The organism is uncultured Devosia sp., assembly GCF_964244875.1.
Taxonomy (GTDB): domain Bacteria; phylum Pseudomonadota; class Alphaproteobacteria; order Rhizobiales; family Devosiaceae; genus Devosia.
In genome coordinates, this window is record NZ_CAXTKA010000006.1 from 1 (window position 1) to 54,275 (window position 54,275).

60 protein-coding genes and 1 tRNA gene (1 of these 61 running past the window's edge) are annotated in these 54,275 nt (G+C 64.6%); 35 read left to right on the plus strand and 26 right to left on the minus strand.

The annotated features are described in order from the left end of the window. Nucleotides 1-153: 153 nt before the first annotated feature. The 3 genes from ACFE8X_RS08665 to ACFE8X_RS08675 all read left to right on the plus strand — a co-directional run bounded on the left by ACFE8X_RS08665 (nucleotide 154) and on the right by ACFE8X_RS08675 (nucleotide 2,724). The gene (locus ACFE8X_RS08665) at nucleotides 154-1,539 is read left to right on the plus strand and encodes a hypothetical protein (protein ID WP_375451061.1); all 1,386 of its coding nucleotides are present in this window, start codon (nucleotides 154-156) and stop codon (nucleotides 1,537-1,539) included. A gap of 92 nt (nucleotides 1,540-1,631) precedes the next feature. Continuing rightward, nucleotides 1,632-2,369 (plus strand): ATP-dependent Clp protease proteolytic subunit, encoded by a 738-nt coding sequence (locus ACFE8X_RS08670; protein ID WP_375451264.1) that lies wholly within the window; start codon nucleotides 1,632-1,634, stop codon nucleotides 2,367-2,369. A gap of 55 nt (nucleotides 2,370-2,424) precedes the next feature. Next, nucleotides 2,425-2,724 (plus strand): hypothetical protein, encoded by a 300-nt coding sequence (locus ACFE8X_RS08675; RefSeq protein ID WP_375451062.1) that lies wholly within the window; start codon nucleotides 2,425-2,427, stop codon nucleotides 2,722-2,724. Nucleotides 2,725-2,787: 63 nt separating this feature from the next. Here the strand turns inward: ACFE8X_RS08675 and ACFE8X_RS08680 are convergent, their stop codons facing one another. The 6 genes from ACFE8X_RS08680 to hemC form a co-directional block, all read right to left on the minus strand. Then, complete coding sequence (locus tag ACFE8X_RS08680; RefSeq protein ID WP_375451063.1) at nucleotides 2,788-3,042, minus strand: hypothetical protein; 255 nt, start codon at nucleotides 3,040-3,042, stop codon at nucleotides 2,788-2,790. 26 nt (nucleotides 3,043-3,068) lie between these two features. Beyond that, a tRNA-Thr gene (locus tag ACFE8X_RS08685) sits at nucleotides 3,069-3,144 on the minus strand. A 30-nt stretch (nucleotides 3,145-3,174) separates the two neighbouring features. After that, complete coding sequence (locus tag ACFE8X_RS08690) at nucleotides 3,175-4,545, minus strand: heme biosynthesis protein HemY (protein WP_375451064.1); 1,371 nt, start codon at nucleotides 4,543-4,545, stop codon at nucleotides 3,175-3,177. Further along, complete coding sequence (locus ACFE8X_RS08695) at nucleotides 4,542-5,783, minus strand: hypothetical protein (protein ID WP_375451065.1); 1,242 nt, start codon at nucleotides 5,781-5,783, stop codon at nucleotides 4,542-4,544. The genes ACFE8X_RS08690 and ACFE8X_RS08695 overlap by 4 nt, the downstream gene beginning before the upstream one ends. A 27-nt stretch (nucleotides 5,784-5,810) precedes the next feature. Further along, nucleotides 5,811-6,557: a uroporphyrinogen-III synthase gene (locus ACFE8X_RS08700; protein ID WP_375451066.1), complete on the minus strand. Its 747-nt coding sequence runs from the start codon at nucleotides 6,555-6,557 to the stop codon at nucleotides 5,811-5,813. Further along, nucleotides 6,542-7,489, minus strand: coding sequence for a hydroxymethylbilane synthase (hemC, locus tag ACFE8X_RS08705; RefSeq protein ID WP_375451067.1), 948 nt, complete (start codon nucleotides 7,487-7,489; stop codon nucleotides 6,542-6,544). The genes ACFE8X_RS08700 and hemC overlap by 16 nt, the downstream gene beginning before the upstream one ends. Nucleotides 7,490-7,544: 55 nt before the next feature. On the opposite strand from hemC, the gene tsaD reads away from it, so the two are divergent. From tsaD to ACFE8X_RS08725, 4 genes are read left to right on the plus strand one after another with little or no spacing between them, the layout of a single operon-like run. Further along, entirely contained in the window at nucleotides 7,545-8,624 is a 1,080-nt protein-coding gene (gene tsaD, locus ACFE8X_RS08710; RefSeq protein WP_375451068.1) for a tRNA (adenosine(37)-N6)-threonylcarbamoyltransferase complex transferase subunit TsaD, read from the plus strand. Further along, on the plus strand, nucleotides 8,614-9,600 hold the full coding sequence (locus tag ACFE8X_RS08715; RefSeq protein WP_375451069.1) for an NAD(P)H-dependent glycerol-3-phosphate dehydrogenase: 987 nt from the start codon (nucleotides 8,614-8,616) through the stop codon (nucleotides 9,598-9,600). The genes tsaD and ACFE8X_RS08715 overlap by 11 nt, the downstream gene beginning before the upstream one ends. 3 nt (nucleotides 9,601-9,603) lie before the next feature. Continuing rightward, a complete protein-coding gene (locus ACFE8X_RS08720) occupies nucleotides 9,604-9,900 on the plus strand; it encodes a YciI family protein (RefSeq protein ID WP_375451070.1) in 297 nt (98 codons plus the stop codon). Next, nucleotides 9,900-10,334: an EVE domain-containing protein gene (locus ACFE8X_RS08725; RefSeq protein ID WP_375451071.1), complete on the plus strand. Its 435-nt coding sequence runs from the start codon at nucleotides 9,900-9,902 to the stop codon at nucleotides 10,332-10,334. Before ACFE8X_RS08720 ends, ACFE8X_RS08725 begins: the two co-directional genes overlap by 1 nt. 6 nt (nucleotides 10,335-10,340) lie before the next feature. Here the strand turns inward: ACFE8X_RS08725 and ACFE8X_RS08730 are convergent, their stop codons facing one another. The 4 genes from ACFE8X_RS08730 to dapF form a co-directional block, all read right to left on the minus strand. Further along, nucleotides 10,341-11,051: a septation protein A gene (locus ACFE8X_RS08730; protein WP_375451072.1), complete on the minus strand. Its 711-nt coding sequence runs from the start codon at nucleotides 11,049-11,051 to the stop codon at nucleotides 10,341-10,343. Between the two features lie 93 nt (nucleotides 11,052-11,144). After that, entirely contained in the window at nucleotides 11,145-12,326 is a 1,182-nt protein-coding gene (gene ftsY, locus ACFE8X_RS08735; RefSeq protein ID WP_375451073.1) for a signal recognition particle-docking protein FtsY, read from the minus strand. Nucleotides 12,327-12,357: 31 nt separating this feature from the next. Continuing rightward, nucleotides 12,358-13,623 (minus strand): tRNA (N(6)-L-threonylcarbamoyladenosine(37)-C(2))-methylthiotransferase MtaB, encoded by a 1,266-nt coding sequence (gene mtaB / locus ACFE8X_RS08740; protein WP_375451074.1) that lies wholly within the window; start codon nucleotides 13,621-13,623, stop codon nucleotides 12,358-12,360. Then, nucleotides 13,623-14,510: a diaminopimelate epimerase gene (gene dapF, locus ACFE8X_RS08745; protein ID WP_375451075.1), complete on the minus strand. Its 888-nt coding sequence runs from the start codon at nucleotides 14,508-14,510 to the stop codon at nucleotides 13,623-13,625. The genes mtaB and dapF overlap by 1 nt, the downstream gene beginning before the upstream one ends. A 371-nt stretch (nucleotides 14,511-14,881) precedes the next feature. Between dapF and ACFE8X_RS08750 the strand changes: the two genes are divergently transcribed. The 9 genes from ACFE8X_RS08750 (at nucleotide 14,882) to ACFE8X_RS08790 (ending at nucleotide 23,778) form a co-directional block, all read left to right on the plus strand. Next, a complete protein-coding gene (locus ACFE8X_RS08750; RefSeq protein ID WP_375451076.1) occupies nucleotides 14,882-16,081 on the plus strand; it encodes a GNAT family N-acetyltransferase in 1,200 nt (399 codons plus the stop codon). After that, nucleotides 16,078-17,022 carry a cupin-like domain-containing protein gene (locus ACFE8X_RS08755; RefSeq protein ID WP_375451077.1) on the plus strand — a complete coding sequence of 315 codons (945 nt, stop codon included), beginning with the start codon at nucleotides 16,078-16,080 and terminating at the stop codon, nucleotides 17,020-17,022. The genes ACFE8X_RS08750 and ACFE8X_RS08755 overlap by 4 nt, the downstream gene beginning before the upstream one ends. Then, on the plus strand, nucleotides 17,019-18,248 hold the full coding sequence (locus ACFE8X_RS08760; RefSeq protein WP_375451078.1) for a GNAT family N-acetyltransferase: 1,230 nt from the start codon (nucleotides 17,019-17,021) through the stop codon (nucleotides 18,246-18,248). Before ACFE8X_RS08755 ends, ACFE8X_RS08760 begins: the two co-directional genes overlap by 4 nt. Before the next feature lie 242 nt (nucleotides 18,249-18,490). Next, on the plus strand, nucleotides 18,491-20,071 hold the full coding sequence (ffh, locus tag ACFE8X_RS08765) for a signal recognition particle protein (RefSeq protein WP_375451079.1): 1,581 nt from the start codon (nucleotides 18,491-18,493) through the stop codon (nucleotides 20,069-20,071). Nucleotides 20,072-20,099: 28 nt separating this feature from the next. Further along, entirely contained in the window at nucleotides 20,100-20,504 is a 405-nt protein-coding gene (gene rpsP, locus ACFE8X_RS08770) for a 30S ribosomal protein S16 (protein ID WP_375451080.1), read from the plus strand. Between the two features lie 163 nt (nucleotides 20,505-20,667). Further along, nucleotides 20,668-21,204: a ribosome maturation factor RimM gene (gene rimM, locus ACFE8X_RS08775; RefSeq protein WP_375451081.1), complete on the plus strand. Its 537-nt coding sequence runs from the start codon at nucleotides 20,668-20,670 to the stop codon at nucleotides 21,202-21,204. Further along, nucleotides 21,201-21,884, plus strand: a complete 684-nt coding sequence (gene trmD, locus ACFE8X_RS08780) for a tRNA (guanosine(37)-N1)-methyltransferase TrmD (RefSeq protein ID WP_375451082.1) — start codon at nucleotides 21,201-21,203, stop codon at nucleotides 21,882-21,884. Before rimM ends, trmD begins: the two co-directional genes overlap by 4 nt. A 330-nt stretch (nucleotides 21,885-22,214) precedes the next feature. Beyond that, nucleotides 22,215-22,772 (plus strand): 50S ribosomal protein L19, encoded by a 558-nt coding sequence (gene rplS, locus ACFE8X_RS08785; protein ID WP_375451083.1) that lies wholly within the window; start codon nucleotides 22,215-22,217, stop codon nucleotides 22,770-22,772. Between the two features lie 193 nt (nucleotides 22,773-22,965). Further along, the gene (locus ACFE8X_RS08790) at nucleotides 22,966-23,778 is read left to right on the plus strand and encodes an exodeoxyribonuclease III (protein WP_375451084.1); all 813 of its coding nucleotides are present in this window, start codon (nucleotides 22,966-22,968) and stop codon (nucleotides 23,776-23,778) included. A gap of 221 nt (nucleotides 23,779-23,999) precedes the next feature. On the opposite strand, the gene ACFE8X_RS08795 is transcribed toward ACFE8X_RS08790, so the two are convergent. From ACFE8X_RS08795 to ACFE8X_RS08805, 3 genes are all read right to left on the minus strand, one after another. Continuing rightward, nucleotides 24,000-24,464 (minus strand): cyclic nucleotide-binding domain-containing protein, encoded by a 465-nt coding sequence (locus tag ACFE8X_RS08795; protein WP_375451085.1) that lies wholly within the window; start codon nucleotides 24,462-24,464, stop codon nucleotides 24,000-24,002. Between the two features lie 90 nt (nucleotides 24,465-24,554). Further along, nucleotides 24,555-25,238 carry a response regulator transcription factor gene (locus ACFE8X_RS08800; RefSeq protein WP_375451086.1) on the minus strand — a complete coding sequence of 228 codons (684 nt, stop codon included), beginning with the start codon at nucleotides 25,236-25,238 and terminating at the stop codon, nucleotides 24,555-24,557. A 139-nt stretch (nucleotides 25,239-25,377) separates the two neighbouring features. Next, nucleotides 25,378-26,055, minus strand: a complete 678-nt coding sequence (locus tag ACFE8X_RS08805; protein ID WP_375451087.1) for a YggS family pyridoxal phosphate-dependent enzyme — start codon at nucleotides 26,053-26,055, stop codon at nucleotides 25,378-25,380. Between the two features lie 127 nt (nucleotides 26,056-26,182). Between ACFE8X_RS08805 and leuS the strand changes: the two genes are divergently transcribed. Genes leuS through holA form a run of 3 tightly spaced genes read left to right on the plus strand, consistent with a single transcriptional unit; the run spans nucleotide 26,183 to nucleotide 30,317 of the window. Beyond that, nucleotides 26,183-28,801: a leucine--tRNA ligase gene (leuS, locus tag ACFE8X_RS08810; protein ID WP_375451088.1), complete on the plus strand. Its 2,619-nt coding sequence runs from the start codon at nucleotides 26,183-26,185 to the stop codon at nucleotides 28,799-28,801. Further along, nucleotides 28,788-29,294, plus strand: coding sequence for a hypothetical protein (locus tag ACFE8X_RS08815; RefSeq protein WP_375451089.1), 507 nt, complete (start codon nucleotides 28,788-28,790; stop codon nucleotides 29,292-29,294). Before leuS ends, ACFE8X_RS08815 begins: the two co-directional genes overlap by 14 nt. Continuing rightward, a complete protein-coding gene (holA, locus tag ACFE8X_RS08820; protein WP_375451090.1) occupies nucleotides 29,295-30,317 on the plus strand; it encodes a DNA polymerase III subunit delta in 1,023 nt (340 codons plus the stop codon). 36 nt (nucleotides 30,318-30,353) lie between these two features. Here holA and ACFE8X_RS08825 read toward each other — a convergent pair whose 3' ends face one another. From ACFE8X_RS08825 to hemE, 8 genes are all read right to left on the minus strand, one after another. Next, a complete protein-coding gene (locus tag ACFE8X_RS08825) occupies nucleotides 30,354-31,223 on the minus strand; it encodes a ParB/RepB/Spo0J family partition protein (RefSeq protein ID WP_375451091.1) in 870 nt (289 codons plus the stop codon). A gap of 11 nt (nucleotides 31,224-31,234) precedes the next feature. After that, nucleotides 31,235-32,035: a ParA family protein gene (locus ACFE8X_RS08830; protein ID WP_375451092.1), complete on the minus strand. Its 801-nt coding sequence runs from the start codon at nucleotides 32,033-32,035 to the stop codon at nucleotides 31,235-31,237. 22 nt (nucleotides 32,036-32,057) lie between these two features. Further along, entirely contained in the window at nucleotides 32,058-32,708 is a 651-nt protein-coding gene (rsmG, locus tag ACFE8X_RS08835; RefSeq protein WP_375451093.1) for a 16S rRNA (guanine(527)-N(7))-methyltransferase RsmG, read from the minus strand. Then, nucleotides 32,708-34,570: a tRNA uridine-5-carboxymethylaminomethyl(34) synthesis enzyme MnmG gene (gene mnmG, locus ACFE8X_RS08840; RefSeq protein WP_375451094.1), complete on the minus strand. Its 1,863-nt coding sequence runs from the start codon at nucleotides 34,568-34,570 to the stop codon at nucleotides 32,708-32,710. The genes rsmG and mnmG overlap by 1 nt, the downstream gene beginning before the upstream one ends. 83 nt (nucleotides 34,571-34,653) lie before the next feature. After that, complete coding sequence (mnmE, locus tag ACFE8X_RS08845; RefSeq protein WP_375451095.1) at nucleotides 34,654-35,967, minus strand: tRNA uridine-5-carboxymethylaminomethyl(34) synthesis GTPase MnmE; 1,314 nt, start codon at nucleotides 35,965-35,967, stop codon at nucleotides 34,654-34,656. A 59-nt stretch (nucleotides 35,968-36,026) separates the two neighbouring features. Further along, on the minus strand, nucleotides 36,027-37,292 hold the full coding sequence (gene rho / locus ACFE8X_RS08850; RefSeq protein ID WP_375451096.1) for a transcription termination factor Rho: 1,266 nt from the start codon (nucleotides 37,290-37,292) through the stop codon (nucleotides 36,027-36,029). Nucleotides 37,293-37,517: 225 nt separating this feature from the next. Beyond that, nucleotides 37,518-37,943: a protoporphyrinogen oxidase HemJ gene (gene hemJ / locus ACFE8X_RS08855; RefSeq protein ID WP_375451097.1), complete on the minus strand. Its 426-nt coding sequence runs from the start codon at nucleotides 37,941-37,943 to the stop codon at nucleotides 37,518-37,520. A gap of 3 nt (nucleotides 37,944-37,946) precedes the next feature. Next, complete coding sequence (hemE, locus tag ACFE8X_RS08860; RefSeq protein ID WP_375451098.1) at nucleotides 37,947-38,984, minus strand: uroporphyrinogen decarboxylase; 1,038 nt, start codon at nucleotides 38,982-38,984, stop codon at nucleotides 37,947-37,949. 441 nt (nucleotides 38,985-39,425) lie between these two features. Between hemE and ACFE8X_RS08865 the strand changes: the two genes are divergently transcribed. The 4 genes from ACFE8X_RS08865 to dnaQ are packed head-to-tail and all read left to right on the plus strand — an operon-like array spanning nucleotide 39,426 to nucleotide 42,152. Next, nucleotides 39,426-40,031, plus strand: a complete 606-nt coding sequence (locus ACFE8X_RS08865) for a Maf family nucleotide pyrophosphatase (RefSeq protein WP_375451265.1) — start codon at nucleotides 39,426-39,428, stop codon at nucleotides 40,029-40,031. After that, on the plus strand, nucleotides 40,028-40,858 hold the full coding sequence (locus ACFE8X_RS08870; protein WP_375451099.1) for a shikimate dehydrogenase: 831 nt from the start codon (nucleotides 40,028-40,030) through the stop codon (nucleotides 40,856-40,858). Before ACFE8X_RS08865 ends, ACFE8X_RS08870 begins: the two co-directional genes overlap by 4 nt. A 2-nt stretch (nucleotides 40,859-40,860) precedes the next feature. Then, complete coding sequence (gene coaE / locus ACFE8X_RS08875; protein WP_375451100.1) at nucleotides 40,861-41,457, plus strand: dephospho-CoA kinase; 597 nt, start codon at nucleotides 40,861-40,863, stop codon at nucleotides 41,455-41,457. After that, nucleotides 41,454-42,152, plus strand: a complete 699-nt coding sequence (dnaQ, locus tag ACFE8X_RS08880) for a DNA polymerase III subunit epsilon (protein WP_375451101.1) — start codon at nucleotides 41,454-41,456, stop codon at nucleotides 42,150-42,152. Before coaE ends, dnaQ begins: the two co-directional genes overlap by 4 nt. An 83-nt stretch (nucleotides 42,153-42,235) precedes the next feature. On the opposite strand, the gene secB is transcribed toward dnaQ, so the two are convergent. Then, complete coding sequence (gene secB / locus ACFE8X_RS08885; protein ID WP_375451102.1) at nucleotides 42,236-42,754, minus strand: protein-export chaperone SecB; 519 nt, start codon at nucleotides 42,752-42,754, stop codon at nucleotides 42,236-42,238. 91 nt (nucleotides 42,755-42,845) lie between these two features. Then, nucleotides 42,846-43,301, minus strand: a complete 456-nt coding sequence (locus ACFE8X_RS08890; RefSeq protein ID WP_375451103.1) for an FxsA family protein — start codon at nucleotides 43,299-43,301, stop codon at nucleotides 42,846-42,848. A 177-nt stretch (nucleotides 43,302-43,478) separates the two neighbouring features. Between ACFE8X_RS08890 and ACFE8X_RS08895 the strand changes: the two genes are divergently transcribed. From ACFE8X_RS08895 to ACFE8X_RS08905, 3 genes are read left to right on the plus strand one after another with little or no spacing between them, the layout of a single operon-like run. Further along, nucleotides 43,479-44,198 carry a Tim44/TimA family putative adaptor protein gene (locus ACFE8X_RS08895; protein ID WP_375451104.1) on the plus strand — a complete coding sequence of 240 codons (720 nt, stop codon included), beginning with the start codon at nucleotides 43,479-43,481 and terminating at the stop codon, nucleotides 44,196-44,198. 21 nt (nucleotides 44,199-44,219) lie between these two features. After that, nucleotides 44,220-44,798, plus strand: coding sequence for a Smr/MutS family protein (locus ACFE8X_RS08900; RefSeq protein WP_375451105.1), 579 nt, complete (start codon nucleotides 44,220-44,222; stop codon nucleotides 44,796-44,798). Continuing rightward, nucleotides 44,795-45,166, plus strand: a complete 372-nt coding sequence (locus tag ACFE8X_RS08905) for a helix-turn-helix domain-containing protein (protein ID WP_375451106.1) — start codon at nucleotides 44,795-44,797, stop codon at nucleotides 45,164-45,166. Before ACFE8X_RS08900 ends, ACFE8X_RS08905 begins: the two co-directional genes overlap by 4 nt. Before the next feature lie 260 nt (nucleotides 45,167-45,426). Here ACFE8X_RS08905 and hslU read toward each other — a convergent pair whose 3' ends face one another. Continuing rightward, nucleotides 45,427-46,740 (minus strand): ATP-dependent protease ATPase subunit HslU, encoded by a 1,314-nt coding sequence (hslU, locus tag ACFE8X_RS08910; protein WP_375451107.1) that lies wholly within the window; start codon nucleotides 46,738-46,740, stop codon nucleotides 45,427-45,429. Between the two features lie 57 nt (nucleotides 46,741-46,797). Then, complete coding sequence (hslV, locus tag ACFE8X_RS08915; RefSeq protein WP_375451108.1) at nucleotides 46,798-47,355, minus strand: ATP-dependent protease subunit HslV; 558 nt, start codon at nucleotides 47,353-47,355, stop codon at nucleotides 46,798-46,800. Nucleotides 47,356-47,623: 268 nt separating this feature from the next. On the opposite strand from hslV, the gene hisB reads away from it, so the two are divergent. The 9 genes from hisB (at nucleotide 47,624) to ACFE8X_RS08960 (ending at nucleotide 53,534) form a co-directional block, all read left to right on the plus strand. Further along, nucleotides 47,624-48,211 carry an imidazoleglycerol-phosphate dehydratase HisB gene (gene hisB, locus ACFE8X_RS08920; protein ID WP_375451109.1) on the plus strand — a complete coding sequence of 196 codons (588 nt, stop codon included), beginning with the start codon at nucleotides 47,624-47,626 and terminating at the stop codon, nucleotides 48,209-48,211. 140 nt (nucleotides 48,212-48,351) lie between these two features. Continuing rightward, nucleotides 48,352-48,498, plus strand: a complete 147-nt coding sequence (locus ACFE8X_RS08925; protein WP_375451110.1) for a hypothetical protein — start codon at nucleotides 48,352-48,354, stop codon at nucleotides 48,496-48,498. Next, a complete protein-coding gene (gene hisH / locus ACFE8X_RS08930; protein ID WP_375451111.1) occupies nucleotides 48,495-49,139 on the plus strand; it encodes an imidazole glycerol phosphate synthase subunit HisH in 645 nt (214 codons plus the stop codon). The genes ACFE8X_RS08925 and hisH overlap by 4 nt, the downstream gene beginning before the upstream one ends. A gap of 139 nt (nucleotides 49,140-49,278) precedes the next feature. Next, complete coding sequence (hisA, locus tag ACFE8X_RS08935; protein WP_375451112.1) at nucleotides 49,279-50,010, plus strand: 1-(5-phosphoribosyl)-5-[(5-phosphoribosylamino)methylideneamino]imidazole-4-carboxamide isomerase; 732 nt, start codon at nucleotides 49,279-49,281, stop codon at nucleotides 50,008-50,010. Then, nucleotides 50,007-50,330, plus strand: coding sequence for a hypothetical protein (locus ACFE8X_RS08940; protein ID WP_375451113.1), 324 nt, complete (start codon nucleotides 50,007-50,009; stop codon nucleotides 50,328-50,330). Before hisA ends, ACFE8X_RS08940 begins: the two co-directional genes overlap by 4 nt. Nucleotides 50,331-50,385: 55 nt before the next feature. Next, nucleotides 50,386-51,216: an imidazole glycerol phosphate synthase subunit HisF gene (gene hisF / locus ACFE8X_RS08945; protein ID WP_375451114.1), complete on the plus strand. Its 831-nt coding sequence runs from the start codon at nucleotides 50,386-50,388 to the stop codon at nucleotides 51,214-51,216. Nucleotides 51,217-51,478: 262 nt separating this feature from the next. Further along, nucleotides 51,479-51,799 carry a phosphoribosyl-ATP diphosphatase gene (locus ACFE8X_RS08950; RefSeq protein ID WP_375451115.1) on the plus strand — a complete coding sequence of 107 codons (321 nt, stop codon included), beginning with the start codon at nucleotides 51,479-51,481 and terminating at the stop codon, nucleotides 51,797-51,799. Further along, entirely contained in the window at nucleotides 51,799-52,749 is a 951-nt protein-coding gene (gene coaA / locus ACFE8X_RS08955; RefSeq protein WP_375451116.1) for a type I pantothenate kinase, read from the plus strand. The genes ACFE8X_RS08950 and coaA overlap by 1 nt, the downstream gene beginning before the upstream one ends. A gap of 17 nt (nucleotides 52,750-52,766) precedes the next feature. After that, nucleotides 52,767-53,534, plus strand: coding sequence for a TIM barrel protein (locus ACFE8X_RS08960; protein ID WP_375451266.1), 768 nt, complete (start codon nucleotides 52,767-52,769; stop codon nucleotides 53,532-53,534). 198 nt (nucleotides 53,535-53,732) lie between these two features. On the opposite strand, the gene ACFE8X_RS08965 is transcribed toward ACFE8X_RS08960, so the two are convergent. Then, nucleotides 53,733-54,275, minus strand: the 3' portion of a protein-coding gene (locus ACFE8X_RS08965) for an adenosine kinase (RefSeq protein ID WP_375451117.1). Its footprint extends 477 nt past the window's final position; only the last 543 of its 1,020 coding nucleotides appear in the window; the start codon falls outside the window, past its right edge; the stop codon is at nucleotides 53,733-53,735.

Here is a 54,275-nt window from a genome sequence, read left to right on the forward strand (position 1 = left end):
GGCGATCGTCTCACTATTTTATTTTACCAGGGGCGAAAGCCGTCTCGGGGTCCGCTCACTGTCGATAACCGCCCCCAGGCGGGGATTCCGCATGGGCAAAAATCCGCCCATTTCCCGCCGTCATCGTCGTGTTATTCTACCATTGAGCCCGCCATGGGCCCGGGGCCTCAGCCGATGCAGCTCAAGAACAACGCCTACCGTCTCAACGAAACCCTCAAGGGCGTCGAGACCATGACGCGCTTCGCCCTGGCCGTGCTGGCGCTGGCCTCGGGCGTTTATACCTATCTCGGCGTGCGCGGCATTCTCGATGGCTCGGCGACCTTCGTGTTCTTTGCCGCCATCATCTATTCGGCCGCCGTCTCGGTGGCCATCTATGCCTTCTGGAGCTTCATGCTGCGCTTCGTGCCCCTGGTCACCAGCGGCGTGCAGCGCGTCGGCCTGTTCGTGACCATGGCCATCGGCTGCGTCATGATCATGGCCATGAGCTCCTGGCTCAATGCCGCGGCCCTGGCCGGTTCCGCCGCGCTCGAGCAGCACATGGCCGTGACGCTGCAGGGCTATGCCGAGGATCTTGACACCGCCCACGCCAATGCCCTGTCCGCCCAGAGCCTTTTGCCCGACGTGCAGCGCGCCGCCGAACGCTTTACCGGCCTTGCCGCATCCGAGCGCGAATCGGGCGCCCTGACCGGCACCACCGGCTCGGGCAGCGTCGTGCAGCTCTTGAGCCAGATGGGCAACCAGATGACCCAGCTGGCCACCACCATCACCGGCAGCCGCGATGAGGTTGCGGCCCTGTTCGAACAGGGCTCGGCGCGCCTCGCCACCATGCGCGAACTGGTCTCGACGCCCGGCACCATCGAGCCGCGCTCCGACCAGTTCCAGTCCGAAGCCGTGCAACTGACCGCCCTGATCGCCGCGCTCGAGCAAACCGGCGTCGCCGCCTCGGTCAAGCGCGCCTCCGCCGATCTGAGCGCCGGCTTCATCGCCCCGGTCGCCGACGGAACCTCCGCCGATCTGGCCAGCCGCCAGGACCAGGTCATGGAAACCGTGCGTGCCTCGGTCGCCGCCCAGTCCGCCGCCTTGACCCAGGCCGCCGATGAAATCCTGGCGACGCCGCCGGTCGAGCAGCGCCGCTTCGTACCCCTCTCCAGCGCCGAGGCGGTGATCCGCTACTGGTCCGATTTCATCCCCTCCTGGGCCGGCGCCATCTCCATCGATCTGCTGCCGGTGGTGCTGGTGCTGGTGCTGATGATCGTCAACGACGCCATGCGCCGCGACGCCGGCACGCTGGAGGAAGCCGAAAACATTACCGCCGCCGAAATGCTGCGCGCCATGGCGCTGTATCGCCGCATGCAGGAGACCGGTGTTCTCCCAGACGCTGTCGTGTTACCCGCCACTGCCGAACCCGAGCCGCCCGCCGAACACCCGCCGCTCGAGCACCCGCTCGCGCCTGCGGCCCAGAACTCTGCCGACGATGCCACCGTCACCTCGATCGAGGCGGCCCAGCGCAAGCGCAGCGACGGGCCGCTCCGCCCGTGAAAACCGATGCCAATGCCCGCGCCGCGACCGGCGACGGACCGTTCTATCGCCGTTTCATCGCCCTGGCAGCCGCCATCGAGGACGGCGCCATCATGCGCGTCGCCTTCTTTGCGCTCTTGCTGGGCACGCTCTCGGTGCTGTTTGTCGACTACCGCCAATTGACCGCCAACCAAGGCACGGCTCTTGCCGCACCGATGCCGCCTATCCTGCCCGCCATCGATCCGGCCGGCCCGGCCCAGGGACCCGCGCCCGCGATCACCACCAGTCCCGACGTGCTGGAGCAACCCCTGGCTATCACCCTGCAGCCCGGCGGCGTGCTGGCCTTGACCGGCACCTTCGACCTCGGCGCTGCCGCCCGCTTCGCCACCGAGATCGAAGCGCGCGGCGAATATGTCGCCACCATCGTGCTGGATTCCCCCGGTGGCTCGGTCGAGGATGCCCTGGCCATCGCGGCGCTGATCCACGAGCGCGCGTTCGGCACCGCCGTTGCGGCCGGAGCGCTCTGCGCCTCCTCGTGCCCGCTGGTGCTGGCCGCCGGTGTTACCCGGACCGCCAGCGACCAGGCCGCCATCGGCGTGCACCAGATCTACGCGGCCCAGCTTTCGGGCGACCCCCAGACCGCTTTGCGCGTCGCCGGCACCGCCATGGCCGATGCACAAACGACGACTGCCCGAATCACCCGGTTTCTTGCTACAACCGGCGTCGATCCGGCCATTTGGCTGCATGCGCTCGAAACCCCGCCGGATCGTCTCTACTATCTGACGCCTGCGGAAATGACGAAATACCGCCTGGTCACGGCGCTGCAAAATCAGCCCGCGACCGGAACCTGAGGAGGAATGCGGACGTTTCGTTCAATCAGAAGTTTATAGCGGAAGGGAGGCCACTATGACTGACCAGCACATCTTGACGCGCCATCGCGATATCCAGAACTGGGTGACCGATCGGCGGGGAATTCCGGCAATTACCCGCGTTCGCGATCGTTTCGGGGAGGTTCATGCCCAGCTCAAGCTGAGCTTTGACCGGACCGACCGGGCCAAGCCCGACCTGGGCCGCCAGGAAGAGGGCGTGAGCCCCTGCTCGTGGACGGCCTGGCTCGCCGAACTGGATCGCCAGCAATTGGCATTGCGCATTTCGGACGAACAGGACCGCTTCGAACTGATCGAGCGACGCGGCCCAGCTAATTGAGCCACCAGCGTTCGCCAACGCCCATGAAGCGCCGGGGTTAGGGCAAATCACCACCCCGGCGTCTCACTCGAGATCGGGAACGTCGCCGTGTTGATAAAGGACCACTGGCGGGCCGAACTCGCCCATCACCAGATCGGCCGACCGCGACCAGGCGATCACCCCGACATGACGCTGCGCCATCTCCTTGGCCGTCCGGATCGCCGTGCCCTCGTCACGCATTTCGCGCGGTTCGAACGCCGGCGACAATTCGCCGTCCTCGGAACGATCGAAGGCCAGCAGCACGATCAACCTGGTCGGTTTGGATTCTGCCTCGCTCATCCCCGGCCGCCTGCTCCCAGCCCAAATGGTGCCGCATAGGTGACTCGAACACCTGACCCCATCATTACGAATGATGTGCTCTACCAACTGAGCTAATGCGGCTTGATCGGCGGGCCGATCGATTGCGGTCTTTTACTGAGGGTTTCCAGCCGGTGCAAGAGGCATCGCGGCAAGGGGCTCCTGCACCATGGGCAATCCAGGCTCGCTTGCGGGCCGCAAGGTCGCCGTCACCGGCACTTTCCATTCGAAAGCATCCAGCTTGCCGGTCATCGGGGAAACCGGCTCCCACTCGTCGCTGGTCAAACCATCGGCGGTCCAGACCGGATCGCGCGGCGCCCGCACCGCCCGCGCCAGCCATTCGCGCGCCTTGCCTTGGTCGCCCGACTGGCCTTCCTCGATTTCCGCCATCAGGCTGGCCACACCCGCCGTCGCGTCCTTGCCGGCAAACGGCGCGAGCGCCGCACGCGCCTTGTCCCAGTCATAGGCATCGATGGCGGCCCGCGCCAACACCATGGCCCCCGCGCGATGCGGCGGCGGCAGCGCCACCAGTTCGCCCATGCGCTTGAGCCGATCCATCGCCGATGCCCCCGGCTGCGCATGCGCATAGAGCAGCGCCGCATCCGGATGCCCGGTTCCCCGCCAGATCCGGCGCAGCAGGCTCATCGCCTTGCGCGTCTCGCCGCGATTGATGTGGATGCGGGCGGCGATCAGCGCCGCCGGCACAAAGTCGGGCAACAGCTTGAGCGCGGTCAGCGCATGGTCCAGCGCCGGCAACGGATCACCGATTTCGGCCTCCCTGGCGCGCGCCGTCTCGATCACCGCCTGGCGACGGCGCTTACGCGCCCGCTCCTCGCGCGAATTGGCCGCCTCGACATTGACCATGGCCACGGCTTCAGCCCATTGCCCGCGCCGCACGAAATCCTCGAACACCGCGCTTGCCGCCCACCCCGCCTGGGGCGCCAGCACCAGCGCCTTGCGCGCAAAGGTCAGCGCTGCCTCGGGCCTGGCTTGCACGCGGGCCTGCTCGTAAAGCCCCGACAGCGCCGCCAGCGCGGTACTCTCATTGGCGATCAGCGCGCGGTAATGCTCGCGTGCCGCCGGCATGTCGCCCATCGCCAGGTCCGCCCGCGCTTCCAGCAACCGTGCCGCCTGGTTGTGCGGCAATCGCAATTGCGCCTCGCGGGCCAATGTGCGGGCCCGCGCCGGCTCGCCCGATTGCAGCGCAATGATCGCATCGCTCAGCGCCTCGACGCCCTGCTCCTTGCGGCGCTCCCGCGTCCGCCGCGTCATGGCCCGCGGCGCCAACAGGATCCGGCGCACCACTCCCCAGACCACGATGACGACGACGGCCACGACGAGGAACAGCACGATCGCCACCCCCAGCCGGGGCTGCATCCGGTATCCTGCGGCTTCGAGCGTCAGTGTGCCATCAAGCGAAATCAGCCACGCCACAAAGGCGGTGATGACCAGGCTGCCGATGATCCAGGAGGCGAGCCGGATCATGAAACGCCCCCGGTCAGCGCCTGCCGGCGCAGGTCCTCGAGCAACTGGCCGGCTTCGGCCTGGCCAGCGATGAGGCCGGGCACATCGCCCGCGGCGGCCTGCATCGGCTCGGGCAGGCTGTCCATCAGCGCCTGGGCTCCGGCGAAATCGCGCCGCGTGATCGCAGCCTCGAGCCGGGACATCACCGCCTCGGGCCCATCTCCCTCCAACGCCCCGGTCGGGCGCAAGGCAATCGCGCCACGCAGCCAATCCAGCGCCCCGTCTTGCCAGCCGGCATCGGGATTGGCTGGCCGCCCGGCCAGCATGGCCGGCAACACGGCGGCAAACCGGCTGGCGATCACGTCGGGACGCGGCAACCCCGTGGCAGCGGCGTTGGCGATGCCGGTCGGCACACTGGCCTCGGGCACCGCCGCGCGCAGGGCCGCCAACTCGGTTTCAAACGGCCGTCCGCTGGCGAACGCCACCTCGAGGCCCGACAAGACCAGCGGCAATTGCAGCACCGCGCCGACATCGGCCGGCTGTTGCGCCAAGGCGGCGCTGGTCTGGCTGACGCTGGTCTCAAGGGTCCGGACGCTCGCTTCGGTGGTGCCGAGCCGGGCCCCAAGCTCTTCCAGGCGCGAGCCGAAGGCCGCGACATCGCCCTTGAGCCCCTCGACATCGGCAGGGGCGACGCCACTCTCCGGCGCCTCTCCCAGCCCGTCGACGCGCGCCGCCAACGCGGCGATATCGGCCTTGATCGTCCCCAGATCCTGCGCGGGCGCCGTCGCTTCCGCTGCCCCGTCCGTCTGTTCAAGGCTGGCGACGCGCCCATTGAGCGCTGCCAATTCCGATTGTGTGGTCTGGGTCACCGTCTGCAATTGCGGGATCGCGCTGCCCAATTGCGCCAGCCGGGGATCGGCCGGCGCAGTCGTAACGGTGGCACTCGGCCAGTAGCCCAGCGCCGCGAGCCCATAGGCGGCCGCCAGACCCAGCACCCCGCCCACGATCGCCGCGCCAATCCCGAACGGGGGCTCCGCCGGCGATACGGGTGGCAGGGCCTTGGGCGGATTGGGCTTGCTCGGCTCGGCCTTGGCCTCTGCCGGGGCCGGCTTGGGCGCATCGGGTTCGGGCGGGTTGCTCGGACGAGCCTTCAGGTCCAGCACCGGCGGACGAACCGGACCGGTCTTTGGCTCGGCGTTGAGGGCAGCGGCGCTTTTGGCTTCGGTGCCTTGGGGATCAGTGCCTTTTGCCTCAGCCATCGAACGCCTCCGTCTTGCTGGCCTCTATCATGGCCGGTTTCGCTCGCGCGTAACAGCCAGCGCCAAGGCCATCATGGCCTCCTCGCTGGGATAATCGGCGAGGCTGACCCGGTTGAAATGCGCCGCCATCGCCGGCTCTGCCACCGCTTCGGACAGGCATAGCATGGCAATGCGCGAGCGCTGCGTCCGATCCAGTCGTCCTTCCAGCGCTTGCACGAAAAGTTCGGCGGTGCGACGCGAATACAGCAGCACCGCGTCGATATCCCCGCTCTGGAGCCCCGATACCACCGCCTCCGGCAGGTGATCGACCGGCACCATGTCGTAAAGCCGGGCCGTCACCACCATCACCCCAAAGGGCGCCAGCGACTTGGCGAGATCCCCGCTCAAATGCTTGCCGGCGGGATAAAACACCGGGCCTTGCAGACGCGCATGGGCCAGCCGATTGGCCAGATCGCCCAGCGTGCCGCCCGCATCCACCACATCGGCAAAACCCATGGACCTGGCCTCGAGCGCGGTCCGCCCGCCCACGGCAAATACCGGCAGCGCACGGTATTGCTCGACCACGCCGCGATCGGCCAGCGCGCGCAATCCATTGGCGCTGCTCAGCGCCAGGGCCGCGAATCCTTGCGCAGGCGGCAGGCTGGTCTCGAGCGTCCGCCGGCTCATCAAGGGCGCCGCCACGGCCGCGATATCCAGCGCCGCCAGCCGCTGCACGGTTGCCTGCCCATCCGGTTCGGCGCGCGTCACCAGGGCGCGCATCAGCTTTGGGCCCATCGTGCCAGAACCTCGCTGCCCGCCCCATCCAGCAGCCTCTGCCCCAAGGCCGCGCCGAGCGCTTCGGCGTCCCCGGCAGGTCCGGTTACGCTGTCGGCAACGGTCGTCTGTCCATCCAGGCTGATGATTTCACCGCGCAGCAGCACCATGTCCCCCTCAAGGCGCGACAATGCCCCCACCGGCGTGCGGCAGGAGCCATCCAGAACGCGCAGCAGCGCCCGCTCGGCCACGATGCCAAGATGGGTCTCCCGATGATCGAGCGGCGCGACCAGTGCGGCCAGGCGCTGGTCTTCCTGGCGAATAGCGATGCCGACTGCCCCCTGCGCCGGCGCTGGCATGAACTGGCTGGGATCGAGATAGGCGGTGGCCCGGTGCCCCTGCCCCAGCCGGTTGAGCCCGGCCACCGCCAGCATCGTCGCCTCGGCGACGCCATCGACAAGCTTTTGCAGTCGCGTATCCACGTTGCCACGAAACGGCACGATCACCAGGTCAGGCCGCCGCCGCAACACCTGCGCCGTACGCCGGATCGAGGAGGTACCGAACCGGGCGCCCCGCGGCAACTCATCGAGATCTCCCGCGATCACCGATATGAACGCATCGCGCACGTCCTCGCGCTCCAAAAACGCCGGCAGCGCAATGCCCTTCGGCAACACGCTGGCCACATCCTTGCACGAATGCACGCCCAGATCGATCGCCCCGCTTAGCAACGCCTGGTCGATTTCCTTGGTGAACAACCCCTTGCCGCCGATCTCGGTCAGGCTGGCATTGCTCTGCTGGCTGCGATCGCCGCCGGTGGAAATCACCTTGATCTCGATCGAGGCGGGATCGATGCCATGCGCCTGCGCCAGCTTTTCTTGCACCAGCCGCGCCTGCACCAGCGCCAGGGGCGAGCCGCGCGTTCCGATCCGGGCAAAGGGTGTGGGCGATTGCAATCTCTTGGCGTCCTATAGTAGGCAAGGCTCGTGTCAGGGAGTAGACCAGTTCGTCATGACCGGGCAAGCGCCAGCCACCATATTGGGCATCGAGACCAGCTGCGACGAAACTGCGGCCGCCATCGTCACCCGCGATCGATCCGGCCATGGCATGATCGCCGCCAATGTGGTCCGCTCGCAGCTCGATGAACATGCGGCATTCGGCGGCGTGGTGCCCGAACTGGCGGCGCGGGCCCACCTGACCTATCTCGACCATATCATTGCCCAGGCCTGCCGCGAGGCCGGACTGGCGCTCCAAGACGTGGACGCCATTGCCGCCACGGCCGGCCCCGGCCTGATCGGCGGCGTGCTGGTGGGCCTGACCACCGCCAAGGCCCTGGCGGCGGCCCTCGACAAGCCCCTGATCGCCGTCAATCACCTCGAAGCCCATGCGCTGACCGCCCGGCTGACTGACAATGTGCAATTCCCCTACCTGATGCTGCTGGTTTCGGGCGGCCACACCCAGTTCGTGCTGGTGCGCGGCGTCGGCGATTACCAGCGCTGGGGCACCACCATCGACGATGCCCTGGGCGAGGCCTTCGACAAGGTGGCCAAGCTCCTGAGCCTGGGCCATCCCGGCGGCCCCGCGATGGAAGCTGCGGCCAGATCGGGAGATCCGGCCCGCTTCAAGTTTCCCCGCCCGCTCCTGCACGAACGGCGGCTCGATTTTTCCTTTTCCGGCCTCAAGACCGCGGTGCGGCTCAAGGCCGAAGCCCTGGCGCCCCTTAGCGAGCAGGACGTGGCCGATATTGCCGCCAGCTTCCAGGCCACGGTGGCGCACATCGTCGCCGTCCGCGCCGGGCAGGCGCTGGACCGCTTCCGCGCCGCGCTGCCGCAAGCGCCAGCCAATCTTGTGGTCGCCGGCGGCGTCGCCGCCAATCGCACCATTGCCGCCAGGTTGCATGCAGTCTGCTCGGAACGCGGAGCAACCCTGATCGTGCCCCCCATTGCCCTTTGCACCGACAATGGCGCCATGGTGGCCTGGGCTGGGGCCGAGCGCTTTGCCCTGGGCGTCGCCGACGGGCTGGACACCATGGCCCGGCCGCGCTGGCCGCTTGATCTGCCCGACATGAGGGTCCAGCCCCATGGCGCTTGAAAGCGTGGCGATCATCGGCGGCGGCGCCTGGGGCACGGCGCTGGCGCAGGCCGCTGCCATGGCGGGACGCACCGTCACGCTGGTCGTCCGCGACCCGGCCCAGGTCGACGAAATCAACGCTCAGCATACCAATCGGCGTTTCCTCACAGACCAGCCTTTGCTCGACGCCATTCGCGCGACCACCGACATGCAGCCTGCCGATATCGTCATCCTGGCGGTGCCGGCGCAAGCGACACGAGCGGTCTTGCTCGCCCTTGATCCGCAGGTCCTGGCCGGCCGGTCCGTCATCGTTTCCGCCAAGGGCCTCGAAGTCGGAACCCTCGAACGCCAAAGCCAGATCGTGCTCGATATGGTGCCCGATGCCTCCGCTTATGTCTTGTCCGGTCCCAGCTTTGCCGCCGATGTCGCCGCCGGAAGGCCTACCGCCGTGACCCTGGCGGGCGACGACGCCAGCGCCACCTCGGCTTTGGCTGCCGCTCTCGCTGGGCCCAGCTTTCGCCCCTATGCCGCCGATGATCGCATCGGCGTCGAGATCGCCGGCGCGCTCAAGAATATCTATGCCCTGGCTTGCGGCGCGGTTGAAGGTGCCCGGCTCGGCGCCTCGGCCCGCGCGGCTCTGCTGGCCCGCGGCTATGCCGAAATGGTGCGCATGGTAGTCGCCATGGGCGGCTCTGCCAGCACCCTGACTGGCCTTGCCGGCCTCGGCGATCTGACCCTGACCTGCACCTCGCCTCAATCGCGCAATTACCAGTTCGGCATGGCGCTGGGCCAGGGCCGCCGCGTCGACGAAATCATGGCCTCCGGCGCCAAATTGGCCGAAGGCGTCAGCACCACGCCGGTCGCCGCCCAACTGGCGCGCAGCCTTGCGGTGGACATGCCGCTGATCGAGGCCGTCAATGCCGTGCTCGAGGGCACGGCCACCATTCAAACCGTCGTGGCCGGACTGATGTCCCGCCCGCTCAAACGCGAGGACTGACCCATGCTCTTTGCCATTATCGCCCAGGACAAGCCGAACGGCGTCGAGCACCGCATGGCGGTGCGGCCCACCCACCTCAAGCATCTCGAAACGCTGGGCGACCGGCTGGTCTTTGCCGGCCCGTTCCTCGATGCTGAAGGCAAGCCCACCGGCTCGCTGATGGTGATCGAAGCTCCCAGCCTTGAAGAGGGCATGGCTCTGGCAGCGGCCGATCCCTTCGTGACGCAAGGCGTCTTTGCCGCCTACGAAGTCAAGCGCTGGAACTGGGGCATCAACAATCCCGACAAGCGGGGTCAGTAATGGCGTATTGGCTGATGAAGTCCGAGCCGGATGTGTTCTCCTTTGCCGACATGACGGCCAAGACCGCGCGCGGCGAACCCGAATCCTGGCATGGCGTGCGCAACTATGCCGCCCGCAACAACATGAAGGCCATGCAGCTGGGCGACGAGGCGTTTTTCTACCATTCCAATATCGGCAAGGAGATCGTCGGCATCATTCGGGTCATTGCCCTGGCTCACCCCGATGCGACCGGCGAACTGGGCAAGGACGGCAAGGTGATGTGGGAATGCGTCGATGTGGAAGCCGTCAAGCCGCTGCCCAGGCCGGTGACGCTGCAAACCATCAAGGCAACCCCGGCACTCGCCGAAATCGCCCTGATCAAGCTGTCGCGCCTGTCGGTCTCGCCGGTGCGCGACGATGAATGGAGCCTGATCTGCCAGATGGGCGGGCTTTGAACCCCGTCAGCTCTCCACCACGATGGGCGGGATATGCACCGGCTCGGCCGGCGGCGCATATTTGCTCAGCGTCGGCAATTGCAGCATGGAGAACAGGATGGTCAGCGGCATTACGCCCCACACCTTGAACGACACCCACACATCGCCCGCCGCCTTGGCATCATCGGGGTAATAAGCATTGGCGCCGCGCCACACCACTTCATTGGCGATCGCCAGCACGAGGAAAAACAATCCCCAGCGCAGCGTCAAGATGAACCAGCCGCGCGGCAGCAGCTTATAGACGTCGCCGAACACATATTTGAGCAGCGACTGCTTGAACAACAGCCCGCCCAGCAGGGTAAAGCTGAACAGCAGATTGGTGATGGTCGGCTTCATCTTGATGAAGGTATCGTCCTGCAGCCACAGCGTCAGGCCGCCGAACACCATCACCACGATGCCGGTCACGAGCGGCATGACGGCGACTTTTTTCAGCACGATCCAAGCCGCCAGCAGCGAAACTGCCATGGCCGCCATGAACACGGCGGTTGCAAAAATGATCGAATGCCCGCCGAACCAGCCGCTCAGGGTCGGGCTTGCGGCCAGCACGTCCTCGCCCTTGGCATTGGCCAGGAAAAACACCACCAGCGGGCCCAGTTCGAGCACCAGCTTGATGATCTGGGGACGCATTTCGTCCCACTTCACCTGGGGCTCTGCCGCTTCGGCCTTGTTGTCGCTCATGGTTTGGTGCTTTCGAAGTTCAGGCGCTCAATGTGGTCCGCCGGGCGGGCGCATGCAAGCAGGCGATAGCGGTCAAGCATGGTCCAAATGCGGCTAGGCCCTTGGCGCGCCGGCGATGGCCTGGGCAAAATCGGCCGCCGCGAACGGCTCCAGATCGTCGACACCCTCGCCCACGCCGATGAAATGCACCGGCATGCCGGACTTCCTGGCGATCGCCACCAGGATCCCGCCGCGTGCCGTACTGTCGAGCTTGGTCATGACCAGCCCGGTCACGCCGGCGCGGGCGCCAAAGATGTCCACCTGCCGCAAGGCGTTCTGCCCGGTCGTCGCATCCAGCGTCAGCAGCGTCGCATGGGGCGCGCTCGGATCGACCTTCTTGATGACGCGGATGATCTTTTCCAGCTCGTTCATCAATTCGTCACGGTTCTGCAACCGCCCGGCCGTGTCGATGATCAGCACATCGCGCGCTTCCGCCCTGGCGCGCGTGACCGCATCGAAGGCCAGCCCCGAGGCATCGGTGCCGGGCGGACCGCTGACCACGGGCGTATTGGTGCGCTGCCCCCAGATCTGCAACTGCTCGATCGCGGCGGCGCGAAACGTGTCGCCCGCCGCGAGCAACACCGATTTGCCCTCGGCAGCGAATTTCTGGCTCAACTTGCCGATCGTCGTGGTCTTGCCCGAACCGTTGACCCCGATCATCAGGATCACGAACGGCTTTTTACCCGCCTCGATCACCAATGGCCGCGCCACCGGAGCCAGAACCTTTTCCACTTCGCCGGCCAGCAAGGCGCGCACATCCTCGCCGCTGACATCGCGTCCGAAGCGCTCGCGGCGCAACACCTCGGTAATGGCCATTGCCGTGTCGAGGCCCAGATCGGCCTGGATCAACACGTCTTCCAGCTCGTCCAGCATGGCCGCATCGAGCTTTTTCTTGGTGAACACGCCGGCAATCGAGCCGGTGAGCTGGTCCGACGAGCGCCTGAGCCCTCCGGTGAGCCGCGCGAACCAGCCTGGCCTTGGCGCATCGGCACTGGCTGGCACCATGGCATTCGCTGGCGCCGGCGCTTCGGGCAGGGTTTCGGGCGGGCCGGGAGGCGGCACCGCCTCCAGGTCGGGGGGCACACGAGCTGGCGGCGGCGCCTCCGGCGTCGGCAGGACCGGCTCCGGCATCGGCGGCTCCGGATTGATCGGCCGCATCTGGCTGGGCGCGGGTTGGGGCCCCGGCGTCTCGAGGCCGAACAGGCGCTTGAAAAATCCCGGCTTCTGGTCGCTCATCGATCCACTTTCATTTGGCAACCTGGATCCATCAGGCAGCGTCGGCCAGCATCTCGCCGATCAGGCCGTCCGCACCCACCCCGATGACCCGCACTGCCAGCAACGCACCGGGCTGTGCTCCGGCAACGCTGACGGGCAGAAATTGTTCGGTCCGCCCCAGCCCGTCGCGCTCGATCAAGACGCTTTCGAGCATGCCGACCCGGCTGGCCTGCAATGCCGCCACCTGCCGCTTGCCCTCTGCGCGCAACAGGGCCGCGCGACGCCGGGCCACGCCCCCGTCAACCTGCGGCATCCGCGCCGCCGGCGTGCCCTGGCGCGGCGAATAGGGAAAGACGTGCAGATAGGTCAACCCGGCCTCCGCGACGATGCGCAGCGTACTGTCGAACATGGCATCGTCTTCGGTGGGAAAGCCGGCGATGATATCGGCCCCGAACACCATGTCCGGCCGCAGCGTCCGCAGCTTGCCCACGATGGCGAGCGCGTCGGCGCGGCTGTGCCGCCGCTTCATGCGTTTCAGGATCATGTCGTCGCCCGATTGCAGGCTCAGATGCAGATGCGGCATCAGCCGGCGCTCGCTGGCCACGGCATCGTACAGCGCCGTGTCCGCCTCGATGGAATCGATGGAGGAAATGCGCAGGCGCGGCAGGTCGGGCACATGCCGCAGGATGGCTTGCACCAGCGTGCCAAGGCTGGGCAGTCCCGGCAGGTCGCCGCCATAGGAGGTGATGTCGACCCCGCTCAGCACCACTTCGCGATAGCCGTTTTGCACCAGCGTCTTGATCTGGTTGACGACGACGCCCATCGGCACCGAACGGGACGGGCCGCGCCCGAACGGGATGATACAGAAGGTGCAGCGGTGATCGCAGCCGTTCTGGACCTGGACGAAGGCACGGGCGCGCCCATCCATGCCCTCGATCAGGTGACCGGCGGTCTCGCGCACGCTCATGATGTCGTTGACCTGGACCTTGTCGTTGAGCGGCGTGCCGAACACCATCGGCGCATAGCTTGCGGCCTGCATCTTGTCATTGTTGCCGATGACCAGGTCCACTTCGGCCATGTCGCCGAACGCCCTCGGATCGGTTTGCGCGGCGCAGCCGGTCACGATGATCCTGGCATCGGGCCGCTCGCGCCGGGCCTTGCGCACCGCCTGCTTGGCCTGCCGCACCGCTTCGGCGGTCACGGCACAGGTGTTGATGATGATGGCATTGTCGAGCCCGGCCTTGAGCGCCTCGGTCTTGATGACTTCGCTCTCATAGGCATTGAGGCGGCACCCCAAGGTCAGCGTTTCGACCGACATCAGGCCGCTTCCTCGTTGCGCGACCACTCGCCCGTGACCGGATCGAGCGTCCCGGAAAATTCCAGCTCGGCCGGTCCCGTCAGGACCACATGATCGTTGTCGCGCCACTCGACCCGCAAATCCCCGCCCGGCAGCGTCACCGTCGCCGTGCGCCCGCCTCGCTTGGTGCGCGCCGCGCTGACCAGGGCCGCACAGGCCGCGGTGCCGCAGGCCTGCGTCAGCCCGGCACCCCGCTCCCAGGTGCGCAGGATAATGTGATCGCTGCTGACAACCTGCGCGATGGAGATATTGGCGCGCTCGGGGAACATCGGATGGTTCTCGAGCAAGGGCCCGAACCGCTCGAGCGCGTAAGTCCACACATCGTCCTTGACCCAGAAAACGGCATGCGGATTGCCCATCGACACCACCGAGGGCGTGTGCAGGATCGGTGCATCGATCGGCCCGATCTGCAACTCGATCCCGCTCGTATCGCTGAATTCTTCGCTGAGCGGGATCTCGCGCCAGCCGAAATGCGGCTTGCCCATGTCTACCGCGATCAGCCCGTCGTCATGCTCGTCGCCGCCGAGGATGCCCGCCAGCGTCTCGAACACATAGCTCGCCTGCCCGGTCTCGGCCGCCAGCATCTGCACCACGCAGCGCATGCCGTTGCCGCAGGCTTGGGCGCGCGTGCCGTCCGAATTGATGATCTCGATATAGGCGAAGGTGCCCGGCGTCCGCGGATCGTGGATCGCCATGATCTGATCGAACCTGGTTGACGGCGCCCCATTGATGGCGATCGCCGCCGTGGCTGCAATCCGCTCCGGACGACCGCGCAGATCGACGACGATGATCTCGTTGCCCAAGCCGTTCATCTTGTTAAACGGCACGCCGCTCACGCCTGGCCTCATGGCACTCAAATCCGGTAATGGCGCCTATATGGCGCAAACGCCCGCCGATTGCCAGTCTTTGCCCCAAACGCCACCCCTCATGGTGACTTTGCCTGCATCCTTTCGCGGCCGGAGGTGGGCCAGGGTTCATTTCATCCCCGCTTAACCAGACCAGGAGGAGAGGCGCGCGAAACGGCCAAAACCCGGCTAAGAGCATAAAAGGTTATTTCGGCCATGGTTTGCCCTTGCGCGGTTGGGGGAGCGTCAGTTGCAGTCGAGCTGTTTGAGGGGCAAGCACGAGCGGATCGTCCTGCTGGCCATGCAGTGCATGGACGCAGCACTTGCGCTTTGGTTTCACCCTGCCGTTGCCGCATCAGCCCATGGTGATATCGATGGCTGAGAGCGCCGCCATGAGCTTGACCACGCCGCGCGCGACACCGGCTGGCAAGGCTGCCGCCACCCATGCCGCCCGGCTCAAGCTGGCCTCGATTGCGCGGGCGCCTTGGGAGGCGCTGTGCGTCACGGCCATCGAACCCAATGTGTTCTTTGATCCCGGCTTTGCCATTGCCGCGACCTCGCTGGCGCTCGGTGGCAAAGGCGCCGACGCGCTCGTGGCTTTCGATGGTGCCAATCGCCAGCGCATAATGGGCCTCCTGCCCGTGGTCAGCGCCTGGCAGGCCTATAAGCTACCGGTTCCGGCGCTGGTGGCGCTCCAGCCCTATTCACCCCTGTCGACCCCCCTGCTCGACAGGGATGACGCCATTGCCGCCGCCGGCGCCCTGATCGATGGCGCGGCGGCTGCCGGCGCATCTCTGCTGGTGCTGCCCGCCATGGCGCTCGACGGCCCCGCCGCAGCGGCGATGCACGCGGCATTGGCCGAGCGCGGCCTCCGGGCCACCACCGATCGCGCCCATGGCCGGGCGGCGTTCGATGCGACCACCGGCGATGTCGATAGCTATCTGCGCGCCGGCATGGGCGCCAAGAAGCTCAAGGAATTGCGCCGCCTGCGCCACCGCATGGACGATGACGGCACCGTGGCGCTGACAATCGCCAGCACACCCGCGACCTTGCGACTGGCGCTCGACCGCTTCCTGGAGCTCGAAGCGCGCGGCTGGAAGGGCAATCTGGGTACGGGCCTCGCCCAGGCCCAGGGCGATGCGGCCTTCATTCACGCCGCTGCCGCCGACCTGGGCGCGCGCGGCGCCTTCGACATTGCCGAGCTCACGCTGGATGGCACCACCGTGGCCGCAGGCCTGGTGCTGGCCCAAGGCGATCGCGCGTTCTTTTTGAAGATTGCCTATGACGAAACCATGAGCCGGGTGTCGCCCGGGGTGCAGCTGACGCTGGACCTGACCCGCCACTTCGCCGGCAATCCGGCGCTCGCCTTGGTGGATTCCACCGCCGATGCCGGCCACCCGATGATCGACCACGTCTGGCGCGAGCGCCTCGCCATCGGCGACCTGCTGGTGCCCACCCGTGCCGGCCCGCTCGGCGCCGCCCTGGCCGGGCTCGTCATCGGGCGCCGCCAGGCGCGCGACGCCGCCAAGCGCCTCCGCCGATTTGCCAGAACGTTCCGGGAGAAGACATCATGAGCACCTTGCTGACCGCCGATGAAGCCGCCTTCGAGGCGCTGTTTCCCCTCAAGCCGTTTCGCATCCGGCACGGCCTGGCGGGCGATGCGCGCCTGACGCTGCCGGCCATCCTCGAACTGGTCAAGGCCATGCCGCGCGACCGCATCGAATACAATTCGGGCAAGGCCGCCGTCAGCCAGGACCCCACCACCACGCCCCTGGTCGATCTCGACCCCGAAGAGGTCATCAACAAGATCGAGACGGCCGGTGCCTGGATGGTGCTCAAGCGCATCGAAATCCACCCCACCTACAAGGGCCTGCTCGAGCAGGCCCTGATGTCGGTGGCCACCGCCCGGGGCCATGCCAGCCTGAAGGACGCCGGCTTTTCCGATATCCAGGGCTTCCTGTTCGTCTCCTCGCCCGGCTCGACCACCCCGTTCCATCTCGACAGCGAGGACAATTTCTTCGTCCAGATCCATGGCGACAAGATCTTCAACGTCTATGACAACCAGGATCATGCGATCGCCAGCGACGACCAGATCGAGCATTGCATCACCAAGCACCGCAATCTCAAGTTCGAGGACGGCTACCGCGCCAAGGAAATGCACAACGATCTGAAACCCGGTGAAGGCGTCTTCGTGCCGTATCTCTGGCCGCACTGGGTGCGCACCAAGGACACCTATTCCATTTCGGTGGCGATCACCTGGAAGACCAAGGCCGTCAAGCGGCGCAACGATCTCTACGTGTTCAATTCCCTGCTGCGCGACCGCGGCCTGGCCCAGGCAGCTCCGGGCGCAAGGCCGTTGCTCGATGCGGTCAAGCTCACCGCGTTCCGCACGATCAATGCGCTGGTCGCGCCCCTGCGCCAGAGCGAAGCCATCCGCCGCGTTATCCGCTCGATCGTCCTGGGGCGCGACGCCAACTATTATTATCGCGCCGGCAAGGCCGAAAAAGCCAAGTGAACACTGCCGTGACGGCCTTTGTGCAACCGCTCGCCACCGCGGCCGCCTGGCCGGACGATCGCCCGCAAGTGCGTCCGGCCGCAGTCGCAAGCATTGCGGGCCAGGGGCTGAGCGTTATCCGCACCGCCGCCCAGTTCGAGGCGCTCGCCCCCGAATGGCTGGCGCTTGAAACCGAGGCCGACGGCGCGCAGTTTTTCCAGAGCGCCGGCTGGGCCCGCGCCATCTTCGCCTTCGAAGCCGCCCGCGATACCGGCCGATTCGATCCCATTATCGTTGCCCTGCGCCAGAACGGGCGCTTGCGGGCCGTGCTGCCGCTGGAGCGGCTGGGCGGCGCCCTGCGCATCCTGGTGCCCCTGGGCGACGGCTTCGCCCAGTTTACCGACCTGCTCTGTGCCCCCGACCTCGACACCAAGGCCGCGGTCGATGCCATGCTGGCGGCAGCTATAAAGGCCGCGCCCTGCGACCTGGTATCGCTGCATAAGGTGCGCAGCGACGGCCACCTGGTGGCTGGCCTGTCCGGCGCAGTCCAGACCGGGGAAGCGCTCGGCGCGCCCTTTGAACGCCTGACCGACTGGGCCGACTTCGAGGGCTATTTCGCCTCGATCCGCCCCAAGACCCGCAAGAACATGCGATCGGGCCGCAATCGGCTGGAACGCGAGGGCCCGCTGGAGCACCGCATTGCCCTGGGCGACGCGGCCATTGGCGCCGTGGTCGCGCGCATCGTTGCCGGCCGCGCCAACCGCCTCAAGGAGCAGGGCCTGACCTCGCGCGCCTTCGCCGATCGCGATTTCGCCGGCTTCTGCGCCGGCCTTGCCGGGGCCGCAGGGATCGAGGTGATGGCCCTGTCGCTGTGCCGCGACGGCGAGCCGCTATCGGAACAATGGGGCTTCGTGCATGGGGGCCGCTATTACATCTTCATGACCAGCCGCGATTTCGGCTCCAGCGAGGAAAGCCCCGGCAAGCTGCAGATGAAAGACGTGATGCAGGCCTCCTTCGCGCGTGGCATCCGCACTGTCGATTTCATGACCCCGATCATGCCCTATAAGCAGACCTGGTGCCGCCAGCTTGCCCAGGTGCGTGACTATGCCATTCCGGTGACGCCCAAGGGCTGGTTGCGCATCAATCTCTGGGACCGCCGCGCCCGTCCGCGGCTCAAGCGCGTCGTCAACGGCCTGCCCAAGCCGCTCCGCACGGCACTGCTGCGCCTCGTCGGTAAGACCGTCTAGCGCCCGTTCCTTGACTCACAAGCATAACCCGCCTATGCAGCGCCCATTCATCAGGCCTTTGCCCTGAACCGCCGACCGGGACCCCTTGTGGTATAAAACGATCCCGGAGGCCAACATCCGCCAGCGCGTTGCGCCCGCGGGTGGGTTTGGCGTTTGGCACGGTGGAGCGACGGACAAGACTAGGAGTCGCAGGCTCCAAGCACCATATCTCTTTGGATCAGCCGAAGAGACAAGGACCGAATATGTTTGACAGCTTAGGCGACCGGCTTGGCAAAATCTTCGATGGTCTGCGCGGGCGCGGCGCGCTGAGCGTTGCCGACGTCGACGTGGCGTTGCGCGAAATTCGCCGCGCGCTGATCGAGGCCGACGTATCGCTCGAAGTGGTCAAGGCCTTTGTCGAGCAGGTGCGCGAGCGCGCCGTCGGCCTGGAGGTGACCCGTTCGGTGACCCCCGGCCAGCAGGTCGTCAAGATCGTCCATGATGAACTGGTCGCAGTGCTCGGCGAAGCGGCCGTGCCGATCAGCCTCAATGCCGTGGCGCCTGTCACGATTCTGATGGTGGGCCTGCAGGGTTCGGGCAAGACCACGACCACCGCCAAGCTCGCCAAGCGCTTCAAGGACCGCCAGAACAAGAAGGTCCTGCTGGCCTCCCTCGATACCCGCCGCCCCGCCGCCATGGAGCAGTTGCGCGTCCTGGGCGAGCAGGTCGGCGTCGCCACCCTGGCGATCGTGGCGGGTGAAAACCCGGTCCAGATCGCCACCCGCGCCGCGCGCGAAGGCAAACTGGGCGGCTTCGATATCCTGATCCTGGACACGGCCGGCCGCGTCCATGTCGACGAAGACCTGATGGCCGAAACGGCCCAGATCAAGGCCATTGCCAATCCGCACGAAATCCTTCTGGTCGTCGATGCGTTGACCGGCCAGGACGCCATCAACGTCGCCCGCGCCTTCGACAGTCGCCTCGATGCCACCGGCATTGTCCTGACTCGCGTTGATGGCGATGGGCGCGGCGGCGCGGCTTTGTCCATGCGGGCCGCCACCGGCAAGCCCATCAAGCTGATCGGCACCGGCGAAAAAATGGACGCGCTGGAGGATTTCCATCCCTCCCGCATCGCCGACCGCATTCTGGGCATGGGCGATATCGTCTCCTTGGTCGAGCGCGCTGCCGAGCACGTTTCGGCCGAAGATGCCCAGAAGATGGCCAAGAAGCTCAAGAAGGGCTCCTTTGATCTGGACGATCTGCGCGGCCAGTTGCTGCAGATGAAGAAGATGGGCGGCATGAACGGCCTGATGGCCATGATGCCCGGCATTGGCCAGATGAAGAAGGCCATGGCCAATGCCAATGTTGATGAAAAGGTGTTCGATCGCCAGATCGCCATCATCGGCTCGATGACGAAAAAAGAACGCGCCGAGCCCGATCTGCTCAATGCATCGCGGCGCAAGCGCATCGCCTCTGGCGCCGGCGTCGAAGTCAGCGAAATCAACAAGCTGATCAAGCAGCACCGCCAGATGGCCGACATGATGAAAAAAGTCGGCAAGGGCGGCATGGGTGCTTTAGGCGGCATGTTTGGCGGCAAGATGGGCGGGATGATGGGCGCCATGCCCGATCTGTCCAAGATGGATCCCAGCCAGCTCGAAGCCATGGCCCGCCAGGCCGGCATCGATCCCAGGCAGCTTCAGCAAGGCATGGGCGCATCCCAGCCGCAGCTGGCCGATAAACTGCCGACCGATGTCGGCGCCCTGTTCAAATCCGCCCCTGGCCTGCCGGGCCTGGGCGGCGCTCCCCGTTTCCCCGGCCTTCCTGGCCTGGGCAGGAAAAAGTAACTCAACCGTCGATTCAAAGGACTAAAACATGGCTCTCAAACTTCGCCTCGCCCGTGGCGGCACCAAGAAGCGTCCCTTCTACCACATCGTCGTCGCCGACGCCCGCTCGCCCCGCGATGGCCGCTTCATCGAAAAGCTGGGCACCTTCAATCCGCTGCTGGCCAAGGACAATGAAGCCCGCATCGTGCTCGACACCGACCGCGCCAGGCACTGGCTCGAGGTTGGCGCCCAGCCGACCGATCGCGTGCTGCGTTTCCTCGATACCGCAGGCCTTGCCAAGCGCGAAGCCCGCAACAACCCGGAACGCGCCGTCCCTGGTGCCAAGGCCACCGAACGCGCCGAGGCCCGCACAGCCGCTGCTGCCGCCGCCGAAGCCGCCCGCAATGCCCCCAAGGAAGAAGCCGCTCCCCCCGAAGACGCTGCTGCCGAATAAGGCCCTCGTTGTGGTTGATTGGGCCTCGATACACCGTATCGGGGCCCTTTCTGTCTCCACAGCCACCGGTCTTACCCTCCGACGAGGGACGAGGCGGTCCACTGGCAGTTCCCGTGCTGACCGCACCCTGCTATGCACTCTTAGATCTGCCTCCGGAGACCCCATGACCAATTCCAATCGCCTGCTGATGGGCATGATCGGCGCGGCCCACGGCATCAAGGGCGAGGTTAGGATTACCCCCTATACCCAGGACCCCGAGGCGATTGCTGCCTATGGGCCGCTCGAAACCGACCGGCCGGGGCTGAGCGTCACCATTGCCCATCTGCGAGTGCAGAAAACCGTGGTGATTGCCCGCCTCAAGGGCGTGGCCGATCGCAACGCGGCCGAGGCTCTCAACGGCGTATCGCTGTTCATCGATCGCTCGCGCCTCCCCGAGACCGAGGACGACGACGATTTCTACCATGCCGACCTCATCGGACTTGAAGCCCGGCTCGAGGACGGCACGGTGATCGGCACGGTTACCGCACTCCCCAATTTCGGCGCCAGTGACCTCATCGAAATCCGCAATGACGTCTCCGGCGACACCTATCTCTACCCCTTCACCAAGGGCGTGGTGCCCACCATCCATATCGAGCAGGGCTATTTGACCATCATCGTCCCCACCGAAACCGAATGGGGCGAGGAGGAAGAGCCCGATTGAGCTTTTCCGCCGCAATCATCACCTTGTTTCCCGACCTGTTTCCCGGGCCCCTTGGCGCCTCGGTGATCGGCCGCGGCATGGCCGACGGGCTCTGGTCGCTGCAAACCACGCAGCTCCGCGATTTTGCCACCGATCGGCACCGCACCGTCGATGATACCCCTTCGGGCGGCGGCGCCGGCATGGTGCTCAAGCCCGATATCCTGGCCGCTGCGATCGATGCCGTTGCACCCGAGGGCGATCCGCGCCCGCGCATCCTGATGTCGCCGCGCGGCCGGCCGCTGAGCCAGGCGCGGGCTCGCGAGCTGGCCGCCGGGCCGGGTGCCGTCATCGTCTGCGGCCGCTTCGAAGGCGTCGACCAGCGCGTCATCCAGGCCCGACGGCTCGAGGAAATCTCCATCGGCGACTACGTGTTGGCCGGCGGCGAAGTCGCCGCCATGGTGCTGCTGGAAGCCGTGGTGCGGCTGCTTCCCGGTGTGCTCGGCGCTGCCGAAAGCCACGCCGATGAAAGCTTTGAAAACGGCCTGCTGGAATATCCGCACTATACCCGCCCCCAGAAATTCGAGGGCGTCGACATTCCCGCCGTGCTGACCTCGGGCGATCACGGCAAGATCGCCAAATGGCGGCAGGCGGAGAGTGTGGCGATTACACAAGCACGTCGGCCGGATTTGCTGGAGAAGTAGCCCCCTCATCCGCCCCTTCGGGGCACCTTCTCCCACAAGGGCAGAAGGGATGGAGCCGAGAATTACCAGTCGTCGCCCTTCTCCCCTCGTGGGAGAAGGTGGCGCGCAGCGCCGGATGAGGGGGCGCGATGGCGCCACAGTCACAAAAGTGACCAAAACCCATGGACTCCGGCCGCTTTTTCCCCTATAGCGCCGCCACGACCGTGCGATGGGCTATTCGGACCTGTCGCACCGAAATAAAAAGACGAAAACCTCCGTTGTAACCAAGACCGGGCAGTCGGGACCAGTTTCCCGAGCAATGCTCCATTGAAAAGATCAGGACGGATCAGCATGAATATCATCGAACAGCTCAATGCCGAGCAGGTGTCGGCCCAGGCCGCCAAGCGCACCCTGCCCGAATTCACCCATGGCGACACCGTCAAGGTTTGGGTCAAGATTCGCGAAGGCGAAAAAGAGCGCCTCCAGGCCTATGAGGGCATCGTTATCGCCCGCACCGGCGGCGGCATCACCGAAAGCTTCACCGTGCGCAAGATTTCGTACGGCGAGGGCGTCGAGCGCGTCTTCCCCCTTTATTCCCCGAACGTGGCGTCGGTCGAAGTGCTCAAGCGCGGCAAGGTGCGGCGCGCCAAGCTCTACTACCTGCGCGATCGGCGCGGTAAATCGGCCCGTATTTTCGAATCGACCAATTCGCGGACCAAGAAGATTGAGGCTACCGAGCGCACCGCTGCCCTCGAAGCCAAGAACGCTCGCGAAGCCGAAAAGATTGCCGCTGCCGAGGCCTTTGCCGCGGAAGCGGCCGCCAAGGACGCGCAGGCTGCAGCCGATGCTGCCGCCGCCGAGCAGGCTGCTGCTGCGGAAGCGGGCGCTGCCGAGCCCAAGGCCGAGTAAGCTGGCGCTTCGATACGATCTGAAAAACCCGGTCGCCAGGCCGGGTTTTTGTTTGTCGGAATGGATTCACGTGAAACGCTGCCTGCGGGCGGCAGCTCCTGACACCGGCTGGCAGGAGCCCGCCATTTCCGGCTTTACCCCTCTGCGCGCTCCGGCCATAAGATTTGACCGCCAGCCTGAAAGTCCCACAACAATGTCCGTTGCCGTCGTCACCTGGAACATTAACTCCGTCCGCCTGCGCCTGCCCATGGTGCTCGATTTTCTCGCGCAATATCGGCCGGACGTGCTGATGCTGCAGGAAATCAAATGCACCAATGACCAGTTTCCCTCCAATGCCTTCACCGAGGCCGGTTATCCTTATCAGGCCGTGCATGGCCAAAAGGGCTATCACGGCGTCGCCATCGTTTCGAAATTTCCGCTGGCCGACGTATCGAGCCGCGTTTTCTGCGACATTCCCGAATCGCGCCACGTCTCGGCCCTGACCGATCTCGGACACGGGCCGCTGACCCTGCACAATTTCTATATTCCCGCTGGAGGGGACGAGCCCGATCCGGCCATCAACCCCAAATTCAAGCATAAGCTGGGCTTTCTGAGCGAACTGACCACCTGGTTTGCCGAGCCCATCTTCCAGAGCGGCCACCTGATCGCCGGCGATTTCAACGTCGCCCCGCATGAAAACGACGTCTGGAGCCACAAGCAGCTGCTCAAGATCGTCAGCCACACCCCGCTCGAAACCGAAGCGCTGAACGCCATCCTCAATGGCGGCCACACTTGGATCGACCTGGTGCGCAAACATGTGCCCCACGATCAAAAGCTCTATTCCTGGTGGAGCTATCGCAGCGCCGATTGGGAGAATGCCGACAAGGGCCGGCGGCTGGACCACATCTGGTCCACCGGCGATGTCGCCGCGCATTGTGTCGGCGCCGAAATCATCAAGCCGGCCCGCGGCTGGACCGACAAGCCCAGCGACCATGTACCGGTGATCGCGCGGTTTGCGGGGTTGTAGAGGGCTAAGGTCGGCGCAAAGTACTTCCGCCCGCAGTGTCGCCCCGGCGCAGGCCGGGGACCATCCTGATAGCGTATCGCAAACCGCCAGACTGCTGTCGTGACGCCACTTTGCGGCAGTGGCCCCATCCCGAGATGGGCCCCCGCCTGCGCCGGTGTCACCGGGTTGGTGGCGGGTGGAGCCTACGGCACCGAATGTTTGAAGCGCCTTGCCGGCTGCCCCTAGCTCCCGCCCCGCATCTTGCTGCCCATCGGCTCCAAGGCACCCAGATAAGCCCCCAGATCGCCTTGGATGCGCTCTACCGCCCGTTGTGCCAGGTCCGGCGATTGCTGCAGCAGTTTCAAGAACGCCTGCCGCGGCACGAACAGGGTTTCGCAATCGATCACGGCGGTAATGGTCACCGGCCTGGGCTTGGCCAGAATCAGCGCCATCGCCGAGACGACGCTGCCGGCCTCGCTGACCACATAGGGCTTTGCCAGCGCGCCCTGCCCCTCGGGCTTGACCTTGAGCGTGCCCAGGGCCAGCACATGGGCGCCGCCGGGCACGTCGCCAGCCCGGTAGATCACGTCATCGGCGGCAAAGCTGCGCCGTTCGCTGGCAAACGCCAACAGGCGCCGCTGCTCGTCGTCGCACATCTCGAAAAATTCGGCCTGCGCCAGCACGCCGACCGCATTGTCAAACCGCATCTGCCCCTAGCCCGGATACGCACTCAGCAAGCGTGCTTCATCCTATAGGCCATTTCTTTCCCGGCTCTGAACGGAAATTTTACCCTGCGGTCACGGCACCAGGCGATATCCACCCTCTTCGGTCACCAAAAGCCGCGCATGGGAGGGATCCCGCTCGATCTTCTGGCGCAACCGATAGATATGGGTTTCCAGCGTATGGGTGGTGACGCGGTTATTGTAGCCCCAAACTTCCTTGAGCAGCACGTCGCGCGTGATGGTCTTGGGCCCCTGGCGATAGAGATACTTGAGGATCGAGGTTTCCTTGTCGGTCAGGCGCACCTTGCCGCCATCGATGCCCTCGAGCATCTTGGCTGCCGGCTGGAAGCTGTATTGCCCGATGGTGAACACCACGTCCTCGCTCTGGTCGTGCTGGCGCAACGCCGCATTGATGCGCGCCAGCAGGACCGGAAAGCGGAACGGCTTGGTCAGGTAGTCATTGGCGCCCGACTCAAGGCCCTTGATCTGGTCGTCATCGCTGTCATGCCCGGTCAGCATCAGGATGGGGCTGTTGAAGCCTTCTGCCCGCAACACCTTGACCGCTTCGCGCCCATCCATGTCGGGCAGGCCGACATCCAGGATCATCAGGTCGATATTGTTTTCGCGCGTGGATTTGAACGCGTCATTGGCGCTGCCGGCTTCCGAAATGTCGAACTCGCGATGCTGCGACAATTGATCAACAATGGTCTGGCGCAGATCCGCATCGTCATCGACCAGCAAGATGCGTCGCTTGTTCATTGTTTTCTCCAGGCAATTCTGCTCGACCGCTGCGCATATCACGCTATTGCGACGTGTTTTACCGCGGCCAATCACATCGATGTTACGCTCCCAGCAACGGACCGCGGGGCGCGAAAGTTGCACCGCTCGAGCCGATCGGCTAGCCGCGACTGCCAAACAGGGCCGAACCCACCCGCACCTGCGTTGCCCCCATGGCGATAGCCGTTTCGAAGTCCGCGCTCATGCCCATCGACAGCCCGGAAACGCCTGCCGCCTGGCCGAGCACCGCCAGATGCGCGAAATACGGCCCCGGCGGTTGCCCGTCGGGCGGGATGCACATCAGCCCCACGATCTCCAGACCATGAACCTGGCGGCAGCGCGCCACGAAATCGACGGCCTCTGCCGGCACCAGGCCGCTTTTTTGCGCTTCGCCACCAATATTGACCTGCACGAAACAGGGCAGCATGCGCCCGGCCCGTGCCATCTCGGTCTTGAGCACCACGGCCAGCTTGTCGCGATCCAGCGTCTGGATACAATCGAACAGGCTCACCGCCTCACGCGCCTTGTTGGTCTGCAACGGCCCGATCAGGTGGACCTGCACGCCGGGGTAGGACGCCCGCAGGGCGGGCCATTTGTCCTTGGCCTCCTGCACCCGGTTTTCCCCGAACACGCGCTGCCCGGCGGCCAGAAACGGCTCGATCTCATTGGCGGTGAAAGTCTTGGACACCGCAACCAGTTCGACAGCGGCCGGTGGCGGCCCGAACCGCCGCTGTGCGCGAGCCATGCGGGCGCCGATATCGTCCAGCAGATGCCGGGCATCGCTTGCAGCCTGCTCCACGCTTTTGCCTGTTGCTGTTGACCTTGGGGGGGAATTCTGATGATGGTCCGGTAACCAAAATCCTCCCCAAACGCAAGCCGCGCCTCAACGTGACGGGGCGGCTGTTCAGCCTTCAAGGACCTTTATATTGAGCGGCGAACGCTACAATCCGCGCGAAATGGAACCCCGCTGGCAACAGGTTTGGGACCAGGCCCAAAGCTTTGTCATGCGCAATGACGACCCGCGCGAAAAATACTACGTGCTCGAAATGTTCCCCTATCCCTCGGGCCGCATCCATATGGGTCACGTGCGCAATTACGCCATGGGCGACGTGGTGGCGCGCTATCACCGCGCGCTGGGCAAGAACGTGCTGCATCCCATGGGTTGGGACGCCTTTGGCCTGCCGGCCGAGAACGCTGCTATCGAGCGCAAGCTCAATCCCGGCACCTGGACCCGCCAGAACATCGCCGCAATGAAGGACCAGCTCAAATCCATGGGCCTGTCGATCGACTGGACCCGCGAGATCGCCACCTGCGAGCCCAACTATTACAGGCACCAGCAGGCTCTGTTCCTTGACATGCTGGCCGCCGGGCTGATCACGCGCAAAAAGTCCAAGGTCAATTGGGACCCGGTGGACATGACCGTGCTGGCCAATGAGCAGGTCATCGACGGCAAAGGCTGGCGCTCGGGCGCGCCGGTGGAACAGCGTGAGCTGACCCAGTGGTTCTTCAAGATTTCCGATTTCGCCGAGGACTTGCTGCAGGCGCTCGACACCTTGACCGCATGGCCCGAAAAGGTGCGCATCATGCAGCGCAACTGGATCGGCAAGTCCGAAGGCCTGCGCCTGCTGTTCGAACTGATGCCCAATGCTGCCGTGGATGTGGCTAGCATCGAGGTGTTCACCACGCGGCCCGATACCATCTTTGGCGCCTCGTTTCTCGCGCTGTCGGCCGATCACCCCTTGACCGCCCACCTGGCGGCCGACAATGCGGAACTGGCCCGGTTCGTGGCCGAATTCCGCCAGCAGGGCACGGCCACCGAGACGTTGGAAAAGGCCGAGAAGAAGGGCGTTTTCACCGGGTTGCACGTGAAGCATCCCGTGATCGAGGGCGCGACGCTGCCAGTCTATGTCGCCAATTTCGTGCTGATGGATTACGGCACCGGCGCCATTTTCGGCTGCCCGGCTCATGACCAGCGCGATCTCGACTTTGCCCGCAGATACGATCTGCCGGTCAAGCCGGTGGTGCTGCCGCCCGATACCAGCGCTGCTGATTTTTCGGTGGGCGACGCCGCCTATACCGACGCCGGCACGATCTTCAATTCCGGTTTCCTCGACGGCTTGTCCATCGAGGACGCGAAAAAGACTGCCGCAACCCACTTCGCGGCCCGCACTGTCGACGGGCAACCGCAAGGCCGGATCGAAGTCAATTATCGCCTCCGCGATTGGGGCATTTCACGCCAGCGCTATTGGGGCGCACCCATCCCGATCATCCATTGCGAACTCTGCGGCACCCTGCCCGTTCCCAAGAAGGACCTGCCGGTCGTGCTGCCCGAGGATGTCAGCTTCGACCTGCCCGGCAATGCCCTGGACCATCACCCGAACTGGAAACACGTGCATTGCCCCCAATGCGGCGGCGCGGCGCGGCGCGAAACCGATACCATGGATACCTTCGTTGACAGTTCCTGGTACTTTGCCCGCTTCACCGCTCCCGACGCGGCGACCCCAACTATCCCGGCCGTTGCCAATGCCTGGCTGCCGGTCGATCAATATATCGGCGGCGTCGAGCACGCGATCCTGCACCTGCTCTATTCGCGCTTTTTTACCCGCGCCATGCGGGCGACCGGCCATGTCGGCATCGACGAGCCGTTCAAGGGCCTGTTCACCCAAGGCATGGTCACGCACGAAACCTATAAGTCGCCCGCCGGCGACTGGGTCGCGCCGGCCGAAGTGATCATCGAGGCCAGCGGCGACCAGCGCCGGGCGCTGCATCTGCATTCGGGCGAGGCGATCACTATCGGTTCGATCGAAAAGATGAGCAAATCCAAGAAGAACGTCGTTGATCCCGACGAGATCGTCGGCAGCTACGGCGCCGACACCGCGCGCTGGTTCATGCTGTCTGACTCCCCGCCCGAACGCGACGTACAATGGACCGAAGCCGGTGTCGAAGGCGCCAGCCGCTTTCAACAGCGCATCTGGCGACTGGTCAGTGAAACTGTCGAGATCAGGAAACAGTCATCCCATTCTGTTCGCGAAAACGATGACGATGAAGCGACAGGGCTGCGCCGGATTGCCCATCGCGCGGTGCACACCGTCAGCCAGGACATTGAAGGCCTCCGCTTCAATCGCGCGGTCGCGCAGATTTACGAGTTGACCAACGCCCTGGTTCGCGCCGCCGGCATCGTTGCCGTCGCGCCGCAATCGCGCCTTGCAGCGCTCGAGGACGGCGTAACCCGCCTGGTGCAGATCATCGCCCCAATGATGCCGCACCTGGCCGAAACCTGCTGGGAGGCCTTGGGCCAGGCGGGCCTGGTTGCCGACGCGCCCTGGCCCGGTGTCGATCCGGCCCTTCTGGTCGATGACCAGGTCACCATTCCCGTGCAGATCAACGGCAAGCGCCGTGGCGAAATCGTCGCGGCCAAAGGCACCGCCAGCGCCGAAATCGAGCGACTGGTCTTGTCTCTTGCCGAAATTGTCCGCATCCTTGATGGCCAGATACCCAAAAAGATCGTCATCGTTCCGGACAGGATCGTCAATGTCGTGGTCTAAGCAATTCCAAATCCTGGGCTTTTCGGCATTGACCCTGGTCGGGGCGTCCGCGCTGGCCGCCTGCACCTTGAGCCCGGTCTATAGCGGCCGCCTGGCGCAATCGGCCAATCTGGAACTGGCTTTTGCCGACCCGACCACCCGCCTGAGCCAGATCGTTTATCAGGAACTCTCCTTCCGCTTTGGCCAGACCGACGCGGCCACCGCGCGCCTGGCCACCATTTCGACCGGCGCCAGCGCCAGCCGGCTGGTCGATACGGAAACCGAGGATCCCAACGAGGCCTATGAGGTCACGGTAACTGCGTCGGTGAGCATCGCACAGCGGAACGGCAGCGCTGCGCCACCGGTCGCGCTGACGCGTCAGGCCACCGCCGGTTACGAAGTGGGCGCGCAAGTGCTCAACGATCAATCCTCCTACAATGCGGCCGCCGAGCGCGCCGCCAAATCGGCCGCGGAATCGTTGCGTCTGGCGATTCTGGCGACGCTGGTCCGCTAGATGACCGCCCTCAAGGCGCACGAGGTCGCGCGGTACCTGGCGCGGCCTGACCTGACTGAGGGTATCTTCCTGGCCTACGGCCCCGATGCCGGTCTGGTCCGGGAAACGGCACAACGCTTGGTGCGGTGCTTCGCCGGCGACGATCCACAATCGGCCAGCATAACCGTGCTGGAGGGGAGCGATCTCGACGCCAATCCGTCCACCTTGGCGATCGAGGCGCGATCCGTCTCGCTGTTCGGCGGCAAACGCATCATTCGCGTGCGCAGTGCCACCAAATCGCTGGTCATGACTCTCACCGAACTGCGCGACGATCCAGACGGCGCAGCCATCGTGCTGGAAGGCGGCAACCTGCTGGCCAAGGACCCCCTGCGCGCGCTGGTCGAAGCTGCCAAATTCGGCCGGGCCCTGCCCTGCTATCCCGATACCGACGAAACCCTGACGGCCCTGGTTCGCGACGTCTTCAACAAGCACGCGATCCGCATCGATGACGACGTCGTGCCGATCCTGCGCGAAATCCTGGGCAATGACCGCGAAATTACCCGGCGCGAGTTGGAGAAACTGTGTCTTTATGCCGCCACCAGCAAGGCTCTGACCGGTGCCGACGTCCTGCGTTTGTGCGCCGATAACGGTGCCATGGTGATCGACACCATTCTGGACTCCACCGGCTCGGGTCATGCCGAAAAGCTGGAGCTAGCGCTCAACCGCGCCGTGGCCTCCGCAATCGATACACAACGCCTGTTGCGCGCCGCCGAGCTGCATTTCGCCACCTTGCGGCGATGGCGTGCCGAAGTCGATGCCGGCAAAAGCGCGCGCGATGCACTGAATACTGCCCGCCCCAAGCCGCATTTTTCACGGGTTGCAACGCTGGAGCAACAGGTCAGGCTCTGGTCGGATCAGGCGCTGGCAACCGCCTCCGAACGCCTGCTCACCGCGACGGCCGACAGTCGCCGGCGTCCAGCCTTGGCCGAAGCCACGATGCGCCGCAGCTTGCTGTCTTTGTGCATGATGGCAGCGACGTTTTAACCTCCGCGAACCGGCCACGTTCACGTGAAACGGCGCTCAGTTCGAACCGGTGAGCCGCAGGCAGATGCCGTCAAGCTGCTCCAGCGTCTTGTAGCGGATTTCCAGCTTGCCGCCCCGCTCGCCATGCGCCACCGAAACCGAAAGGCCCAATGCGTCCGACAGCCGCCGCTCCAGCGCCACGGTATCGGCGTCAGGCGTGTCCTTGTTGGGCTTGATCCGCGGTGGCACATCGCGCTGCTGGCTCAACGCCTCCGCATCGCGCACCGACAGGCCGCCAGTGACGATCTGCCGTGCCAGGGCGGCCGGGTCTTCTGCCGTGATCAAGGTGCGCGCATGTCCCGCCGTCAGCGTGCCGCTCGCCACCATCTCGCGAACGTCCTCGGGAAGCCGGAGCAGTCGTAAGGTATTGGCCACGTGCGACCGGCTTTTGCCGATCACCTGCGCCAGATCCTGCTGGGTATAGTCGAACTGCTCGATCAGCTGGCCATAGCCCATCGCCTCTTCCAGAGGATTGAGATCGGCCCGCTGCACATTCTCGATGATGGCGAGTTCCAGCGCTTCCTTGTCGCCGACATCACGCACGATCACCGGCACATCGTGCAGGCCGGCGCGCTGGGCGGCCCGCCAGCGCCGCTCGCCGGCAATGATCTCGAATATATTGGGGTCCTCGCTCGGCCGCACCAGCAAAGGCTGCATGATGCCCTTCTCGCGAATCGAGTTGGTTAACTCTTCAAGCTGTTCGGCATTGAAAGACCGACGCGGATTGGCCCGGTTGGCGATGATGAAATCGACCGGCAGGCGCTTGACGCCCCCTGCACTCTCGGTCACCCGCGCCCCTTCCAGCGTTGCCATGTCGCCGATCAGGGCTGCAAGGCCACGGCCCAAACGTGTCGGTTTTTCATTCATGCTGACTGTCCTCATGCCGCGTTGAGCTGCCGCTCGCGGCGGATAACTTCGGTCGCCAGCCGCAGATAGGCCTGGCTGCCGGCACTTTTGAGATCGTAGAGCAATGCCGGCTTGCCATAGGAAGGCGCTTCGGCCAATCGAACATTGCGCGGGATCACCGTTTCATACACCAGATCGCCCATTTCACTCCGCACATCCTGCAATACCTGCTCGCTTAAGCTGTTGCGCTTGTCGAACATCGTCATCACGACGCCCTGGATAGACAGACGCGGGTTTAACGTGGACCGGATTTGCTCGATTGTTTGCAGCAACTGGCTCAGCCCTTCAAGCGCGAAGAACTCGCATTGCAGCGGCACCAGCACCGCATCCGCCGCCACCAGCGAGTTCACCGTCAACAGATTCAATGAAGGCGGGCAATCGATCAATACATAGCTGACGGGCTTATCGCCTATGATCATCTCCGGCATGCCCTTGAACGCATTGCGCAACTTGAACGCGCGATCACCCTGCCCAGCGATGGTAAGCTCGACCCCGAGCAGGTCCATGGTTGACGGAATGATCGCCACATTGGGCACGCTGGTCAGAATTGCCGCCTGCACCACGCTGGCCTCGCCGATCAGCAGGTCATAAGCCGAAATATCGCGGTTATTGCGGGAGATGCCGAGCCCGGTCGACGCGTTGCCTTGCGGATCGAGATCGACAATCAACACGCGCTCACCCACTGCCGCCAAGGCCGTCGCCAGGTTGATCGCCGTCGTGGTTTTCCCAACGCCGCCTTTTTGGTTCGCCAAAGTCAAAATACGAGGCGCCAAGGTCTTCTCCAGGAGATGTCCGCTAACTACCTGTTTTAATGCTTAAATTATTAAGCTCAAGCAGAACGCCGTTTGGATCGGTTTCGCTTTGATGTGTTACCACACGGTACTCCCAAACCAAACGCGATTCCGCCAACTCCGCGAGATGTTCACGGCCTTTGTGAAAAATCGCGCGCGTATGTGGTGTGAACAGGGGCTGAGCCATGGCACATAGCGCGGTCAATGACGCGACTGCCCGCGCCGTTACCAGGTTAACATGCCCTGTTTCACGTGAATCAAGCTGGTCGGTCCGCTTGGCCACGACAGTTGCGGAAAGGCTAAGATCGCGAATGACCGTGCGCAGAAAACTGACCTTGCGACCGTTCGGCTCCACCAGCACGAAATGGATTGGCTCGCCCTGCAGCGCAATGGCCAAAGGCAAGGCCGGAAAACCGCCACCACTGCCGAGATCGATAATGACCCTGTCAGTCGGCCGCATGTAGCGGAGGACTTGCAGGCTATCCGCAAAGTGTCTCGTCCAGACCTGCTCCAGTGTTTCACGTGAAACAAGATTCTGTATCACCTGCCATTTCCGCAACAACCCAGCATATGATTCCAGGTCGGCGACGACGGCTTGCAGCGGCCGCGATAGAAACTGCGCATAAGGCGCAACGACGTCCACGCGTTCGCCCATCAGCTCGCCTGGCGCAGGGCACCGCGCCGAATGATGGACAGCACAAGTGTGATTGCCGCCGGCGTCATGCCGTCGATGGCCTGGGCCTGGGCAATGGTTTGCGGCCTGAGCGTCGACAATTTCTGCCGGAGTTCGACCGACAAACCTGGAATGTCGAGGTAATCGAAGTGTTCGGGGATGCTGCGCTGTTCATCCCGCCGCACCGCGTCGATATCTGCTTTTTGGCGGTCAAGGTAAACCGCATACTGCGCATCGACGACCAGTTGATCCATGATCGCGGTTTCGATTGTCGCCAGTTCAGGCCATAGCCGGCTCACATCGGCAGGCGAGACGTCAGGATAGGATAACAGATCGAAGGCCGACCGGGCCTTGCCATCCTCGTTGACCGCGATCCCGGCCTTCCGCGCCGCGTTCGGTGTTGCCGAGAGTCTTTCCAGCACCGTGCGCCCTTGCTCGAGCGCGCTGGCTTTGGCAACATGATGATCGGCCCGTTGCTGGCCGACGAGGCCTGCCGCAACACCTAAAGGCGTTAGACGCTGATCGGCATTGTCCGCACGCAAATGCAGCCGGAACTCCGCGCGGGAGGTAAACATGCGATAGGGCTCGCTGACGCCACGGGTCACTAAGTCGTCGACCATCACGCCGAGATAGCTTTGCGTCCGCGACAAGATGATTGGCGAACCGCCGGACGCCGCAAGCGCAGCGTTGGCGCCGGCCAATAGCCCCTGCGCTGCGGCCTCTTCATACCCCGTCGTGCCATTGATCTGCCCGGCCAGGTACAGCCCTGGCCGCCGCTTGACCTCCAGGGTCCCCTTGAGCGCGCGCGGGTCGACATAGTCGTATTCGATGGCATAGCCCGGCCGAACGATAGCGACGTTTTCCAGGCCTGGCATCGAGCGCAGGAATTGTTCCTGCACATCGGCGGGCAGCGACGTCGATAATCCGTTGGGGTAAACGGTCGTATCCTCGAGCCCTTCAGGCTCAAGAAAAATCTGGTGGCTGTCCCGGTCGGCAAACCGGACGATCTTGTCCTCGATGGATGGACAATAGCGCGGCCCGCGACTTTGGATTCGCCCTGAATACATCGCTGATCGATGAATATTATCGGCAATGATCCGATGCGTTTCAGCGGTCGTGCGGGTGATGTGACAGGCAATCTGGGACGTATTGATGGCCGCTGTAAGGGCTGAAAAGGGCTCCGGCGGCGTATCGCCCGGTTGGCTCTCCAGCACGGCATAGTCGATCGTGCGCCCATCCAATCGTGCGGGTGTGCCGGTCTTGAGCCGTCCCAGTGGCAAGCCGAGCTGCTCGAGGCGCGTCGACAGGCCAAGGACCGGCTTTTCACCCAGACGCCCGGCGGGTATCGTTTCGTCGCCTCGATGGATCAGGCCGCGCAGGAATGTACCAGTGGTCAGGACCACCGCCTTGGCGCCAATCCGGCGCCCGTCCATCAACACCACGCCGGACACAGCGCCGTCCACCACCGTAAGATCGTCAACTTCGCCCTCGATCACCTCGAGGTTCGGCTGCGCCAGGATCGCCGCCTGCATGGCCTCACGATAGAGCTTGCGGTCGGTTTGCGCCCGCGGTCCGCGGACGGCGGGCCCCTTGCGACGGTTGAGCACGCGGAACTGAATGCCCGCGGCATCCGCCACCCGGCCCATCAACCCGTCCAGCGCGTCAATCTCGCGCACCAGATGGCCCTTGCCCAGACCGCCAATGGCTGGATTGCAGCTCATCTCGCCGACGGTGCAAAACTTGTGGGTAATAAGTGCGGTGGCAACGCCTAGCCGCGCCGAAGCAGCGGCAGCTTCGCAGCCCGCATGGCCGCCGCCAACAATAATGACCGCATAATCGCTCATGGTGCTGTTCTCCAAGGGCGCTCAATAATGCAATGTTTCACGTGAATCAATTCACGCCGGCGATTGGAAGCGTTTCACGTGAATCATTTGCCGATGCAGAAGCTGGCAAAAAGCCGGTCCAACACGGCCTCTGCATCAATTCGTCCCAATAGGCGCTCAAGAGCCATACTGGAACCCCGAAGTCGCTCGGCGGCCAACTCAGATTGTTCAAGCAAGCTCTCCACTTCAGTCAACTCACGAAACGCCGCTAGCAGCGCAGCACGGTCCTGCTCGTGACTGACAAGTACGTCGGCGGCTCGCACGTGCCGAGCACCAGATGCGTCCAAAATCTTGGTGAGCAACTCGGCCAAACCTTCGCCTGTAGCCGCCGAAACCGAAGTTTGCGCCCCTGGAACAATGCCGAGATCGTGCTTCGTGCCGACAATCAAAACAGGCGGACGCAGATGCTGGTTCACGTCGGTGAATTCTGGCTTGGTTTCTGCGACCTGGTCGGCGGCCTGGAGCCACAGTACCAGGTCGGCCTGGACCATGGCCTGCCTTGCCCGATCAACGCCGATTGCCTCAGCTTTAGAGGCGGTGTCTCGCAGGCCCGCACTATCGATTAATATGATCAGCTGCCCTTCCAGATCGAGCGGCACTTCCTTGAGGTCCCGCGTGGTTCCCGCCTCATCAGACACAATCGCCACGTCCGACTGCGATAGAGCGTTGAGCAAACTGGATTTTCCGGCATTGGGAGGTCCGGCTAGCACGACCCGGAAGCCCGATCGAATAATACGGCCCTGCCCCCGCAGCGCTAGAACTGAGCCAATATCGCCACGCAGCGCCTGTGCCTCTGTAAGGAAACTTTGCGGCAATTCACCGACATCACCTTCGTCGGAAAAGTCGAGTTGCGCCTCAATCACCGCCCGCAGGTCAAGGAGGCGCTCTCGCCAACTCTCAACGCGGCGAGTCAGGCCGCCTTCCATGCGGACATAGGCCAGGGCGCGCTGGTTTTCGGTCTCTGCTTCTATCAGATCGCCCAACCCTTGGGCTTCGACTAGGTCCAGCTTGCCGTTCTCGAAAGCGCGGCGGGTGAACTCGCCCGCTTCGGCCAACCGTGCGCCGAGGCCGGTGCAGAGCCTCAGTATGGCCCGGACGCCTGCGGGTGAGCCGTGGACCTGCAATTCGGCACAATCCTCGCCGGTGAAGCTGTGCGGCGCGGGGAAGTAGGCGATCAGGCCACGATCAAGCACCACGTCGGCGCCGATTGGCCGCAACGTCAAACGGCGGGGTTCTGGAATCCCGCCAGCGATGCCGTTGAGAATGTTGGGGACATCCGGGCCCGAGAGCCGGATCACCGCCACGCCGGCCGGTACCGCGCCGGACGACAGCGCGACGATGGTATCGCCATCGCGCATAACTTAAGGCCACAAGGCTGTTTGCGAAAAACCGGTAGCCACTTTTTCGCGCCTTACTCTTACGTATTCATCGAGTCAAAGAAATCCGAATTGGTCTTGGTCTGGCGGATCTTGTCCATCAGGAATTCCATGGCGTCGATCGTGCCCATGGGCGTGAGGATACGGCGCAGGACATACATCTTCTTGAGGATGTCCGGCTCCACCAGCAATTCTTCCTTGCGGGTGCCCGATTTGGTGATGTCCAGTGCCGGGAACACGCGCTTGTCGGCAACCTTGCGATCCAGGATGATTTCGGAATTGCCGGTGCCCTTGAATTCTTCGAAAATCACCTCGTCCATGCGCGAGCCCGTATCGATCAGCGCGGTCGAGATGATGGTCAGCGAACCGCCATCCTCGATATTTCGGGCCGCGCCGAAGAAGCGCTTCGGGCGCTGCAGAGCATTGGCGTCGACGCCGCCGGTCAGCACCTTGCCGGACGATGGCACCACGGTATTGTAGGCGCGGCCCAGACGCGTGATCGAATCGAGCAGGATGACGACATCGCGCTTGTGTTCCACCAGGCGTTTGGCTTTTTCGATCACCATCTCGGCGACCTGGACGTGGCGCGACGCCGGCTCGTCGAACGTCGATGAAATCACCTCGCCCCGGACCGAGCGCTGCATATCGGTGACTTCCTCGGGCCGCTCGTCGATCAGCAGCACAATGAGGTAGCACTCGGGATGGTTGGTGGCGATCGATTGTGCGATATTTTGCAACAGTACGGTCTTACCGGTCCGTGGCGGCGCAACAATCAACGCACGCTGGCCCTTGCCGAGCGGCGCCACCAGATCGAGAATACGCGCCGAGCGATCCTTGAGCGTGGGGTCCGGCAATTCCATGCGGAGCCGTTCCTCGGGATAAAGCGGCGTCAGATTGTCGAAATTGACCTTGTGGCGCACGGCCTCGGGGTCTTCAAAATTGATCGTCGATACCTTGAGCAGCGCGAAATAGCGCTCGCCATCCTTGGGCGAACGAATTTCGCCTTCGACCGTATCGCCCGTGCGCAGGCCGAAGCGCCGGATTTGCGACGGACTGACATAGATATCGTCGGGCCCCGGCAGATAATTGGCATCGGGCGAACGCAGGAACCCGAACCCGTCGGGCAGCACTTCGACGACACCTTCGCCGGTAATATCGATGTCCTGGGAGGCGAGCTCCTTGAGGATGGCAAACATCAGTTCCTGTTTGCGCATGGTCGAGGCATTCTCGACCTCGTGTTCTTCGGCGAACACCAGCAATTCGGCCGGGGACTTGGCCTTGAGCTCGCTGAGCTTCATATTCTGCATGTGGCGGATGACCCTTGGGGGAAATCAGAGATGTACGAAAATTTTGGGAGGGGCAGGCACCACAGCGGCCGGGGAGACCGAACTAAGTTTGGATGCGTTGTTCTGCATGTAGCCCGAACCGCGCCGGGTTTCAAGATTGAAACCATCCAGACGCACCGATTCACGTGAAACGCTAAGCGCCCCTATGGCGGGGTCAGCGTGTGTCCGCCACAGAGCGGTACCCAATCAGAACGGCTTCACGATCACCATGATGACGATGACGATCAGCGCAATGGTCGGAACCTCGTTGATCAGGCGGAAATACTTCGAGCTTTTGCTATTGCTGTCGGTGGCGAACGCCTTGGCGTGCCGCGCCAGAACCCCGTGAAATCCCGCCAGGACCAGCACGAACACGGCCTTGACCCAGGGCCAGACCTGCGACCAGTCGACCACGCCGGCGCTGATCAGCCCGATGCCGAACACGAAGGTCGCAACCATTGCCGGCGTGGTAATGCCGCGCAGCAGGCGCCGCTCCATCACCTTGAAGGTGTCCGATTGCACCGAGCCCGGTTCGGCATCGGCATGATAGACGAACAATCGTGGCAGATAGAGCAGCCCCGCCATCCAGGCGACCACCGAAATCACGTGCAGCGCCTTGAGCCATTCGATCATCGCCTAAACGCCTCGTTTGACCAGTTCGACCAGCCGCGCCACGTGCTCGATCGGCGTTTCCGGCACGATGCCATGGCCCAGATTGAAGATATGCGGCCGATCGGCGAACGCCGCAATGATCTGGCTCACCCGGGCCTCCATCTGCGCGCCGCCCGCCACCAGCCGCAAGGGATCCAGATTGCCTTGTACGGGCATTGCCAGCGGTACCTGCGCCGCGGCGAAGCCGAGCGGCGTTGCATAATCGAGCCCCACCGCGTTCACCCCCGTCGCCGCCACATAGGCCGCGATATTGCCGGCGGCACCACGCGGAAACCCGATGATCGGCGCCTTGGGCACCCGCGCCCGCACGCCCTCGACAATCCGGCGATTGGGCTCGATCACCTGCCGGGCGAACGCCACCTCGTCCAGGTTCAACGCCCAGCTTTCAAACAATTGCACCACATCGGCGCCCGCCAGCAATTGGGCAACCAGATACGCGACGCTGGCGTCGACCAGCATATCCATCAGCGTTTGGAACGCTTCGGGATGGCGCAGGGCAAACAAGCGCGCAGCGGCCTGATCGGGCGAGCCCTTGCCGCCAATCATATAGCTCGCCACCGTCCAGGGCGAGCCAGAAAAGCCGATCAGCGTCTTGTCGGGCGCCAGGGTAGCCCGCAAGCGCCGCACGGTCTCCAGCACCGGCGCCAGATGTTCCAGCACGCGTTCGGGCCGGAGCAATCCAAGCGTTTGCGGCGTGATGGGCTCAAGGATCGGCCCTTCGCCCCCCTCGAACCGCACCGATTGACCCAAGGCATCGGGAATGACCAGGATATCGGAAAACAGGATCGCCGCATCCAGATCGAAGCGCCGCAGCGGCTGCAGGCTGACCTCGACCGCCAGGTCCGGCGTATAGCACAGGTGCAAAAATCCGTTCGATCTGGCCCGCACCGCGCGATATTCGGGAAGATAGCGCCCCGCCTGCCGCATGATCCAGATCGGCGGCCGCGCCTGGCGCTGCCCCAGCACCGTCGCCAGCAGTGGTTTATGGGCCGAAGCGCTCACGCGCCCTTGCCTTCCAAAACCCTAAAGAAAAGTCTTGGTTTTAGTATTTGTATTATCATGGCGGTGTTTTGCATCAATTCAGCCCCGTCCACAATCGCCACGCTGGCGACAGATGGGCGCAGCGCTTTGGTTAACTTAAGATGAACACGGCTTGTGTGAATCACGCGAAGGCTGTGGCCGCCACAAGTGTTAACGCTTCGTTAATTCGGGACTCGCCGGAGTCCAGCAGAGTCTGGCGCTGTGCAAAACCGCCGCGCCCGCCATCCCCACCTTTTGCCTTTGTCCCCGCAATTGTCCCCAACGCCGTTTCCGCAATCGCCGACTCCAAATGTTAACCTTTTGCTCACCAAGTCGAACAAGTTTGCCCCTCGCGCAAATCCATGAGTCATTATCACAGGCAAGGCTTGAGCTGGGGACAACAGTGTGGAAAACCATAGCGCCATGTTGATCCTCGCCTCCGCCAGTTCCACCCGCAAAGTCTTGCTGGCCCAGGCCGGGCTGGCCTTTCGCTCCATTGCCGCCACGCTTGACGAACGGGTGCTCGAAACCCAAGCCTTGGCCAATGGCGCCGACGGTCGCGATATTGCCCTGCTGCTGGCCGAGGCCAAGGCGAAAGCCATTGCCGCCATCCATCCCGACGCCATCGTGATCGGCGCCGACCAGACGCTGGCTTTGGGCACCGAGCTCCTCCACAAGCCGGCCGATCGCACTGACGCGGCGCGCCAGCTCGACCGGCTCAAGGGCAAGACGCATCGCCTTCATGCCGCGGTGACGCTGGTAAAGGGCGGCACTCTTTTATGGTCCGACGTGCAGACCGCCGAATTGACCCTGCGCGATTTTTCCGACCGCGACCGCGACGACGTGCTGGACCGTGAAGGCGACGCGATCCTTCATGCAGTGGGCGGCTATCGGCTCGAAGGTCCGTCGATCCGCCTGTTCAAGGCCGTCAATGGCGATTACTTCACCATTCTGGGCCTGCCGCTGCTGCCGCTGTTGGCGGCGCTGCGCGACCACGCGCCCCACGTGCTCGAGGACCGCCCGGCATGAGCATCAAGGCCTTCGTCATCGGCCACCCGATCAATCATTCCCGCTCGCCCCTGATCCATGGCACCTGGCTGGCCGAACACCAAATCGATGGCAGCTACGCGGCCATCGCTATCGCGCCCGATGAGCTTGAACCCTTCTTTGCCCGGTTGCGTGCGGGCGAGTTCGCCGGCGGCAATGTCACCATCCCGCACAAGGAGGCCGTCTTTGCCCTCTGCGACAGCGTCGATCCGCTGGCCCGCAGCATCGGCGCCGTCAATACCCTGGTGGTGACCGCCGGGCGCGTGCATGGCACCAATACCGATTATCTGGGTTTTCTCGGCAATCTCGATGCCGGCGCGCCCGATTGGTCCGAGCGCTTGGACCAAGCCATCGTGCTGGGTGCCGGCGGGGCGGCCCGCGCCGTCCTCGTCGCGCTGCACAGCCGGGGCATCAGGCCGGTGCATGTTCTTAATCGGACCCTGGACAATGCCGAGCAACTGGCCCGCTCAATCCACGGGCCATTCCTCGCCCATCCCCTGGCCGCATTTGCCGATCTGGCTCCCCGCGCCGGCCTTGTCGTCAACACCACCAGCATTGGCATGCACGGCACGCGCTTCCAGGATCTCGACCTGGACCTGCTGCCCCCGGCGGCCCTGGTCACCGATATCGTGTACGTTCCGTTGCAAACGCCGCTTCTCGCCGCTGCCGCGGCAAGAGGCCTGCGCACCGTCGATGGCCTTGGCATGCTGCTGCACCAGGCCGTGCCGGGCTTTGAGGCCTGGTTCGGCGTGCGGCCCGAGGTCACCCCGGCACTCCGCGCCCGGATCGCGGCAACGCTGGGCTCCTGAGCATGTGGCGCATCGGCATTACCGGCTCCATTGCGACGGGTAAATCCACGGTGCTGGATGGCTTCAGGGGCCTTGGCGTCCCGGTGTTCTCCGCCGATGCCGCCGTTGCCGAGCTCTATGCCGGCGCCGCCGTTGCGCCGGTCGAGGCGCTGTTTCCCGGCGTTGCGGTGAACGGCATCGTCGATCGGGCCCAGCTGTCACAGCGCCTGGCAGCCGATCCATCCGGCTTCGCGCGGCTCGAGGCGCTGGTGCATCCCCTGGTGCGCGCCCGCATTGCGCGCTTCCTCGATGATGCGCAAAACACAGGAGCCGCTCTGGCCGTGGTCGAAGTGCCCTTGCTGTTCGAAAGCGGCCATGATTATGGCTTTGACGCCATCGGCGTTACCACGGTGGCCGAGCCGGTGCAGCGCCAGCGCGCCCTGGCCCGTCCCGGCATGACCGTGGAAAAGCTCGACAGCATCCTTGCCCGCCAGCTGCCGCAAAGCCAAAAGAGGGCGCTGGCCACCTATGCCTTCGATACCGCCGGCACCAGGGCCCAGACCCTCGCCATGGTCAAGGCCGTGGTCGCCGCCATCCAGGCCCGCCAGGAGACCCAATGACCCGCCAGGTCGTACTCGATACCGAAACCACGGGCCTGTCCCCCGCCACGGGCGACCGGCTGGTCGAAATCGGCTGCGTCGAACTGGTCAATCACCTGCCCTCGGGCAAGACCTTCCACGTCTATCTCAATCCGCAGCGCGCCATGCCCGAGGAGGCATTTCGCGTCCATGGCCTGTCTGACGAATTTCTGGCCGACAAGCCCCTGTTCTCGGCCGTCGCTGCCGATTTTCGCGCCTTTATCGAGGATGCGACGCTGATCATCCACAATGCCCCCTTCGATATGGGGTTTCTCAATGCCGAGCTGACCAATCTGGGCCAGCCCAAGCTCGCCAACACCGTCATCGATACGGTCATGCTGGCGCGCGAACGCCATCCCGGCGCCCGTGTTAGCCTCGATGCCCTGTGCAAGCATTACGGCATCGATACCAGCCGCCGCGCCCTGCATGGCGCCCTGCTCGACAGCGAGATCCTGGCCGAAGTCTATCTGGAACTGATCGGCGGGCGCCAGGCCGGCCTGGCCCTGGTCGCCGAAAGCCGCGTCTCGGGCGCCGACGGGATTGCCGCCATGGTCAGCGCCGCCCGTCGCCCCGTCGCGCTACCCTCGCTTGTCTCCGCCAATGAACTGGCTGCCCATGCCGCGCTCATTGCCTCCCTGGGCGCGGACGCAATTTGGGCAGAATACGAACTATCTTAGCTGCGCCGGCAAACCCCATAGCCCTCGCAAACATAAATCCCCCCAGCCTGGCCGCAGGGTCACTTCGGCTGAAATGTATTGGATTAATTTGGCTTGGCGATGTCCGCATCGGCCACGACCGGCGCGGCATTCTGCTTGGCCGCCAACTGCGCCATGTTCTGGCGGTAGATCGCCGAAAAATCCACCGGCTCCATCATCAGCGGCGGAAAGCCGCCTTGCTGGGTTACGCTGGCTAGCACCTGGCGGGCGAAGGGAAAGATCAGGCGGGGGCATTCGATCATCAGCAACTGGCTGAGCGCGGCCTCCGCGATATTGCGCAGCCGGAACACCCCGCCATAGACCAGTTCCACGTTGAACAGCACCACCGCTTCGCGATTGGCCTTGGCGGTCAGCGTCAGTTCGACCGCATAGAGCTCCTCGGCCTGCTTCTTGACCCCGACGCTGATCGAGACGTTGAACGCCGGATTGCTCGATCCGCTCATGATCGAGCCGGGCGCGCCGGGATTTTCAAACGACAGGTCACGGATATACTGGCCCACCATGCTCATCGAGGGGGCGGCACTGGCCTGCGGCGCTGCGGCGCTCTGCGTATCGTCAGCCATTTGGAAGTCCTTTGGGCAAAGCTCTGGAAAATTGTGCGGCGCTGGCTAGCACCTTTGCGCGCCCCGGACAAGCTGAACCGCCCGCAGGGCCTTAACGCGGGCGATAGTCCTCATCGTCCAGATCGATCGTTTCCGGCCCCTTGATGCGGCCATCATCGGCCCGGGGCTGCGCGCCAAAGCCCCCGGCCTGGACCACGCTGAACCGGCCCGACAGCGTCCGGTAGATCCATTGCCGCACCGGCGGCAGCAGCAATCCCAGGCCCACCAGATCGCTCAGGAATCCCGGCAGCACCAGCAACACTGCTGCCACCCCCAGCAGCATGGCGTCGGCGATCGTCTGCCTCGGCATCCGCCCGGCCGCGACATTGCCGCGCAGTTGCATCAGCACCGACACCCCCTGCTGGCGCAGCAGCAAGCCACCCAGAAGCGCCGCGCCGATCACCAGAGCCAGGGTTGGAAACAGCCCGATCGTCTGCCCCACCTTGATGAAGACGGCAATTTCGACGATTGGAAGTACCAGTAAACCAAGCAGGAAAAATCGGGCCAAACGGGTCAATCCTCTCTTGCCGAAACTTCGGGCGGCCCTCAAAAGGGAACTCGCCCCATCGTGAACTGGTTTCGGGGTGAAGTTTTCCTATATATAGGTGAGTTTGAGCGCTCTGCGAGCGCGCGCATCGGCTTCGGATGCGATTTTGCCGCCGCCCTTTGCAAGAGGTGACTACCCATGGCCGAATTTCTCGATCTGCCCACCCTCATCGTCATCGGTCTTGCCATTGTGATCCTGTTCCGGCTGCGCTCGGTCCTGGGCACGCGAACCGGCACCGAGCGGCCGCCCGTCGAGCGGCGCGTCAAATCCGACGCCAAGAGCAAGGCGGTCGAGGATACCGTGGTGCCGCTGCGCCCCTCCGGCGCCGGCAATCCCGATCTGGACGATGATCGCCGCGCCCGCAAGATCGACGCTGAGATCGAGCAGTTCGCCAAGGGCAATGCCGAACTGGCGACCGGGCTGCGCACCGTGGTGGAGGCTGATCCCAGCTTTACCCCTAAATCCTTCCTTGATGGTGCCAAGCAGGCCTATGAGATGATCGTCACCGCCTTTGCCGCCGGCGATCGCGCGACGCTCAAGAACCTGCTGGAGAAGGACGTCTTCGACGGCTTCCAGCGCGCCATCGCCGAGCGTGAGGCTGCCGGGCAAAAAATCGACTTCACCTTTGTGGGCCTGCCCAAGGTCGAATTTGCCGATGCCGAATACGACAAGAAGAACGTGCTGGTGACCATTCGCTTCCATGCCGAAGTGGTGTCGGCCACCCGCGACAAGGATGGCACCCTGGTCGAGGGCAATGCCGACCAGGTGCAGACCATCGCCGACGCGTGGACCTTTGCCCGCAATCCCAAGTCGCGCGATCCCAACTGGAAAGTGATCACCACCAGCCAACTGGATTGATCTGTTGCGGCAGCCCTTCCCATGTCCAAGCGTGACCCAAGGCGCCTGCCGCATGACTTCCACCTGTGGACGGCTGTTGCCGCCACCATCGATCCGCTGCGCCGCAAGCGGTTGCTGAAGCTGGCGGCGGGGCCCCTGCCGTTACCCGAGCCACCGGCAGAGATCGCGCAGCCCAAGCCGGCTGAACCCCCCCGCCGCAGTTTTTCCGTCCCGTCCTACCAGGCGCCGGTGCCGGCCGACCGGCCGGCGGATCGTGCGCTCGAGCCCTCGATCAGACACAAGGTCGTGCGCGGCCGCATCGACATCGACGGCACCATCGACCTGCATGGCCTGCACCAGGACGAAGCCCGCGCGGCGCTCTATCGGTTCATCCAGGCCCGCGTAGCGCGCGGCGACCGCACCATCCTGGTCATTACCGGCAAGGGTCAGAAAACCATCGACGACTACACCACCGCCATGACCGAGCGCGGTGTCTTGCGCACCATGCTGCCGCTCTGGCTCAGCGAGCCCATGCTGTCGCCTCTGGTTTCGGGCTGGTCGGTGGCGGCCCGCGGCCATGGTGGGGAGGGCGCCTGGTATGTGCGCCTGCGCCGCTCATGACCCCGCTGGGCGCCAGGATGCGGGCCCTGCGCGAGGAACGCGGCGTCTCCCTCAAGCAGATGGCGGCTGCGCTGAACGTATCGAGCGCCTATCTGTCGGCGCTCGAACATGGCCGGCGCGGCAAGCCCACAGGCTTCCTGCTGCACCGCATCATCACCTATTTCAACGTCATCTGGGACGAGGCCGAGGAACTGCAGCGCCTGGCCGAACTCAGCGATCCCAAGATCACCATAGATACCGCGGGCCTTGCCCCCGAGGCCACTGAACTGACCAACCGCCTCGCCGCCGCCATCGGCAAGCTGGACGCCGACGACCTCATTGCCCTGCGCACCGAGTTGCAGCGACGGGCAAGCAAACCGCGGACATAAAACGCCGCACGAACCGATAACTTGGTTGTTCGCCCGATGTTCCGCGATCGTCCCCTCGCCCCGCCGGGGAGAGGGCTAGGGTGAGGGGTACGATGCTGCAACATAACACTCCATTGCGGCATCGCACCCCTCACCCGGCGCTGCGCGCCGACCTCTCCCCGCAGGGGCGAGGTGAGCCGGTGCGCAAGCATGCTTCACGGCCGAACGAATTTTCCCTCTCAACTCAGCCATCGAGGGGGGGGGACCCGGCGTTACGGACCCTACAACACGAACTTGCTCAAGTCCGTATCCGCCGCCAGCGCACCCACCTTGTCGGCCACGAAGGCCGCATCGATGCGCAGCGTTTCCCCCTGCTTGTCGGGCGCGGTAAAGGAAATATCCTCCACCAGCCGCTCCATCACCGTCTGCAGCCGCCGCGCGCCGATATTTTCCACCGAGTTGTTGACCGTGACCGCCGCATCGGCAATCGCCGCGATGGCGTCCTGGGTAATGTCCAGCGTCACCCCTTCGGTGTTCATCAGCGCGACATACTGCTTGATCAGGCTGGCTTCGGTATCGTTGAGAATGGCGATGAAGTCTTCCCGCGTCAGTGCCTTCAGCTCCACCCGGATCGGCAGACGCCCCTGCAATTCGGGCAGGAGATCGCTGGGCTTGCTGACGTGAAACGCGCCCGAGGCGATGAACAGGATGTGGTCGGTCTTGACCGGCCCGTGCTTGGTCGACACCGTCGTCCCCTCGATCAACGGCAACAGATCGCGCTGCACCCCTTCGCGCGACGGCCCCCCCGAGATGCCGCCATCGCGCGCCGCCACCTTGTCGATCTCGTCGATAAAGACGATGCCGTGGTTTTCCACCAGCTCGATAGCCTCGCTCTTGAGCTGTTCCTGGTCCAGCAGCTTGTCGCTTTCCTCGGCGATCAGCGGCTCATAGGCGTCCTTGACCTTGACCTTCCGCTTGACCCCGCGCCCGCTCATCTTGCCCAGCATGTCCTGCAGATTGATCATGCCGATGCCCCCCTGCATCCCCGGAATATCGAACCCTCCGGCCCCGCCCGATGGCGCCACCTCGATCTCGATTTCCTTGTCGTCGAGCTCGTTGGCCCGCAGCTTCTTGCGAAACGAATCGCGCGTCGAGGGCAGCGCCGAGGTCCCCACCAGGGCGTCCAGCACCCGCTCCTCGGCATTGTGATGGGCCTGCGCCTGCACATCGGCGCGCTTCCTGTCGCGCAGCACGGTGATGCCGGCCTCCACCAGATCGCGCACGATCTGCTCGACATCGCGACCCACATAGCCCACTTCGGTGAACTTGGTGGCCTCCACCTTGATGAACGGCGCCTGCGCCAGCCGCGCCAGCCGCCGCGCGATCTCGGTCTTGCCAACGCCGGTCGGCCCGATCATCAGGATGTTCTTGGGCGTCACCTCGCGCCGTAGTTCCGGTGTCAACTGCTGCCGCCGCCACCGGTTGCGCAGCGCCACGGCCACCGCCCGCTTGGCGTCATGCTGGCCCACGATATGGCGGTCGAGCTCGGATACGATCTCGCGCGGGGAAAAATTGGTCTCGCTCATGGTCTTCACTTTCCGGGCCGCTCACGAGCCAGCCCATTGCCGCCGCCAATCGGCCGGCGGCTGTCATCAAAATTCGATGGTTTCTGCCGTCACATTGCTGTTGGTGTAAACGCAGACCTGCTCGGCGATCTTCATCGCCCGCCGGGCGATTTCCTCGGCGTCGAGTTCGGTCGCGTCGGCCAAGGCCAGCGCCGCGCTCAATGCGTAATTGCCGCCCGAGCCGATCGCCGTCACGCCGTAATCGGGCGTCAGCACGTCGCCCGTGCCGGTCAGCACCAGCGTCTCCTTGGCATCGGCGACGATCATCATCGCCTCCAGCCGCCGCAGATAACGATCGGTGCGCCAATCCTTCGCCAGCTCCACCGAAGCGCGCATCAGCTGGTTGGGATATTGCACAAGCTTGGCTTCCAGCCGCTCGAACAGCGTGAACGCGTCCGCCGTCGCTCCGGCAAACCCGCCGATAACCTTGCCGTCGCCGAGCCGGCGCACCTTCCTGGCGCCGTGCTTCATCACGGTCTGCCCCATGGTCACCTGCCCGTCGCCGGCCACCACCACCTTGTTGCCCTTGCGCACGGCGACGATCGTCGTCCCGTGCCAGCCGGGGAAAGTATTGCTCTCACTCATTGGAAGAAAACTCCGAAACTGTTGAGTGATATTTAGGTGACGGTTAGGGGAATACAATGTGGCGTGCCACGCCCTCGTGGTTCGAGGGTCGGCTATGCCGCCCACCTCACCATGAGGACTACTGATAAGTCACGATCCCACCAATAGCCCTCATGGTGAGGTGCGAGCCCTTGCGCGCCTCCAACCACGAGGGCGCTGCACGGAGCAACGCAATCTTTATTGCCAAGGGCGTACATGCTAGGTCACCCGCCAACTTGGAGTCCCCTGCATGCGCACCGCCGAGATTGCCCGCACGACCAACGAGACGCAGATCACCGTCTCGCTCAACCTAGACGGCACCGGCACCCATGCGATGTCCACTGGCATCGGCTTTTTCGATCACATGCTCGACCAGCTCGCGCGCCACTCCTTGATCGACATGACCGTCGCCGCCAAGGGCGATTTACATATCGATTTCCACCACACCGCCGAAGATGTCGGCATCGCGCTGGGGCAAGCCTTGCTCAAAGCCCTTGGCGACAAGACGGGCATCCGCCGCTATGCTTCGGCCGACCTGCCGATGGACGGCACGCTGACCCGCGCTGCCATCGATGTGTCCGGCCGTCCATTCCTCGTGTTCCGCGCGTCCTTCTCCGCCCCCAAGGTGGGTGAAATGGACACCGAACTGTTCCGCGAATTCTTCCAGGCCTTCGCCATGAACGCGGGCATTACGCTGCACATCGAAAACTTCTACACCGACAACAACCACCACCTGGCCGAGTCCATGTTCAAGGCCGTCGCCCGCGCCCTGCGCGACGCCGTCGAGATCGATCCCCGCCAGGCCGATCGGGTGCCGAGCACCAAGGGTAGGCTGTAGCTTGGGTCTTTTAACCCCGGCGATTTTGCTCTAAGCCCACACCAAGTACGGTGTCACCCCGGCATAGGCCGGGGCCCATCCTGAGATCTCGAGATGGGTCCCCGCCTGCGCGGGATGACATCGCGTTTTTGGAGCCTGCGGTGACCCTCTTCGCCATCTACACAAGCCCATCCGCAGCCCCCGGCCTGCGCCGCCATGCGCTGGCGCGGCGCGGCTGGCGCCATCGCCGCGACCGTATGGCGACCGCGCCCGATCTCGCCACCCTGTCCTGGCTGGAGGCAACATGAGCCTCACCGCCATCATCGATTATGGCTCGGGCAATCTGCGTTCCGCCGCCAACGCCTTCGAACGGCAGGCCGCCCTGCTCGACAATCCGCCCGACATCCTCGTCACTGCCGATCCTGAAAAAGTCCGCCGCGCCGATCGCATCGTGCTGCCCGGCGTCGGCGCCTTCGCCGATTGCGCCGCCGGCCTCGAGGCCGTGCCCGGAATGCGCGACGTGCTCGAGGAGCGCGTCATCCGGGGCGGGGCGCCGTTCCTCGGCATCTGCGTCGGCATGCAATTGCTGGCCACCGAAGGCCGCGAAAAGGCGATTACCCCCGGCCTGGGCTGGATCCCCGGCGCCGTGGTCCACCTGACGCCGTCCGATCCGACGCTGAAAATTCCGCACATGGGCTGGAATACCTTGCGCATCGAATGGCCTCACGCCCTGCTCGCCGGCATTCCCGAGGGCCTGCACGCCTATTTCGTCCACTCCTATCACCTGCACACCCACCGGCCGGACACCACCATCGCCACCACCGATTACGGCGGCCCGGTCACCGCCATCGTCGGCCGCGACAACATCGCCGGCACCCAGTTCCATCCGGAAAAATCGCAGGCGCTCGGCCTGGCGTTGATTTCGAATTTTTTGGGGTGGACGCCGTGACGGACCCCCACCCAGCCTCCCCCTGGAAGGGGGAGGAGCCGCTGCCAGCTAGCGGCACGATGCTTTATCAACCGCCAACCCTGCTCCTCCCCCTCCCAGGGGGAGGCCGGGTGGGGGTCCTCTCCACGCGAGCCAAGCCATGATCCTTTTCCCCGCCATCGACCTCAAGGACGGCCAATGCGTGCGCCTCGTTCATGGCGACATGAACCAGGCCACCGTGTTCAACGACAGCCCCGCCGCTCAGGCCAGGCTCTTCGAGGACCAGGGCTTCCAATATCTGCACGTCGTCGATCTCAACGGTGCCTTCGCCGGTGAAAGCATCAACGGCGGAGCGGTGCAAGCCATCATCGGCGCGGTCAAATTCCCCGTCCAGCTCGGCGGCGGTATTCGCACCATGGCCCATATCCATGCCTGGCTCGACAAGGGCATCTCCCGCGTCATCCTGGGCACCATTGCCGTGCGCGATCCCGCCTTGGTCCGTGCGGCGGCCCAACAATATCCCGGCCGGATCGCCGTTGGCATCGACGCTCGCGCCGGCACGGTCGCCGTCGAGGGCTGGGCGCAAACTTCGCACCTCTCGGTCATCGAGCTTGCCCAGCGCTTCGAAGGCGCCGGTGTCGCCGCCATCATCTATACCGATATCGACCGCGACGGGATCCTGGCCGGCATCAATTGGGACGCGACGCTCAAGCTGGCCCAAGCCACCACCATCCCCGTCATCGCCTCGGGCGGCCTCGCGTCGATAGCCGATATCAGGACACTCGCCGACCCGAAATACCGTGTGCTCGAAGGCGCAATTTCCGGCCGTGCGCTCTATGACGGCCGCATTGATTCACGTGAAGCACTGGCCTTGCTCAAGGCCGCCGCATGACGCTGCCCGGATCGCGGTTCCCCTGGCACGTCTATTGGGTGGCGCTGGCGATCATCGCCGTGTTCACGCTCTGGCCCGTCGCTTCCGTCACCCTGACCTATTGGATCGCCGACGCCAATGGCTGCCGGGTCGATGAAGGCAACATGCATCCCTGCATCATCGGCGGACACGATTTGGGCGCCCTGCTCTACACCATGGGCGTCATGGGCTGGTTCATGCTCGCCAGCCTGCCCCTGGGCTTCGGCGCCGCCATCGTCTGGCTGATCACCCTCCTGATCCACCGCAGCGCCTGGCGCCGTTCGGGCAAACCCGCCTCATGACTGGCACCGGCATCGCGTCATCCCTATCTTGGTCGCCGTGCAAGGACCCGAACAATTGACCCTCAAGACCCGCCTCATCCCCTGCCTCGACGTCAAGGACGGCCGCGTCGTCAAGGGTGTGCAGTTTGTCGATCTGATCGACGCCGGCGATCCGGTCGCAGCCGCCATTGCCTATGATGCGGCCGGCGCCGATGAGCTCTGCTTTCTCGATATCGCTGCCAGCCACGAGGGCCGCGACACCATTTTCGACGTGGTGGAGCGGGTCGCCACGCACTGCTTCATGCCGGTCACCGTCGGCGGTGGCGTGCGCACCATCGAGCATATCCGCAGGCTCTTGCTGTCGGGCGCCGACAAGGTGGCGATCAATTCATCGGCCGTCACCGATCCAGATTTCATCGCCCGCGCCGCCGACAAGTTCGGCAACCAGTGCATCGTCGTCTCCGTCGATGCCAAGCAGCGGCTGGACCAGCGCCTGGGCGGGGATAACCGCTCGGAGTGGGAAATCTTCACCCATGGCGGCCGCAACGCTTCGGGCCTCGACGCGGTGGAATTCGCCGCCCGCATGGTCGAGCTCGGCGCCGGCGAATTGCTGGTCACCTCTATGGATCGCGACGGCACCAAGTCCGGCTTCGATATCGCCCTGACCCGCGCCATCACCGATGCGGTCAATGTCCCCGTCATCGCTTCGGGCGGCGTCGGCAATCTCGATCACCTGGTCGAGGGCGTGCGCCAGGGCCATGCCAGCGCCGTCCTGGCCGCGTCGATCTTCCATTTCGGCACCTACACCATCCCCCAGGCCAAGCAATACCTCGCCGCCAACGGCATCCCCGTGCGCATGGACTTGACTGCGACCGATAGGGCAAATCGCTCCAGTGGAGCGATTTGAGCAGGCAAGGCCATGAGACTTCTCGGCGTGTCCGATAGGACGAGCAGTGCCGGTGGCGCTGCGAGCGCCAAGAAGGCCACGAGACCTATGGTCGAGTGGCAGCTCGAATGGCTAGCCGCTTAGGTGACGGCGCAGCAGTTTTGCGCTAACGCTCCCCCAATCACGATGTCATCCCCGCGCAGGCGGGGACCCATCTTGAAATCTCGGGATGGGCCCCAGCCTACGCCGGGGTGACACTCGGTGTTCTGGAAGGCTTCTCCTTATGCCCTTTACCCTCGACGATCTCGACGCCCGCATCGCCCAGCGCGCCATGGCCTCCCCCGACGAGAGCTACACCGCCAAGTTGCTGGCCCGCGGCGTCGAGAAATGCGCTCAAAAGCTGGGCGAGGAAGCCACCGAAGCTGTGATCGCTGCCGTCATGGACAATCCGGGCGAACTCGCCAAGGAGGCTGGCGACGTCCTCTATCACCTGCTGGTGCTGCTGCGCGCCACGGGTACCCCGCTGTCCGCGGTCATGGAGGTGCTCGAATCTCGGCAGTCTCAGTCCGGCCTCGCCGAAAAAGCCGGGCGGAAACCCCTCTGATGGCCAAGCGTTCCCCGGTCCTTGCCCCCTATCACAGCTTCACCAAGGCGCAATGGTCGGCCCTGCGGGCCGATGAGCCGATGACGCTCGATGCCGAGGACATCAAGCGCCTGCGCACCCTGAGCGATCCCATTTCGCTGGAGGAGGCCGAAGAGGTCTACCTGCCCCTGACGCGGCTGCTCTCCTTCTATGTCGAGGCGGTGCAGGGTCTGCACAATGTGTCGACCCGGTTCCTCGAAACCCCCGACCAGAAGGTGCCCTTCATTATCGGCGTCGCCGGCTCGGTCGCCGTGGGCAAATCCACCACTGCCCGCATTCTGCGCGCTTTGCTGCAGCGCTGGCCCTCCAGCCCCAAGGTCGATCTGGTCACCACCGACGGCTTCCTGCTGCCCAATGCGGTGCTCGGGGAACGCGGCCTGATGGAGCGCAAGGGCTTCCCCGAAAGCTACGATCGCGCCCGCTTCGTGCAGTTCCTCGCCGATATCAAATCGGGCAAGGGCGAGGTCGCGGTCCCCGTCTATTCCCATCTGGTTTACGACGTCGTCGCCGGCGAGCAGGCGATCATCGATCGCCCGGACATCCTGATCGTCGAGGGTCTCAACATCCTGCAGCCCGGCGAATTGCCCCGCACCGGCAAGCCCATCCTGTTCGCCTCCGACTTCATCGACTTTTCCATCTATATCGATGCCGACGAAGACGATCTGTTCGATTGGTTCATGGAGCGCTTCTTCCAGCTGCGCGAGACCGCGTTTCGCGATCCGTCCTCGTTCTTTCGCCGCTTCGCCGAAATGAGCCGCGACGAGGCCGGCGCGTTCGGCAAGATGGTCTGGCAGACCATCAACCTGCCCAATCTGCAGCAGAACGTGGTGCCCACCCGCGGCCGCGCCGACCTGATCCTCAAGAAGGGCAACAGCCACGCCATCGAGGACGTCAAGCTGCGCCGCGTCTAGCCACGCTCAACGGAGCCATCATGCGCTTTTCCGCCTGTATCGACATGCTGTTCGTACCCGAAAGCGACGATCCCGCCCAGCGCATCCGGCTGGCCAAGGCCGCCGGTTTCGCCGCGGTCGAATTCTGGCTCTGGAGCAACAAGGACCTCGACGCCATCGAGGACGCCCTGGGCGAAACCGGGCTGGCGCTGGCCGGCATCGTCGCCGAGCCCTTTGCCGAACTCACGCGGACGAGCGATCACCAGCGCTTCCTCGACGGCTTAGCCCAAAGTCGCGACGTGGCCCTGCGCCTGGGCGCCAGGATGCTGATCGCCCAGGCCGGTCCCGAACTGCCCGGCGTCTCCCGCGCCAGCCAGCACGATGCCCTGGTCCAAGCCATGGCCCGTTCCGCCGACGTGCTTGCGGGCTCCGGCCTGCGCCTTGGCCTTGAGCCGCTCAACACGCGCATCGACCACAAGGGCTATTACCTGAGCTCGACCCGCGAGGCGTTCGACATCGTCGACGCCGTCGATCGCCCCGAAATCGGCCTGACCTACGATCTCTACCATTCCATGGTCATGGACGAGAGCCCCCAGCACGTTGCCGCCGGCCACCTCGAGCGGATCGTTCACGTCCACCTCGCCGACCACCCCGGCCGCCACCAGCCCGGCACCGGTCATCTCGACCTGGCCACACCCCTGCACTGGCTCCTCGCCAACGGCTACGACGGCTTCATCGGCCTCGAATACCGCCCCACCGCCACCACCGCCGCCTCATTCGAGCAAACCAAGACACGCCTGCGCTGAAGCAGGCTAACGCCTCAGTCGACACCTCCCCCTTCCAGGGGGAGGATCAAGGTGGGGGTTTACCATCCCCTATATCTCGGCTCTCGTACCCCCACCCAACCTCCCCCTCAAGGGGGAGGGTTGCCCTGTGGCACTGGCGGTATCGTGCCCAAACGCGAAGCGATAACCCTGCCTGATCGGGCGAACCTCTAGATCACCTTACCCATCCAGCGCCTGCGCCAGCCCATGCGTTCGCGCCAGTCCCGCCAGGTCCAGCTGCGGCCGCGCGCCGATATGGGAGATCACTTCCGAAGCCGCCAGGCACCCCGTCCTGAGCGCGCTGTCCATGGTCTGCCCCCGCGCCATGCCGAGGAGAAACCCCGAGGCGAACAGGTCCCCCGCCCCCGTCGCGTCCACGACCTTGTCGACCGCGAACGCCGGCACCGAAACCACTTCCCCATTGTGGATGGCCATGGCGCCGCCCGCGCCCATGGTGATCGCCGCCAGTTCCGCATCCTTGGCGATCTCGCGCACCGCCGCGCCCAGATCGTCGGTCTGGTACAGCGATTTCAGCTCATGCACATTGGCATAGACATGGTCCATGGTCTTGGAGCGGATCAAATCGAGGAATTCGGCGCGGTAGCGATCGACGCAGAACGGATCGCTCAGCGTGAACGCCGCCGCCCGCTCGTTCTTGTGCGCATAATGAGCGGCCCGCACGAAGGCCTTCTTGGCCTCCTGCGGGTCCCACAGGAACCCTTC

What these genes read in the sequence shown, in the direction of transcription:
- ACFE8X_RS08695 (WP_375451065.1), bottom strand. Translation starts at nt 5,783, where the DNA reads ATGGCTGAGGCAAAAGGCACTGATCCCCAAGGCACCGAAGCCAAAAGC.
- ACFE8X_RS08795 (WP_375451085.1), bottom strand. Translation starts at nt 24,464, where the DNA reads ATGCGGTTTGACAATGCGGTCGGCGTGCTGGCGCAGGCCGAATTTTTC.
- dapF (WP_375451075.1), bottom strand. Translation starts at nt 14,510, where the DNA reads ATGAGGCCAGGCGTGAGCGGCGTGCCGTTTAACAAGATGAACGGCTTG.
- holA (WP_375451090.1), top strand. Translation starts at nt 29,295, where the DNA reads ATGACCGCCCTCAAGGCGCACGAGGTCGCGCGGTACCTGGCGCGGCCT.
- hemJ (WP_375451097.1), bottom strand. Translation starts at nt 37,943, where the DNA reads ATGATCGAATGGCTCAAGGCGCTGCACGTGATTTCGGTGGTCGCCTGG.
- hisB (WP_375451109.1), top strand. Translation starts at nt 47,624, where the DNA reads ATGCGCACCGCCGAGATTGCCCGCACGACCAACGAGACGCAGATCACC.
- rsmG (WP_375451093.1), bottom strand. Translation starts at nt 32,708, where the DNA reads ATGGGCGAACGCGTGGACGTCGTTGCGCCTTATGCGCAGTTTCTATCG.
- ACFE8X_RS08825 (WP_375451091.1), bottom strand. Translation starts at nt 31,223, where the DNA reads ATGAATGAAAAACCGACACGTTTGGGCCGTGGCCTTGCAGCCCTGATC.
- hisA (WP_375451112.1), top strand. Translation starts at nt 49,279, where the DNA reads ATGATCCTTTTCCCCGCCATCGACCTCAAGGACGGCCAATGCGTGCGC.
- rplS (WP_375451083.1), top strand. Translation starts at nt 22,215, where the DNA reads ATGAATATCATCGAACAGCTCAATGCCGAGCAGGTGTCGGCCCAGGCC.
- rimM (WP_375451081.1), top strand. Translation starts at nt 20,668, where the DNA reads ATGACCAATTCCAATCGCCTGCTGATGGGCATGATCGGCGCGGCCCAC.
- ACFE8X_RS08900 (WP_375451105.1), top strand. Translation starts at nt 44,220, where the DNA reads ATGTCCAAGCGTGACCCAAGGCGCCTGCCGCATGACTTCCACCTGTGG.
- ACFE8X_RS08680 (WP_375451063.1), bottom strand. Translation starts at nt 3,042, where the DNA reads ATGAGCGAGGCAGAATCCAAACCGACCAGGTTGATCGTGCTGCTGGCC.
- ftsY (WP_375451073.1), bottom strand. Translation starts at nt 12,326, where the DNA reads ATGAGCGACCAGAAGCCGGGATTTTTCAAGCGCCTGTTCGGCCTCGAG.
- ACFE8X_RS08905 (WP_375451106.1), top strand. Translation starts at nt 44,795, where the DNA reads ATGACCCCGCTGGGCGCCAGGATGCGGGCCCTGCGCGAGGAACGCGGC.
- tsaD (WP_375451068.1), top strand. Translation starts at nt 7,545, where the DNA reads ATGACCGGGCAAGCGCCAGCCACCATATTGGGCATCGAGACCAGCTGC.
- dnaQ (WP_375451101.1), top strand. Translation starts at nt 41,454, where the DNA reads ATGACCCGCCAGGTCGTACTCGATACCGAAACCACGGGCCTGTCCCCC.
- ACFE8X_RS08800 (WP_375451086.1), bottom strand. Translation starts at nt 25,238, where the DNA reads ATGAACAAGCGACGCATCTTGCTGGTCGATGACGATGCGGATCTGCGC.
- ACFE8X_RS08865 (WP_375451265.1), top strand. Translation starts at nt 39,426, where the DNA reads ATGTTGATCCTCGCCTCCGCCAGTTCCACCCGCAAAGTCTTGCTGGCC.
- coaA (WP_375451116.1), top strand. Translation starts at nt 51,799, where the DNA reads ATGGCCAAGCGTTCCCCGGTCCTTGCCCCCTATCACAGCTTCACCAAG.
- ACFE8X_RS08790 (WP_375451084.1), top strand. Translation starts at nt 22,966, where the DNA reads ATGTCCGTTGCCGTCGTCACCTGGAACATTAACTCCGTCCGCCTGCGC.
- rho (WP_375451096.1), bottom strand. Translation starts at nt 37,292, where the DNA reads ATGCAGAATATGAAGCTCAGCGAGCTCAAGGCCAAGTCCCCGGCCGAA.
- ACFE8X_RS08670 (WP_375451264.1), top strand. Translation starts at nt 1,632, where the DNA reads ATGCGCGTCGCCTTCTTTGCGCTCTTGCTGGGCACGCTCTCGGTGCTG.
- ACFE8X_RS08950 (WP_375451115.1), top strand. Translation starts at nt 51,479, where the DNA reads ATGCCCTTTACCCTCGACGATCTCGACGCCCGCATCGCCCAGCGCGCC.
- ACFE8X_RS08895 (WP_375451104.1), top strand. Translation starts at nt 43,479, where the DNA reads ATGGCCGAATTTCTCGATCTGCCCACCCTCATCGTCATCGGTCTTGCC.
- mtaB (WP_375451074.1), bottom strand. Translation starts at nt 13,623, where the DNA reads ATGTCGGTCGAAACGCTGACCTTGGGGTGCCGCCTCAATGCCTATGAG.
- rpsP (WP_375451080.1), top strand. Translation starts at nt 20,100, where the DNA reads ATGGCTCTCAAACTTCGCCTCGCCCGTGGCGGCACCAAGAAGCGTCCC.
- ACFE8X_RS08940 (WP_375451113.1), top strand. Translation starts at nt 50,007, where the DNA reads ATGACGCTGCCCGGATCGCGGTTCCCCTGGCACGTCTATTGGGTGGCG.
- ACFE8X_RS08700 (WP_375451066.1), bottom strand. Translation starts at nt 6,557, where the DNA reads ATGGGCCCAAAGCTGATGCGCGCCCTGGTGACGCGCGCCGAACCGGAT.
- ACFE8X_RS08815 (WP_375451089.1), top strand. Translation starts at nt 28,788, where the DNA reads ATGTCGTGGTCTAAGCAATTCCAAATCCTGGGCTTTTCGGCATTGACC.
- ACFE8X_RS08755 (WP_375451077.1), top strand. Translation starts at nt 16,078, where the DNA reads ATGAGCACCTTGCTGACCGCCGATGAAGCCGCCTTCGAGGCGCTGTTT.
- ACFE8X_RS08665 (WP_375451061.1), top strand. Translation starts at nt 154, where the DNA reads ATGGGCCCGGGGCCTCAGCCGATGCAGCTCAAGAACAACGCCTACCGT.
- ACFE8X_RS08870 (WP_375451099.1), top strand. Translation starts at nt 40,028, where the DNA reads ATGAGCATCAAGGCCTTCGTCATCGGCCACCCGATCAATCATTCCCGC.
- hisH (WP_375451111.1), top strand. Translation starts at nt 48,495, where the DNA reads ATGAGCCTCACCGCCATCATCGATTATGGCTCGGGCAATCTGCGTTCC.
- ACFE8X_RS08750 (WP_375451076.1), top strand. Translation starts at nt 14,882, where the DNA reads ATGGCTGAGAGCGCCGCCATGAGCTTGACCACGCCGCGCGCGACACCG.
- ACFE8X_RS08690 (WP_375451064.1), bottom strand. Translation starts at nt 4,545, where the DNA reads ATGATCCGGCTCGCCTCCTGGATCATCGGCAGCCTGGTCATCACCGCC.
- hslV (WP_375451108.1), bottom strand. Translation starts at nt 47,355, where the DNA reads ATGAGTGAGAGCAATACTTTCCCCGGCTGGCACGGGACGACGATCGTC.
- secB (WP_375451102.1), bottom strand. Translation starts at nt 42,754, where the DNA reads ATGGCTGACGATACGCAGAGCGCCGCAGCGCCGCAGGCCAGTGCCGCC.
- ACFE8X_RS08730 (WP_375451072.1), bottom strand. Translation starts at nt 11,051, where the DNA reads ATGAGCGACAACAAGGCCGAAGCGGCAGAGCCCCAGGTGAAGTGGGAC.
- ACFE8X_RS08715 (WP_375451069.1), top strand. Translation starts at nt 8,614, where the DNA reads ATGGCGCTTGAAAGCGTGGCGATCATCGGCGGCGGCGCCTGGGGCACG.
- mnmG (WP_375451094.1), bottom strand. Translation starts at nt 34,570, where the DNA reads ATGAGCGATTATGCGGTCATTATTGTTGGCGGCGGCCATGCGGGCTGC.
- ffh (WP_375451079.1), top strand. Translation starts at nt 18,491, where the DNA reads ATGTTTGACAGCTTAGGCGACCGGCTTGGCAAAATCTTCGATGGTCTG.
- ACFE8X_RS08675 (WP_375451062.1), top strand. Translation starts at nt 2,425, where the DNA reads ATGACTGACCAGCACATCTTGACGCGCCATCGCGATATCCAGAACTGG.
- coaE (WP_375451100.1), top strand. Translation starts at nt 40,861, where the DNA reads ATGTGGCGCATCGGCATTACCGGCTCCATTGCGACGGGTAAATCCACG.
- ACFE8X_RS08720 (WP_375451070.1), top strand. Translation starts at nt 9,604, where the DNA reads ATGCTCTTTGCCATTATCGCCCAGGACAAGCCGAACGGCGTCGAGCAC.
- ACFE8X_RS08725 (WP_375451071.1), top strand. Translation starts at nt 9,900, where the DNA reads ATGGCGTATTGGCTGATGAAGTCCGAGCCGGATGTGTTCTCCTTTGCC.
- mnmE (WP_375451095.1), bottom strand. Translation starts at nt 35,967, where the DNA reads ATGCGCGATGGCGATACCATCGTCGCGCTGTCGTCCGGCGCGGTACCG.